The following is a 45,200-nucleotide window of genomic DNA, read 5'->3' as shown; positions in this document are numbered from 1 at the left end:
AATCACTGCCTGGGTGCGATTCTTGACGTCGAGCTTGCGGAAGATGGCGGTGATATGTGCCTTGATGGTGGCTTCCGAGACATTGAGCTCCCAGGCAATCTGCTTGTTGAGGCTGCCATCGCGCAGCATCACCAACACCTTGTACTGCTGGGGGGTCAAACTGGCCAGCTTGCTGGTCAGGCTCGATTCATCTTCGCACTCTGGCCTGAGCGAGATGCCCTCTGGCAGCCAGGTATCACCGGCGATGACCGCATTGAGCGCCGTCACCAACTGCTTCATGGAGGAGGATTTGGGGATGAACCCCAGGGCGCCGAGCCGCAGCACCTGCTGCACGACAGAGGCCTCTTCCGAGGCTGATACGACAACAATCGGCAGATCCGGGTATTGGCCGCGAAGATGCACCAGCCCCTCGAAGCCATTGGCGCCCGGCATTTTAAGGTCGAGCAGCAGCAGGTCGACTTCGGGGTGATCCTTAAGCAGATGGGCCAGGCTGTCGATGGAGTCAGCCTCCAGCAACTGCGCATCGCTGACGGCCATGTGCACGGCTTGATAGAGTGCGCCCCGAAACAGGGGGTGGTCATCCGCGATGACGATGGTAAATTGGCTGTCCATGGCTCGATGTTAACTATTTGTTTTGGAACATCAAACTAGCATCGCCCCCCATGGTGGTCAAACACGCAGACCGACAAATGTGACGGTCAGCCAGGATGAATTGCTATGTCTATCAATAGGCAATAACAAGTAGCCAGCAACTCGCCGCCTGTGATGGGGTGGCCCGGGACCCTGGCGATGCAGGAGAGCAAGATGGATGAGATGGTATTGACGGTCGGCACGGGCTCGACCTGGGCGATGCGGGCGGCCCTGGTACTCGGTCTGACCAGGGGCAAGTGGCGCGAGCAGGCGTTCGAGCTCAAGGATGCCGCGGCCCTGCACAGGCTCAAACAGCAGGCCCCGGCAGGCTTGGTGCCCTGGCTGGTGCATGATGACGTGCGGGTGCACGACTCCCTGGCCATCGCCGAATATTTGCATGAGCAGTATCCGAGTCGGGGACTCTATCCGGCGGGCCGAGCCGAGCGTGCCCTGGCGCGCAGCCTGTGCGCCGAGCTGCACGCCGGTTTTGGCCAGATCCGCAGCCGTTTACCCTATTTTCTGGGGGCCCCCCGCAAGCAGGAGCCCCCCCTGGAGACCTTGCCCGAGCTGGCCAGGTTGCAGGTGATCTGGGCCCAGGCCGGCGCCGGCTTCTACTTTGGCGCTCCCGGTATACTGGACGCGTTCTACGTCGTCATGGCCCAGCGTCTGTTCAACTACGGTATCGCCTTGCCGGGGGCGGCGGGGGCTTATCAGCAGCATTTGCTGGCCTGGCCCCTGTGGCAGGAGACCCTTGAGCGGGCTGGCAAGGAGTGGCCCGCGCTGGCCGCCAGGCCGCAGGGTTAACATCGGGTGGTGGCGTCAGGCACCGGCCAGGCATGTACAGTCTGGCGGTGGTATGAACGAGGGGAGCCCAGGCTCCCCTCGTTCAGTTTTGCCACCGACCTCTCCCCTTGGCCGCTCGAGTCAGTGATGCCCAGTGTCGATGCGTGCCGGCGCTTAGGGTTGCTCACGCCCGGCGAACACCACCACCACCTTGTCGTCCCCTTTTTCTCGCACGAAGCTGTAGGGGGCATCGGAGAGCTGACGGTGGCTGCCGGCGGCGATGGCCGGGTGGCTGGCGCGGAACTGGCCGAGTCGCTGCCAATGTTTGACCAGCTCGGCCTTGTCACCGCTGGCCAGCTCCTGCCAGTTCATGTCGGATCGCACCCCCTGATCGAAGACGCCGCCATCCTTGGCCAGTCCCCGGCCCGACTCGTCACCGTAGTAGATCTGGACCGCGCCGGGCAGCAGCAGGAAGCTGCTGGCCACTCGCCGTTGCAGCGCCACATCCTGATAGTCCCCGAAGAACAGCTTGGTGTCGTGGGAGCTGATGTAGCTCAGCACGTTGAACTCGGGATCCTGGTTGAGGCGGCTGGCATAGCTGGCGTAAGTCGGCTCGGCGCTGGCCAGGCATTGGGCCTGGGGCAGCGCGGCCTCGCGCTGGTAATCGAAATTGATCAGCGCATCGAAGCCGTTCTGGTACCAGAAGTCCTTGGTGACCCCCTGATCCCACACCTCGCCCACCATGTAGAAGGGCAGATCATCGAGCTTCTTGGTCGGGTTGTTCGCCTTCCACTCCTTGAGGGCCGCATTGCCCGCCTGCTTGAGTTTCAGCCACACCTCGGGTTCCAGGTGCTTGACGGTGTCGGCCCGAAAACCGTCGATACCAAAGCGGCGCACCCAGTCGGTGTGCCAGGCGATGAGGTAGTCGCTTACCGTGGCATTGGGGAGCGCCTTGGCCCGGGTATCCTGCTTGGCGGCGAGCAGAGGAGGCAGGCCGACCGGCTGGTCGGACTCGGTCAGGAAGTCCGGCAGCCCCGCCACCGAACCGGTGACGTCATCGGTGCCGGGCTGGGGATAGCCTGGCAGACCCGCCCGCACCCAGTCTGGCCCCCACCACTTGTTCCACGCTGGTGACTGATAGTCGATGAACGGGTTGTAGTCGTGCCAGCTCTGCGCGCTACTGGGGCGCCACTCATTCCAGCGGGCCGGCAATTTTTCGCTGTTTCGGGTCAGCGCCGTCAGTCCCAGATCCTGCAAGTCGGCGAGGGTGGCGTAACCGGCATGGTTCATCACCACATCCAGGATGATGCGCATGCCCCGCTGATGGACCTGGTCCACTAGGGTCTTGAGGCTCTCTTCATCGCCGTAGTTGGGGTCGATTTTAGTGAAGTCGAGCGCCCAATAACCGTGATAGCCATAGAAGGGGAACTTGCCCTGCTCACCGCCGCCGATGAAGCCGTGCACCTGCTCCACCATGGGGGTTATCCAGATGGCATTGATGCCGAGGGCCTTGATGTAGTCGAGCTTGGCGGTCAATCCCTTGAAGTCGCCGCCGTGCCAGGTGGCGACCTCGTCCTGGCCATCCTTCTGGCGGCCGAAGCTGTGATCGTTGCCGGGATCGCCGTTGGCAAAGCGATCGGTCAGCAGGAAATAGACGCTCGCCTGATCCCAGCTGAAGGGCTCGGATCTTGGCGCCACCACGGGTTCGAGCAGCAGCAGGCCGCCGCTCTCCTTGGTCGGGGTCAGGGTCAGCTTGCCCTGTGTGACCACGGCCTCCTGCCTGGAGTAGGCATCCCGCAGCCGGGTGCCGTCGGGCCAGACGCCCTTCAGCGACACCGTCACCGGGCCGCCATCCCAGGCAAGGCAGGCTTGCTCGGGGGGCTGGCGTTTGAAGGTGCTCTTTTTGGTGGCCCGCAGCACCTTCAGGCTGGGGGTCTGCGGGTCGAAGCTGAACTCGTACTCTCCTGCCAGCATCACCTTGAGGGTGAAGCTGCTCTCTGGCGCACAGTTGTCCATGGGCAGATCCGTGCCAAAGGGCAGCGGCATGTTTTCGCGCGGGCCAAAGCTGGTGCCGCAACTGTTGCCTGCATCGCTGATACGAATGCGGTAACTGCCCTTGGCCAGGGGGTGGGTCAGCTGCTGCATCCCCCCGGTCAGGCTGAGATTGACGGGCAGCGCCTCGCCATCCACATAGAGGTGCAAGTCGGGGGCTGCCCAGGCGGGCAGGGCCAGCAGGGCGAGCAACAGAGGGGAGAGACGCATGAACCATTCCTTTGCCAAGCAGCGGGATGGTTCATTCTAAGGGGCCCCAGAGGGCGAGTGGGAAACGGCAACCGGGATCTGTGAACTCGGTTCAAATGGCAACGCTTTCAAGGGCAAGGCGGTTGGTTTGCACAGCAAGATAAGCAAAATGCCGACCCTGAGGTCGGCATTTTATGGTCGTGATGGGGGATCAGACGGTAAAGAACTTGAAGTTGACGAAGGCCACCGCGATGAAGGAGGCCACCATGCCGGACAGGCAGAGCACTGCCGGTCGGATGGCGGGCCAGCGGTGAGTCAGCAAGATGATGGCCAGGAGGGTCGGATAGAGGCCAAACATGTAGCGCGGCATGGCGTTGAGCCCTGTCATCAGCGGTATGGTGCAGCAGATGAACATCAGGGTCGCCTCGGCCCAGCGCTTCTTGTAGAACAGATAGCCGTTCAGGGCCCAGCCGAACATCACCATGATGGAGAGGTAGGCCTTGCGCCCGCCGAGTTCGAAGCCGCTCATCCACCAGTCCAGCGGACTGTCCATGTGACGACCCCATGCAACCTGTATGTGTTTGAATGCCAGGGCATCCCCCATCAGGTGGTAGAGGTAGACCATGTAAGCGAACAGGCCGAAGGGGATGAGCCAGAGGGTGAGCACCACCTTGAGGGTCCGCTCGCTGAAACGCAGGAACTCGCGGATGCCATAGGCCTGCAGCGCCAGGATCAGCACGGGGAACACCATCATGACCCCCAGGTTGCGGGTGCTGGAGATGAGGATCCCCAAGACGGCCACCATCATCCACTGTTCCCGGTAAGCGAACAGGAACATGCCCAGCATGAGCGCCATGAACATGGGCTCGGTATAGCCGGACACGAAATAGGCCGAGAAGGGGGAGAAGGCGAGCAGCCAGACTCCGAAGCGTGCCGTTTCATCTCCCAACTTGAGCTGACGCAGCACCAGCAGCATCAGCGGCAGGCTGGCGAAGAAGGCGAGGTTGGCGACCAGCATCAGTCCAAACAGGCTCTCTACCTCGAGCAGGCTGGAGATGCCGCCGGCCAGCATGGGGTAGAGGGGCATGAAGGCCCAGTTGGCCGCATTGCCCTTGCTGAGCCAGCGTGGATAGAGATCGTAGCCGTTTTCAATGATGCGCTGGAACCAGACGCAGTCGAATTGGCAGTAAGCCTGGAAGGGGCCAATGGGGCTGCCGTACAGCTGGGTCCCGAAGTAACCCATGCCATACAAGGCGATGCGACTCAGGGCAAAGGCTGCAAAGATCAGCAGCCAGTCATTGCCGCTGATACGCAGGGAGGGACGATAGGGCGCCACGGCGCCCGGCACATTGAGATTGGTCACATCATTCATCAAGCGAATACCCAGATACGGGAGAGGACATAGGTCAGTATGGTGACCGTCAAGGTGGCGATGACCACCGGCAGCAGGCCGGAGAGCCCGGCAAACAGCAGGCCGCTCAGGATCAGGTTACGCACCGCTAACGAGAAGAGTGCAACCAGCAAGAACTTGCCAACGGCCCCCTGCTTCTGGAAGGTGATGTACCTGTGGCCGAAGAAGGAGAACCAGAAAGCCACCGAGAACGCGAGTGTGGTGACCAGGTGCTCGTTGATGCCGGGCCAGCTGTGGAACAGGGCAAAGGCGCTGCCCAGATCCACCAGGGTGGCGCCACCACCGACGAAACCGAAGCGCACCAACCGCCAGAATTCATCGCGGGAGATCATGCAGGATCTTGCTCCTGGCCATCTCTTGCTGCGTCAGCTTGCTCAGGCTTGCTCGCCTTGGCGCGGCTCTTGGCCTTGGGGGCAGAGGGTTTGCTCGCCTCATCGGCGGCATATTGGCCGTAAACCCCTTCAATCAGGTAAATAGGACGCTGCTTCACTTCCACGAACATGCGACCAATGTACTCGCCTATGATGCCAAGGGAGAGCAACTGGATGCCGCCGAGGAAGAGCACCACCGACATCAGCGAGGCGTAACCGGGGACATCTACGCCGAAGAAGAGCACCTGGGTCACTATCTTGAGGATGTAGAGGAAGGCAACGAAGGAAACGCCGACCCCGACATAGCTCCATACCCGCAGCGGCCAGCTGGAGAAACTCATCACCCCATCGAGGGCGAAGTTCCACAGCTTCCAGTAATTGAACTTGGTCTCGCCGGCATGGCGGGCGGGACGCTCGTAAGGCACGCCGACGGCGCGGAAACCGGCCCAGGCGAACAGACCCTTCATGAAACGGGTGCGCTCTGGCAGCTGCTTGATGGCCTCGACGACCCGGCGATCGATCAGGCGGAAGTCACCGGCGTTTTCCGGCAGCTTGGTACCGCTGGAGAGGGCATTGAAGAAGCGGTAGAAGCCGCCGGCGGTGATGCGCTTCATCGGGGTGTCGGCGCTGCGATCGACCCGAATGCCGTAGACGGTGTCATAGTCACCGGTTTGCCACAGCTTGACGAATTCCAGGATGAGAGCGGGGGGATCTTGCAAGTCCACATCCATGGGGACCATGGCATCGCCACGGGCGTGGTGCAGGCCTGCGGTCATGGCGGCTTCTTTGCCGAAGTTGCGCGCCAGATTGACCAGGGTCACCCGGGGGTCACGGGCGATGGCCTGCTCGACGACGTCACGGGTACGATCGCGACTGCCGTCGTTGACGAAGACGATCTCCAGGTGCTCCTTGATGGAGTGCAGTTCTGAGTCTATCGCGGCAATAAAGGCATCAATGCTCTCTTCCTCGTTATAAACGGGCACGACCAGAGAGAGTCGGAAATTGGCTTGCGACATGGGGCTGTCCTTATAGGAAAGGGGGCATGAAAAGAGGAGGCGGTTATTCGGTGCTCAGTTGTACTGATTCGACGTTGAGCGGGGTCGCCGTCGAGAGGGCCAGGAAGTTGAGCTGTTTGGGATCCTGGCTCAGGGCCTCACCGGGCAGCTGGAAGTTGATTTCGTTCAGACCCGCCTTGGCCAGCTTGATGGTGGTGACGAAGTCATGACCCATGGCGACCTTGAGCAGGGCTCCGGCCTCTGGGCTGTTGATGCGCGCTCGCACAGTGAGGTCATTCTGATCGGCTGACGACTCACCCTGCTTGGGCAGCAAGAAATAGAGACCCCCCTGACCAGTTAGCTGGGTGCCTTGCTCGCTCGGCTTCTTGGACCAGCCTTCGCTGGAGAGGAAGCGGCTCGGTTTGGTCAGATTGAGCTCGTTGCCTACCCGGTACGTCATGCTGGAGTTGTGCTCCCAGAAGCGGGTCTTGCCTTCCAGATAATAGAGGCGATAGGCCAGGCTCACATTGGGGTGGGCAGCCAGGTAGAGGGTATAGAGATAGAAGCCGCTCAAGGCGAGGATGGCTGCGATAAAACCGAACTTTTTGTATGTCATATTACTCTCTACGCCCAAGGGGGAGGCTAACTCGCGCATATGCTAATCCAATTGCAAAAAAAGCATAGTGGATCACAAAAAAATATTTGGTCATATATTAACCCCTGTCATCCGTCATCACCACCCCCGCCCGGTCCCGATGCCGTGACGTCATTTTGCACACTCCCTCGCCAAGACACAGGGCGCGGCAATGGATGGCCCGCTCAGGTCAAGGCGAGGGATAATTCAGTGCGTCATCAATTGACACCAAATTTCGGCTCATATGGTCGCCTTGGCCTGGTTATCCCCTTATGATGGCGCGACTCTGCGTGCAAGGATTGCCCATGACCCGTTTGCTGCTCCCCTTGATTGCCTGTTTGCTCTCGCCAGCCCTGTGGGCGGCGAGCCCCTGCCCGCACCCGTTGCGGGTCGGCTACGACGAGTGGCCGCCCTATCACAGCCGTGATGATGGTGGTCAGATGCGGGGCTTTACCATCGAAGTGCTGGAAGCCGTGATGGCACAGATCCCCTGCCAGCTGACCTATGTCGAGCGACCATGGAAGCGGGTGCTGCAGGGGGTGGAGCTTGGGGAAATAGACATCGCCATGGAAGCCTTCATCAATGAAGAGCGTGCCACCTATGGGCTCTTCTCCGATGCCTATAACCCCGGGGAAACCGGGCTCTGGCTAGTGAGGGGAGGCGGGGCCACGGGGCAGGGTAACAGCCTTGCCAGCTGGCTGGGACAGGGCCAGCGATTGGGGGTGACCCGGGGCTATTTCTATGGGGATGAGCTGATAGCCCTGCTTGCCCGTCACCCACATCAGGTGAGTGCCGTGCCCAGAGAGAGCCAGAATTATCATAAGCTGCTGCTGGGGCGCATCGATGGCTTTCTCGGGGACAGGCTGGCGACCCATCAGGGGCTCATGGATGCCGGACTTGGGCAACAGGTGGTGATGGCAGAGCAGCCTGCCGCTCGCCTGCCCACCTTCTTCATGTTCAGCAAGCAGAGTGTCTCTCCCACGCTGGTGACGCGCGTCAATCTTGCCTTGGTACAGTTGCGCCAGTCCGGCCAGTATGCGCGGATTTGGCAACGCTACACACAGACACCCTAGTCAGCTTGTACTTATTGTCGCATCATGGGCCGGTGAGAGGGTCGCTGTGACTTGGATGGCAATGTTCGGATCTAATTGAGGTTCACATGGGAAAGAAGTATTGGCTGGCATTGGCAAACCTGATGTGGCTGGGCTGTTTGCCGCTGGGGCAGGCACAGGCCAGCGAGACCCCCGTGGTGGTGAGTACTGCGATCGGCACCCATGAATGGTACAGGGACAGTAGATCAGAGCAGGCAAGAAAAGAGCTGGAGCTGCAGTTGCAAGAGGCTGCGTTGGCCCAGTTGCACCCTGAATTCCAAGCTGTGTGGCGGCGGCTCAAGGCGATGCCCGAGCAGGGGCGGGGGCCGCTCTATGACGAGGCGTTCAGCAAGTTGGCCCGTTTTCAGCAACAGTGGCGCGCCATGGATCTGGTCTCTCGCGAGCAGCTGAAGACCCAGAAGCTGGATCTCTCCTTGTCGCCGGAGCCGGCGACAGAGAGCGGCGATCTGCTCGATCAGGTGCGGGATCTGCGCCCCCAGGTCGCCGAATATGAGGCGGTGCGTGCCAAGGTGCACAAGCTGCTGGCGCTGCCCATGGCCACCACCTGGCCCACCCTGGCCATGCCAACTCTGCGCAGCGGCGAACCATCCCCCGAGCTTGGCCAGATCCGCGCCATGCTCAATGAACTTGGCGATGTGGCCCCCGCCCATCAGGATGAAATCTATGACGCCGAGACTGAAGAGGCCATCAAGCTGTTCCAGCGTCGTCATGGTCTGACTGCCGACGGCATCATAGGCCGCCGCACCCTGGCCTGGCTCAATACCGGGCCTGTGGTACGCGCCAGTTTACTGCTGCGTAATCTCTGGCGCCGGGATCTGGTGGATCATCTGGTCGGCAGCCGTTATGTGCTGGTCAATATTCCCGACTATCGCCTGAGCGTGGTGCAGGGGGGCGGTGAGGTCTTTACCAGTCGGGTCATCGTCGGCAAGGAGGAGCGGGAGACCCCGATCCTCGCCAGCGAGATCCGCTCCGTGGTGCTCAATCCGGCTTGGCATGTGCCCAGATCCATCCTGAGCAAGGACATACTACCCAAACTGAGTCGCGATCCGGGCTATTTGGCCCGCGAGCAGTTCGAGGTGACCGACAGTGCCGGCAATCCGCAGCACCTCACCGAGGAGCAGTGGCATCAGGCCCTGGCCGAGGGGTTCCCTTATCGACTGCGGCAAAAGCCGGGGGATCACAATGCCCTGGGCCGTTACAAATTCTATCTGCCCAACAACGATGCCATCTATCTGCATTCAACCCCGAGCAAGGGGCTGTTTGAACAGGGGGCGCGGGCCTTCAGCTCTGGTTGTATCCGGGTCGAACATGCAGACGATCTGGCCGAATTGCTGCTCGCCGACTCCCGCTATCAACCCGACAAGGTGGCCAGTCTGCTCAAAGAAGACAAGACCAAGTGGCTGCCGCTCAGCACGCCAACGCCGGTATTCACCGTCTACTGGAGCAGTTGGCTCGATGAGCAGGGTCGTCAGCAACTGCGCAGCGACATCTATGGATTTGATCGGGTCAGCTATCAGAGTCGTGCCCTGTGATCCCGAGCACAGTCTGATAAGTCCGGCTTCGGCCGGGCTTTTTGTTGGCGGATTAGGGTTTGACAGAAAAGGAAGGCGGCGGTTAAGTTCGAGCGGTTGCCTTGCTTTTATTCACATTCAGACGGAGCCGACATGCTCGACAAAGAGATAAGCCGACGCCGCCTGCTACTGGGGGCTGGTTGTGTGATGGGAGCCAGTTTGCTCTCTTTTCCCGCCCAGGCGAGCCGCAGCACCAACAGTCGCGACTTGAGTGTTTTCAACCTCAACACCGGCGAGCGGGTCAAGGCCAGTTACTGGGAGAAGGGGCGCTATCTGCCGGACGGCCTGGCCGAACTCAATCATCTGCTGCGTGACTACAGGCGCGATGAGGTGTTCAACATAGACCGCAAGCTGTTTGATCAGCTCTATTTGCTGCAACAGCGCCTCGGCCATCATGGTGAAATCCAGCTTATCTCGGGTTACCGCTCCCCGGCCACCAATAATGCCAAACACAGGCGCAGCAAGGGCGTGGCGAAACACAGCTACCATGTACTCGGCCAGGCGGTCGATGTGCGCCTGCAGGGGGTGCAGCTTGCCCATTTGCGCAAAGCGGCGCTGCAGCTCAAGGTGGGTGGCGTGGGTTATTACCCCAGCGACAATTTTGTTCACCTGGATACGGGGCCGGTGCGCAGTTGGTAGACCCATTCGGTCTCATTGGCTGACAGGGGCAAGGGGGAGCTGCTAGGCTTGGTGCCTCATACAGAGGAGAAAAAGATGAAGCAGATCCTGATAGGTGCCATGGTGGCCCTGGTATTGACAGGTTGCGGCAAGATAAACCGTGATAACTACGACAAGCTCAAGATGGGGATCAGCTACAGCGAGGCGAGTGCGATCCTCGGCAAGGCGGACAGTTGCGATGATGCCCTGGGCACGACCAGCTGCATCTGGGGTGACAAGCAACAGAACATCAAGATCCGTTTTATTGCCGACAAGGCGACCTTCTTCAGTTCCGAAGGGATCAAATAGCTTCCCTCAACAAAAAAGCGCCAAACGGCGCTTTTTTGTTACCCGCTTTTCAGCAGATCAGCCAGGCATGTGTCGCTTAGTGGGAAGCATATTGGTAGTTGAAGGTGGGCAGTCCCCACTTGAAGCGTATCGCGAGCAGCCGCAGCACGAAGCCAATACCAATGGCGCCGAATGCCGCCCAATCACTGGGCAGCCCCTGATCGAGCGCCAGGCAATAGAGCCCGGCTGTGATGAGGGAGACACCGGCGTAGAGCTCGCGGCGAAACACCAGCGGGATACGCTGGCACAGCAGATCGCGCAGCACACCGCCAAATACCCCGGTCACCACGGCCATGATGCAGGCAATGCCGGCGCCATGGCCCATCTCCAGGGCGCGGGATGCGCCGAAGATGGAGAAGACCACCAAGCCCAGGGCATCGAGGGCCATGAACAGCTTGCCAAGGTAGCGCATCAGGGGCGCGCAGATGACAGTGACCAGGGCGGCGCCAGCGACCAGCACCACGTAGAGGGGATGCTCGACCCAGAGCAGGGGATAGTGTCCCAGCAGCACGTCTCTGATGGTACCGCCGCCGATGGCCGTCGCCGACGCGATGATAACGACGCCAAACAAGTCCATTCGCCGCCGGCCCGCCGCCAGCGCGCCCGTCATCCCTTCGGCGACCAGGCCGAGCAAGAAGAGTGCATGTAACATGAGAAATACCCGGGTTCGAGAAAGGCCCGCATCCTAACAAGCCTGCATTGGCCCTACAAGTACTCTCATATTCACATTAGATTAAGTAATGAAAGGGGGCTGTTTCCCCCTCTTTTTCTTATGAAACAATCTCGTTACTTTTTGATCTGCTCATCCCGGTACTGATCTACCCACATGGCGGTGGCACCACAGATGGCCACCGGCATCACGAACAGGTTCACCACGGGAATGGCGGAGAAGAGGGTCACCAGGGCGCCGAAACTCAGGCACTTGCCCCGACGCTGTTTGAGGGCGTCGCGCATGGTGACGAAGTCGATCTTGTGGTTGTCAAACGGGTAGTCCACATACTGGATGGCCATCATCCAGGCACTGAACAGGAACCAGATCAGGGGAGCCAGGGTTTGGCCCACCACGGGGATCAGGAACAGGATCAGGCAGCCAATCGCCTTGGGCAGATAGTATTTCAGCTTGGTCCATTCGCGCCCGAATATCCGAGGCACATCCCGGACTATGTCGAGCATGCCGGTTTCGGCGCTGGGTTGGCCGGTGAGGTGTTGTTCCACCTTCTCGGCCAGCAGGCCATTGAAGGGGGCCGCCACCCAGTTTGCCAGGGAGCTGAACAGGAAGGAGAAGACCACCAGTATGGTCAGCAGTGCGATGGGCCAGAGCAGGTAGTCGAGCCAGGATAGCCAGGAGGGGATCTGCTGGTGCAGCCAGGCGAACAGGCCATCGAGTTGCAGCAACAGGGCGTAGAAGGCGCCGGAGAACAGCAGGAAGTTGACCAGCAGCGGGATCAGCACGAAGGTGCGGATACCCGGTTGGCGGATCAGTGAGAAACCGCGCAGGAAGTAGTCTGCACCGCTGATAGAGTCTTTGACTAAGGGGCGTGATTGGCTCATCTGAGCTCCATCCATGACAGGGAACAGCCTGCATATTACAAACAAGCCATTGATTTGGTAAAGTCATCGACCCGCCGCCCCACTATTTAGCCCGGATATAGGCCTACATGCGTCTGAAATTGATCAAGCTCGCCGGTTTCAAGTCGTTCGTCGAGCCGACCAAGATAGTGCTCAGTGCCGACATGACCGCCATAGTGGGTCCGAACGGTTGCGGCAAATCCAATGTCATCGATGCGGTGCGCTGGGTGCTGGGGGAGAGTTCGGCCCGCCACCTGCGCGGCGAAAACATGACAGACGTCATCTTCAATGGCTCCCTCAATCGCAGTGCCCATGGCCGCGCCTCGGTCGAACTGGTATTCGACAATCCCCACAATCGCGTGCCCGGCGAGTTTGGCCGTTTCAGCGAGATCTCGGTGCGCCGCGAGGTGCTGCGAGATGGCAGCAACCATTACGAAATCAATGGCCAGAAGTGCCGGCGCAAGGATGTCACCGATCTCTTCCTCGGCACGGGGCTGGGCCCGCGCAGCTACGCCATCATAGAGCAGGGCACCGTCAGCCGCCTGGTGGAGTCGCGCCCGGCGGATCTCAAGCTGTTCATGGAGGAGGCTGCGGGGGTCTCTCGCTACAAGGAGCGCCGTCGGGAGACGGAGCTGCGCATTCGTCACACCCAGGAGAACCTGGAGCGGCTCGGCGACATTCGCAGTGAGCTCGGCTCCCGGCTCGATCATTTACGAACCCAGGCTCAGACCGCCGAACGTTACAGCCAGCTCAAGGGGCGCAGCCGTGCCGCCCGTGCCGAGTTGATTGGCTCCGAGCTGTGGGCGCTGGAGACTCGCTTGGCCCAGGCCAAGGAGGAGCTGGCCAAGGTGGACTTGGCTATTGCCGCCCTCGATGCCAAGCGCAGTCAGGATGACAGTCACCATATCCGCCTGTCGGTGGCACGTCAGGAGGCCCAGGCCGAGCAGACGGCGCGCCAGCAGCAGCTCTTCCTCGGCGGGCAGGCCATCGCTCGCCTCGAGCAGCAACAGCTCCATCACGATGAGCTGGGCCGCGACTGGCAGACGCGCAGCATTGCGCTGACCGAGCGCATCGAGGGGCTCAAGGGGCAGTTGGCCGCACTCTTGACCGAGCAGGCCAGCCAGGCGCTGACCGCCGAGCAGGAGGAGGCCCGCCTCGAGCAATGTGAGCAGTTGCTTGAGGATCAACAAGGGCGACGCGTGGCGGCAAGCGAGGCTCTGGAAGGGGCGAGATCGCGGCAACAACAGTGGCAGCAGCAGCTGGCTCAGTTGCAATCAAACCTCAACCAGACGCGCACCCAGCAACATGGTCTGCAGGAGCTGCAGGCCAAGACCCGGCTCGCTCGCCTCAAGCTCGAAGAGGAGCAAGGGGATCCCCTGGCCGGCCAGCCGGACTTGCAACCGGCACTGGAGGCTCTGAGCCGCGAGCTCGAGCTGATGTGTGCCAAGAACGGGGAGCTGGCCGAATTAGCCCGTGGGGGCGCGGCTCATCATCAGGGGCTCAATGAACGACTGCATCAGCAGACCAGTCTGCTGCGCGAGTTCGATGCCCGGCTCACCACCCTGGATCAGATCCTGGGCCCGCAACTGGGTGGCGACAAACTGGCCGATGGTTTGCAAGTGTCGCCCGTCTGGGCCCAGGCCCTGGACAAGGTGCTGGGTCGCTGGATCACGGCCAACGCCGCCGACATCTGCCCCGAGGGCCATGCAGGGCTCTGGATAGGCCCGGCGGAACCCGCTCTGCCCGGCACGCTCGGGGCCGAAGTGACGGGGCCGCATATCCCGGCTTTTCTCAATGGCATCTGGCTGGCGGCGGATTTGACGGCGGCCCGTCAACAACAGACACAGCTGGCGGCGGCGGAGTCTGTGCTCACCCCCGCGGGCGACTGGCTCGGGCGCAACTGGGCCGATTTGGGTCAGGATGGCGCCCTGGGTCCCCTGGCCCTGCAAGGGGAGCGTGAGCGGTTGCGTCAGGAACGCAGCCAGGCCGACGGCGAGCGGCAGCAGTTAGTCAGCGCCCTGCAAGAGGCCGATCGGCTATGGGTAGAGCAAAAAGAGTCCTATGAGGCACATGGCCGGGCGCTCGGCGAGCAGGAGCTGAGATGGCAGCGGCAGCGTGAGGCCTGGAGTCAGCAACAGGGTCAGCGCCAGGAGCGGTTGTTGCGGTTGGGCCAGCTGGGTGAGGATCTGCGCCGCCTCGACGCCGAGCAGGCCTCCGAGTCCAGCCGCAGCGAGGCGCTTGCCCAGGAGTGTGAGCTGATTGATGCCCAGTTGCAGGAACATCTGGCGCAAGGAGAGGCTGAGCGTGAGGCGCTGCAACTGGCACAGGAGCAGGGGCGGCGAGCCGAGCAAGAGCTGGAGGCGGCACGGGTGCGCCGCGAGCAGCAACTGGCGAGCAGCCAGCGCTTGCAGTTGGCGCAACAGAACCGGGATCAGATCATCGCCTTGCGAGAACAAGAGCTGGCCCGGCTCGGGTTGGAGCTGGCGCAGCTCAAGGCGCCTGAGCTCGCATCGGGTCAGGATCTGTCGCCCCTGCTCCATGAGCAGCGCACCCTGGAGACGGCGCAACTGGCCTGCCATCAACGTATCGCCGAGCTTGATAAGGGGCTGGCCGAGCTGGAGCTGACCCGGGCATCGGATCGCAACGTGCTGGTGACACTGCAAGAGCAGCTGGCCCAGCTGCGCCTCGAGCGTGAGCGCAACCTGACCCGTCGTCAGGGGCTGCATGAGCAGTTCGAGGAGTTGGGGGTACGGCTGATCGATCTCGATCAGGCGGTGCTGATCGCCGCCAATCGCACCGCCCTGCGCCAGGAGATCCAGACCCTAGAGAGCCAGGTGGAGGCGCTTGGCGCCATCAACCTGGCGGCGCTGGCGGAATACGAGGAGGCGCAAACCCGGGCCAGCTACCTGGAAAATCAGTGCCAGGATCTCGAGCAAGCCTTGGAAACCCTGGGCCAAGCCATTAAAAGAATTGATAAAGAGACACAAATACGCTTCCGTGACACTTTCGATAAGGTCAATGAAGATTTAAAATCCCTGTTCCCCAAGGTGTTTGGGGGCGGGAGCGCCTGGCTGGAGCTCACCTCCGACGATCTTTTAGAGGCCGGGGTGAGTATCATGGCAAGACCTCCGGGTAAGAAGAATGCTACCATTGCCCTGCTTTCCGGGGGGGAGAAGGCCTTGACCGCACTTGCGCTGGTTTTTGCCATCTTCAGACTCAATCCAGCGCCTTTCTGTTTGCTGGATGAGGTGGATGCACCGCTCGATGAAGTGAACGTCGGTCGCTTCTGTTCTCTTGTCAAAGAGATGTCGAGCACAGTACAGTTCGTTTACATCAGTCATAACAAGGTCTCCATGGAGATGGCTGAACAACTGATCGGCGTAACGATGCAAGAGCCTGGTGTCTCGCGCATTGTCTCGGTCGACATCGGTGAAGCCGTCGCTTTGGCTGAGCAAAACTAGAAAGAGAAGCAGCTAATGCAGGAATTGCGTTACATCTTGGTCGCCTTGGGCGGGATTGCCATAGCGGCATTGCTCATTCACGGGTTGTGGAGCAACAGGAAGAATCGTCAGTCCCCGATCAAGGAGAAACCCTTGAACCGGATGGACACCAAAGCACGGGGTCGTGACAGCGATGCCTTCGATAGCGACGGCATCGGCCAGGTGCGCGTGGTCAGTGCTGGCCGCCGTGCCGAGCCCAAGCTGCAGCCTGAGGCTGCACCTGTCCACGACTACCTCGATGATGAGGATGAAGACGAACTGCCGCCGCCAGCCCCGCGCAAACCGGTTGCCCGTCCCGTCGCCCCAGCCCCTGTCTATGAGGACGAGGAGGAGGAGATCTACGAGGAGCCGGTTGCCGCCGAGCCGGTGCGCAAGCCCGCTCAGGTGAATCGCCGCACCCCAGTCTATCGCTCTCGCCCCCAGCACGAACCCGCGTTGCAGCCGTTTGACGACGAGCCTCAGCCCGAGCCTGCCTACACCAGCGGCCTCAGCTTCGGTGAACAAACCGCGCGCGCCGAACCCCGTCAGGCGCCAGTGCATGCCGAGCCGCAGTTTGACGAGCCCCAGTTTGCACCCAGGGCGGAGGCGAGAGTGCAACCCCGTGCCGAGCCCAGGGTCGAGCGTGCTGCCCCCGTGCAGGCCCCGGTTTATGCCCCTGTGTATGACGAGCCGGAGCCCGATCGCGCTCCCGTCGAAAAGATTTGGCAGGATGTCTATGTCATCAACCTGATGGCTCGCCCCGGTCAGGCGCTGCAAGGAGCTGCCTTGTTGGCCTCCCTGCAATCCCTGGCATTCAAGTTCGGCGAGATGGATATCTTCCACCGTCACGAAGGGCTCGATGGCCACGGGGAAGTGCTGTTCTCCATGATCAACATGGTCAAACCGGGCACCTTCAATCCGTACCGGATGGAGCAGTTCAATACCCCTGGGGTCTCCTTGTTCATGCAACTGCCCCTGCGCAGCAACGTGGCCTTTGCCTTCGAGCACCTGCTGCAAGCCGCCGATCAGTTGGCCAGTGACCTGGATGCCATGCTGACCGACATGGAGCGCAGCCCGCTCAGCGATGAGACCATCGACAGGTATCGCCGCGAATTGGCTGCCTTCGAGGCCAGTCGCGACTAAGCGACCGGCGCTGTCGAGTGAATAAAAAGTGCGGTACCTGGGTGCCGCATTTTTATTTGTCCGCCTAACTTATCATTTCCACCACAGTCGAGATTTTTTCATGAGCGAATCCCTCACCCGCCACCGTCAACTGTGTGAACTGCTTATCGAATATGGCCATCAGTACTACGGGTTGAAAAAACCGACAGTACCGGATGCCGAATATGATCGATTGAAGGAGGAGCTACTTGCCCTTGAATTGGCTCATCCTGAGCTTCGTCATAGCCAGCTGTGTGAACTGCTTACGGAGTACGGCCATCAGTACTATGTGCTGGATAACCCCACCGTACCCGATGCCGAATATGATCGCCTGATGCGCGAGCTGATCGCGCTGGAAAGCGATCATCCCGAGCTGAAAACTGCCCGCTCCCCCAGTGTGCGGGTCGGTGGTGCGCCACTGACGGCCTTCAATCAGGTGCGCCACGAGATCCCCATGCTCAGTCTGGACAATGTGTTCAGCAGCGAAGAGCTGGTGGCGTTCGAGCAGCGCATGAGGGATCGCCTGAAACGTGAGCTGAGTTTCACCTTCTGCTGCGAGCCCAAGCTCGATGGCCTGGCGGTGAGCCTGCTTTATGTGGAGGGTCAGCTGATGCAGGCGGCAACCCGGGGGGACGGCAGCACGGGGGAGGAGATCACCGAGAACGTGCGCACCATCAAGGCGATCCCCCTCGTCTTGCGTGGTGAAGGCTGGCCCGCCCGGCTGGAAGTGCGCGGTGAGGTGTTCATGCCCAAGGCTGGTTTCGAGGCGATGAACGAGCGAGCCCTGGCCGCGGGGGAGAAGGTGTTCGTCAACCCGCGCAATGCCGCCGCTGGCAGCCTGCGTCAACTCGATTCCCGGATCACGGCGAGTCGCCCCTTGAGTTTCTACGCCTACGGGGTCGGCATTGGCGGCGAGCTGCTGGGGGACTCCCACTTCGCGCGGCTGTGCCGTCTCAAGGAGTGGGGCCTGCCCATGAGTCCCGAGGTCAGGATGATGGAGGGGGCGGCGGGTTGCCAGGCGTTCCACGATGACATTCTGGCGCGCCGTGACGCCCTGAAGTATGAGATTGATGGGGTCGTCTACAAGGTCGACAGCATTCCGCTTCAGCAAGAACTCGGCTTCGTGGCCCGCGCCCCGCGCTGGGCCACGGCTCACAAGTTCCCGGCCCAGGAGGAGATGACCCTGCTGGAAAACGTCGAGTTCCAGGTCGGTCGTACCGGCGCCATCACCCCGGTGGCAAAGCTCAAACCCGTGTTCGTCGGCGGCGTCACCGTCTCCAACGCCACCTTGCACAATGCCGACGAAATCGAGCGCCTCGGCGTCATGATCGGCGATACCGTGATAGTGCGCCGGGCCGGGGATGTGATCCCCCAGGTGGTGGCCGTGGTGGCCGCCCAGCGCCCCGCGGATGCCCGGGAGATCCTGTTCCCGAGCGCCTGCCCCGTGTGCGGCTCGGCGGTGGAACGACACGAGGGCGAGGCGGTGGCCCGCTGCGCCGGTGGTCTGTTCTGCGAGGCGCAGCGCGCCGCCGCCATCAAGCACTTCGCCGCTCGCCGTGCCATGGATGTGGATGGTCTGGGGGACAAGATAGTGGATCAGTTGGTGGACAAGGGTCTGGTCAAGACACCGGCGGATCTGTTCAGCCTCACCGCCATCCAGCTCGCCGGGCTGGAGCGAATGGGGCCGAAATCCGCACTCAACCTGGTGGCCGCCATCGATGCGGCGCGCAGCACCACCTTGCCGCGCTTCCTGTTTGCCCTTGGCATTCGCGAAGTGGGCGAGGCGACGGCCCTGAACCTGGCCAATCATTTCCTGACTCTGGATGCCCTGCGCGCCGCCAGCGTCGAGCAGTTGCTCGCGGTGCCGGATGTGGGGGAGGTGGTGGCCAAACATGTCTACTACTTCCTGCGCCAGCCCCATAACATCGAGGTGCTCGACGCCTTGCTGGCCGCCGGTATCCACTGGCCGGAGATTGAGCAAAAAGAGGCGGCCGAGCAACCCTTCGCCGGCAAGACCTTCGTGCTGACCGGCACCCTCACCACCCTGTCACGCAACGATGCCAAGGCGGCCCTGCAGGCCCTTGGCGCCAAGGTGGCCGGTTCGGTGTCGGCCAAGACGGACGTGCTGGTGGCCGGTGAGGCGGCAGGCTCCAAGCTCATCAAGGCCCAGGAGCTCGGCATCACCATCTGGACCGAAGAGCAGTTGCAAGCCGCTATCCAGCCCTGAGCCGGATCCCTGACCTGAGACGCTACAGACCCGGCCCTGACCGGGTCTGTTTTTTCATGGGTTATTCCCTCTGCCGACCCGTTCAGATGAGCGGTTGCCCACGGCCTGCTCGAACGCTCCCATCCCTCTTCTCATCTCTTGCAACAGATCATCGCTGCCGGTGCATGGTCTCCCTGACCGGCTCTGCTGGGTTGCCCGGCTGACCGCTGGACAGAGGCGGCCCTGGTCGGCAGCAAGGACCACACATATTTGCAAATCAGGGATCCGCCCCTAGGCCAGAGTGGCTCTGGCCTAGGGGTAAAAAGTGCTCTTTTGACGCTGTTTCCTAACTGAGCAGCTGGCGAAAAACCTGTCTTGGATCAAGAAAGCGCCTTCGGCTTTGGGGCCTAATGGCCACCACATATAGGGAATTAAAGAGATAAATATCCCATATGTTGTGTTTGTAAGCTGTGGATAACCTCAGCACTCCCAGATGCCAGCCAGGGGCTCAAGACCCGGCTGGTCTCGTCTCGCCCTGGCGAGCCGGGGCAGGCCGGGAGCGCTTATCGGGTCGACGAAGTGCGGCCATTTTGCGGGGATGAGAAATGAAACCGGTTGTGATCAAACGTGATGGATGCCATGCACCTTTTGATGTTGAACTGATTGCGGCCGCCGTCGGGCGAGCGGCCCAGGCGGTCGGTCAGGGGGATCTGGGGTTGGCCAATAGCGTCGCCATGGCCGTGGCGAGTGAGCTTGAGGGCCGTGCCGAGGTCGATATTCACGAGATCCAGAACCGGGTCGAGAACCACCTGATGGCCTCCGACGACAAGACCATCGCCCGTGCCTACATCGAATACCGTCACGACAGGGATCAGGCCCGCGAGGCTCGTGGCCGTCTGGCCCAGGAGATCCGTGGCCTGGTGGAGCAGACCAATGCGGCGCTGCTCAACGAGAATGCCAACAAGGATGCCAAGGTGATCCCGACCCAGCGGGATCTGCTGGCCGGTATCGTCGCCAAGCACTACGCCATCACTCACATGTTGCCCAAGGCCGTGGTACAGGCCCATGAGCGTGGCGATCTGCACTTCCACGACCTCGATTACTCCCCCTTCTTCCCCATGTTCAACTGCATGCTGATCGATCTCAAGGGCATGCTGACCCACGGCTTCAAGATGGGCAACGCCGAGATTGATACCCCCAAATCCATCAGCACGGCGACCGCCGTCACGGCCCAGATCATCGCCCAGGTAGCGAGCCACATCTATGGCGGCACCACCATCAACCGCATCGACGAGGTGCTGGCCCCCTATGTGACCATCAGCTGGCAGAAACACCGGGAAGTGGCCGAGGAGTGGGGCATCGCGGATGCCGAGGCCTATGCCATGGCGCGCACCGAGAAGGAGTGCTTCGATGCCTTCCAGTCCCTGGAGTACGAGGTCAACACCCTGCACACCGCCAACGGTCAGACCCCCTTCGTCACCTTCGGCTTCGGCCTCGGCGACAGCTGGCAGTCGCGCCTGATCCAGCGCGCCATCCTCAGCAACCGCATCGCGGGTCTGGGCAAGAACAGGAAGACGGCGGTGTTCCCGAAACTGGTGTTCGCCATCAAGGATGGCCTCAACCACAAGCCCGGGGATCCCAACTACGACATCAAGCAGCTGGCCCTGGAGTGCGCCACCAAGCGGATGTACCCGGATATCCTCAATTACGACCAGGTAGTGAAAGTGACCGGCTCCTTCAAGACCCCCATGGGCTGTCGCTCCTTCCTCGGTGCTTATGAGGAGAATGGCGAGCTCATCCACGAGGGGCGCAACAACATCGGGGTGGTGAGCCTCAATCTGCCGCGCATCGCGCTCAAGTCCCGGGATGAGAGGGATTTCTGGTCACGGCTCGATGAGGCGCTCGAGGTGGCAAGAGAAGCCCTGATGTATCGCATCGAGCGCTTGGAGGGAGTCAAGGCGCGGGTCGCTCCCATCCTCTACATGGAGGGAGCCTGCGGGGTGCGCCTCAAGGCCGACGACAACGTCAGCGAGATCTTCAAACATGGCCGCGCCTCCATCTCGCTGGGTTACATCGGGGTGCACGAGACCATCAACGCCCTGTTTGGCACCGACCGTCACCTGTTTGACAGTGCCCAGTTGCAACAGAAGGCCATCGCCATCATCGCCCGCCTCAAGGCCGCGACCGAGCAGTGGAAGGAGCAGACCGGTTATGGCTTCAGCCTTTACTCCACTCCGAGCGAGAACCTCTGTTCGCGTTTTTGCCGCATGGATGCCAAGGAGTTCGGCCTGGTTCCCGGGGTGACCGACAAGGGTTACTACACCAACAGCTTCCACCTCGATGTGGAGAAGCAGGTGAACCCCTATGACAAGCTGGATTTCGAGGCGCCCTATCCGCCCATCGCCAGCGGTGGCTTCATCTGCTACGGCGAGTATCCCAACTTGCAGCACAATCTGGAGGCGCTCGAAAACGTCTGGGATTACAGCTATGACAGGGTGCCCTACTACGGCACCAACACTCCCATCGACGAGTGCTACGAGTGCAACTTCACCGGTGAGTTCGAGTGCACCTCCAAGGGCTTCACCTGCCCGCGCTGCGGCAACCACGATCCGGCCAAGGTGTCGGTGACCCGGCGGGTATGCGGCTACCTCGGCAGCCCGGATGCGCGCCCCTTCAACGCGGGCAAGCAGGAAGAGGTGAAACGCCGGGTCAAACACCTGTGATCGAGGCTGACGGGCCTGCTGGCTGCTGATGGAAATGAAAGGGCTCTTTTTGAACCCTTGTCGATTGCGGTAAGCATCGATGATGCAAGGGCCGCAGCTGCCGGTATTGGAAACGAGAAGAGGGCGAGATGCATTACCACAAGTATTACCCTGTCGATGTGGTCAATGGCCCCGGTACCCGGGCCAGCCTGTTCGTCTCCGGCTGCGAGCACCAGTGCCCGGGCTGCTACAACCAGAGCACCTGGCGCCTCGATGGCGGCAAAGCGTTCGATTCGGCCATGAGCGATCGCATCATCGCGGATCTCAATGATGGCCGGATCAAGCGGCGTGGCCTGACGCTCTCGGGGGGGGATCCGCTCCATCCCGCCAATGTGCCCCAGGTGCTGGCACTGGTGAGGCGAGTGCGCGCCGAGTGTCCGGGTAAGGACATCTGGTGCTGGACCGGTTATCGGCTCGAGGAGCTTGATGAGGCGCAGTGGCAGCTGGCGGCCCTGCTGGACGTACTGGTGGATGGTCGCTTCGAGCAGACCCTGGCCGATCCTGGTTTGCTGTGGCGGGGTAGCAGCAATCAGCAGGTGCATCAGATCGCGGCGCTGATCCGCTCTGCGCCACTGCGCAATCTGCTCTGATGGGGATGCGGGGCTGGGGCTGCTGTCATTTGGCCCCGACTTAGCCTTTGCCAATTGCTGGCTGTGGGCTTACTGTTAGGCATCAAACTCACAGGAGAATGTGATGAACAACGTGCTCAAAATCTTGCTTGCCATCTTTTTACCCCCGGTCTGTGCCTTTATCCAGGTGGGCTTTAGCCTGCATTTTCTGATCAACATAGTGTTGACCCTGCTCGGCGGTCTGCCAGGCATGGTGCATGCTCTCTGGTTGGTGGTCAGCGACAAGCGTGCCTGACCCGCATTTTGTGAACAAAAAGGCCAACCTGCGGGTTGGCCTTTTTGTTAGCATTTTTTGTTCGCAGCAGTAGGGGCTATGCCACTGGTTACTGTTGTTTGCACTCGGCGTAGAGGCTCTGCCACTTGCCATCTTCGGCCCGCTGTTCGACGAAGCCTTCCTTGCCTTTGTTCCACCAGACAACCTCATGGTCATCGGTGTAGCGGACACCCGAGGCCGAGACGACCTGGGGCAGGGTGTAATCCTTGCCGTTTGGCAAGGCCAGCTTGACGAAGTTGAGGCTGTCATCGGAGAGGCCGAAGTAGCTCACCTGGACCTTCTGATCGTTGGCACACTGATAGGCGATCGGCTCGCCTCCTGTGACTGTGAGGGTATGGGGTGCCGGGGCACAGCCAGCGAGACCGAGCAGCAGGGCACCCGGCAGAGAAAAGCGCAGAAATATCACAATGAAGACTCCATCAGTGAGGTACGGGTTCGACTGAACCCATAGCCTGACCATAAAGCCTAACAGAGCAGGGCATTCAGGCAAGGATTAAGGGGCCCGGGTCGGTCGTGCCGTGAGATATGGGACCCGGTTGCGACATTTTGCGCCGATACGGTTCCATCAGCGGGCTCTATTCATCACCTCTGGTGAACATATTTCCCAAAAAAAAGCCCCGACACCAGGTCGGGGCAAACAAAGCTCATCCATGGGCTCATTACAGTAGTCGTATCAGTAACCGAAACGGGTCGCCTCGAAACGGTTGAGCAGACGGTGGATCAGGTAGCAGGCCAGCAGGGTGGCGACGATGGCAAACAGGATGCTGCTCACCCGGTACAGGGCGCTGAACACCAGATCGTTGCCCGGGGTCAGGTACTGGCCAAACAGGATGCCGAGGGTGGTGAGGGCACCGAAGCCGACCCCGGAGCCGCTCGCCTCCTTCACATGGGCATGGCTGAACAGCATGGCCCCGAGCCAGAGCAGGGGGGTGACCAGCAGCAGCAAACCAGACCAGTCATAGAGCACCAACTGGCTCAGGATGCCGAAACTCACCCCCAGCAGGGTGCCCATGGCGCGCTTGCGGGCATAGCTCAGGGCCCCGTCCCAGTGCATGGGGAAGAGCACCAGCAGTGTGGTCGCCTGGGCGGACATGGAGTCGCGCAGATCGAACAGCTGGAACACCAAAAATGAGAGGGTGGCGATGCTGGCACCGAGCAGGGCCTCGTGACGCATCCGGTGCGGCGCCTTGGGAGAGGGGGTGGGGGCGGGCCGCGCCTCCACATCCGGGATCAGGGCCGTCATCAGGTAGGCGATGAGCACCGACAGGACGCTGGCCCAGAGGTTGCTGAAGATGAGATCGTTCAGATCGGTTCCGGGGTAGCTGGCAAAGTGCAGCATGATGCTGAGGCTGAGCACGCCGTTGGCGCCAAACAGGAACAGGCTGCCCCGGGACATGGCGGCGAAGCGGTAGAGGAACAGCAAAAAGACCAAGGGGGTCATCAGCCCTGGATGACCGCCGAACAGGCCGCCCAGCAGGCCGACCTCCAGCCCGCACATGGCGGCTGAGACGATGAGCTGGCGGGCGGCGTGGCCGTTCATCACCGGGATCATGCCGAGCAGCAGCACAGGGGTGACGGTGAAAAAGACCCCGTTGCTCCAGCCGAAGATCTTGCACAGTACAAACCCCAGGGTGCAGCCGAAGGCGATGCGCAGGCATTGTCGCAGCTCGTTGGCGGTGAGGGGTCTGTGCCACAGGTTCATGGTCGTCATCTCAGTAGATGTAGTGCAGCAGGCTGAGCAGGCGGATCTGGCCGCGGGCAAAGAGCGCGCTCAGGGCGTTGTCCGGCAGCAGCTGGACAGTGGCGCGGGCCCCGGCCGGCAGATGGGCGGGCAACTGATCCAGGGTCAGGTGCAGGCGCAGCCGCTGGGCATCCCGCACCCAGCGATCGGACTCGATGGGATTGGCCAAGAGGCCGTTGGCGTCGAACTGGCCGGCGCTGACCCCGGCGTCCAGGCTGGCGACCCGGGCCGGATAGAGGCGGCCTGGCTCGCCGTCGAAGGCGACCAGCGCACGGCTCTGCGGGGTGATGTTACGCAGGCTCTTCTCGCGAAAATCGGCGATCACGTCCACCTGCTCCGAGACCAGGGCCAGCAGGGGAGCGCCCGCCGTGGCCACGCTGCCGGGCTTGAGCTGCAGGTTGGTGATGATGCCATCCTGGCTCGCATGGACCTGGCTGTAGGTGAGGTTGAGCTCGGCCTGGGCGAGGCGGTTGCGCGCCTGGCGCAGCAGCAGGTTGTCATCACCGGCCAGGCCACGGTTGACGCGAGCCTGCTCCATGCGGGCCTGGCTGGCCAGCAGGTTGGCACGGGCGGTGCGGGCGGCGCTGTCCGCGTCATCTTTCTGCTGCTCGGACACCATGTGGCGGCGATAGAGGGTATCGATGCGCTCGGCCTCCCGCTGTTTCTGGGCGGTCTGGGTCTGCAGCGAGCTGAAGTCGGCGGCGGCGGCGTTCAGGGTCGCATCCAGCTGGCGATTCTGTTGCTCGGCCTGATCCAGGGCGAGTCTGGCCTGCTCGACCGCGAGCTCGAAGGGGGCTGGATCCAGCATGAACAGCAGATCCCCCTGTTTGACGTGCTGGTTGTTCACCACCGCGACCTCGACCACCTTGCCGCTGACCTGGGGCGCCATCTTGGTGACGACCCGGGTGGCCATGGCCTGGGGGGTGAGGGGCATCTTGATGTCGGCCAGCAGGAAGTAGCCGAACACCAGGATGAAGCAGGCCATGGCCCACTTGATCCAGCGTTTGAATTGTTGATCCGGGGTCATCTTATTCTCTCTCTTCATGCTGGGCACCGATCTTGCCGAGGGCATTGGCGGAGATGCGGTGCACTATCTCTTCAAACTGGGCCAGCTCCTGCTGGCTGATGCCCGCCAGCAGATCCCGGCGGACCTCCATGATGCGATCCTCGATCTTGTCGAGCAGCGCCTTGCCAGCCGGGGTCAGGGTGACGATGCGGGCGCGCTTGTCCTGGCTGCAGCAGTGGCGCTCGATCAGCGCCAGCTCTTCCAGCTGACCCAGGGTGCGCATCAGGGAGGGCAGCTCTATCTCCAGCGCCTCGGCCAGGGTCTTCTGGCTAAGGTGGCCGCCGAGGCGGCTCAGCTTCCAGAGCGCGGTCCAGCGCGGATGGGTCAAACCCAAGGGGGCCAGCTCGATATCGGCCACGGTGCGCCACAGCCGGTGCAGTCGCCCCAGCTGTTCGGCGAGGGAGAGCTCGCGCAACATCTCAAGATCCTTTTTCATGGCAGACACCTCATATACTTAGCCTGCTAAGCATTATATTTATTTCGCAGGCTAAGTAAAGCGTGATTCAGCTCACATTCAGTTTCGGGGGCAGGGGGGCGGGGAGGGCAATGGTGCTGAAGGTTTCAATGTTTTTATATGGCTTTGCAGGCCCGAAAACCGACAGCGCAGAAAGGGATACCTAGTGTGGCGCCACACCACATGCTGGCGCATAACAATGAACAGCTTCTCTACCCCGAAAGCCGCCCCCTGGGGCAATCCACCCATCGCCGGCATGCCGATGATGATCTTCCTCGGGCTCGCCACCTGCGTCCTCTACGCCGGCTGGAACGGCTCCCTGCCGCTCGGCATGGTCGGCCGCTGTTTGAGTACAACCTCCTTCTGCACCGATACGGTGGCGCTGCGTCTCTCCTTGAGCCGCACCACGGCGCGCCGTTATCTGGAGTCTGGCTTCAGGGGCGAGGTACGACCAGCGTGGCCGGCCGGAGCGGCGTTACGCACTGGCGCCGGGGCAACCGAGCTGGCGGGTGTTAGCGTGGATATGCAAGAAGGGAGCCTCGGCTCCCTTCTTGCTTTGTGCTGCTGCGGTTTGTCTCGCCGGCTTATGCCTCTTTCACAAGGGCAGGGCGTACCCTGGGCTTGCACTGGGAGAGCATGACGCCGCCCAGGATCAGGCCGCCACCGAGCAGGTGATAGCCGTGAATGGGCTCTCCCAGGGTGATCACGGCGATCAGCGCCGTGCACAAGGGCATCAGGTTCATGAACACCGAGGTGCGCTCCGCGCCCATGCTTGCCAGGCCGCGCATCCAGCAGTAGGCCGCCAGCAGGGAGGAGGCAACACCGGCGAAGATCACCAGCGGCCAGGCCTGGACGGAGACGGCCAGGGTATCGGCGCTGGCGGCGACCGGAACAAGCAATACCACCGCCAGCAGCACCTGCAGGTAGAGGTTGAGCCAGGGGCCGAACGGCAACTGCCAACGACGGATCAGCAGGCCGTAGAGGGCATAGCTGGCCGAACCGAGCAGCATCATGGCATCCCCGGGATTGATCCCCTGGCGCAGCAGGCTCAGGGGATCCCCCTGACCGAGCAGCCAGAGTACGCCCAGCAGGGAGAGGCTCATGCCGATGAAGGCCTGGCGCCCGGGGCGCTGGCGAAACAGCAGTGTCCCTAACAGCAGGGTCAGCATGGGGATCAGGGAGCCAATGACCCCCATATTGGTGGCCGAGGTGGTGTGGGCGGCGTAATAGGCAAGGCACTGGTAGAGCACCATGCCAAGGGCCGCCAGCACCAGCAGCTTGCCGAGCCAGGGGCGTATTTCATGGCGACGGCGCCACAGTTGCGGCAGGCAGAAGGGGGTCAGCACCAGGGCGGCGATCAGCCAGCGATAGAAGGAGATGGCGGCGGGATCGACCAGGGTGGCTGCGGCCTTGGAGACCACGGTATTGGTGGCCCAGATCAAGACAGCCATGACTGGGAACAGCAGGGGGGAAAACAGGGGCATGACAGACTCCTCATGATAATGGCGCCAGTCTACTCTTGTCTTTATCATCACAAGTAACGTAAAACTGACAGTTCATCCCTCGAAAAGGACAAGCCGTGCCGTCGATCCCCTACATGGCGCTGGACCGCGCCCTGGCGCCCCCCAATCCGCTCTATTTTCGCTATAGCCAGATCCAGGCGGGCAATGCCTGTCTCGCCCACAGCCACCCCTGGGGGCAGCTCAGCCTGATAAGCCTGGGGGTGATGGAGATTGTGGTAGGCGAACAGCGGCTGGTGGCCCCGGCGGATTACCTCATCTGGGTGCCTGCCGGGCTGGAGCACGCCTCCTACAACCAGCAGGCCCTCGACTACACCTCCATCTATGTCAGCGACACCCTGGCCCGGCGCCTGCCCGACGAGCCGAGATTGCTGGAGCTGACCCCGCTGCTCAAGGCGCTGCTGGCGGACTTTTGCGATCGCCGCATCGGCCACATGGGAGATGACTGGGATGTGCGTCAGGCCGAGCTGCTGGTGGAGAAGCTGACCCATACCCGTCGCCAGGACAGTTACCTGCCCATGAGCCAGGACAAGCTGCTGGCCCCCATGCTGGCTGCTCTGCACAGTGATCCTGCCGATCCCCGCACCTTGGCGCAGTGGGCCGGGCAGTTGCACAGCACCGAACGCACCCTGGCCCGGCGCTGCGTGCGCGAGCTGGGCATGAATTTTGGCCAATGGCGGGCGCGGCTGCGGCTACTCAAGGCGCTGGCCTGGCTCAAGGGGGAGTTGCCCATTCAGGAGATTGGCTGGCGGCTCGGTTATGGCTCGACCTCGGCCTTTATCGCCATGTTCAATCGCGAGCTGGGTTGCTCGCCCCAACGTTATCGCCAGCAGCTGGCCCTGCCCGGGAGCTGAACAGGCCGTCTGGCAAAGCCTGCCAGGGGGATCCCCGGATATAAAGAGAGGGCGCCCGCGGGCGCCCTCTGCGTCGATATTCATTCCGGCTCGGGTTAGAAGAAGCCGAGGGGATTGATGTCGTAGCTCACCAGCAGATTCTTGGTGTTCTGGTAGTGATCCAGCATCATCTTGTGAGTCTCGCGGCCGATCCCGGACTTCTTGTAACCGCCAAAGGCCGCGTGAGCCGGGTAGGCGTGATAGCAGTTGACCCAGACCCGACCGGCCTGGATGCCGCGGCCCATGCGCCAGGCCAGGTTGCTGTCCCGGGTCCACAGGCCCGCTCCCAGCCCATATTGAGTGTCGTTGGCAATGGCCAGGGCTTCTGCCTCGTTCTTGAAGGTGGTCACGCCGAGGGCCGGGCCGAAGATCTCCTCCTGGAAGACCCGCATCTTGTTCTGACCGTGGAAGATGGTGGGTTCGATATAGAACCCGCCCTCCAGCCCGCTCACCCTGGCGGCATTGCCGCCGATCAGCATGTTGGCGCCTTCGGCCCGGCCGACGGCCATGTAGCTCAGGATCTTGTCGTATTGCTCGCGGGAGACCTGGGCCCCCACCTGAGTATTGGTGTCGAGGGGGTTGCCCTGCACGATGGCCCGGGCGCGCACCAGCACCCTCTCCATGAAGTCGTCATAGATCTTCTCGTGCACCAGGGCGCGGGAGGGGCAGGTGCACACCTCGCCCTGGTTGAAGAAGGTCATCAACATGCCTTCCACCGCCTTGTCGATGTATTGACTCTCATAGTCCATCACGTCGGCAAAATAGATGTTGGGGGACTTGCCGCCCAGTTCGACGGTGGAGGGGATCAGCTTGTCGGCGGCACAGCGCAGTATGTGGGTACCAATCTCGGTGGAGCCGGTGAAGGCGAGCTTCTGGATGCGCGAGCTGGTGGCCAGCGCCTGGCCCGCCTCGGCGCCGAAGCCGTTGACCACGTTGACCACGCCGGGGGGCAGTATGTCCTTGATGAGATCCATCAGCAGCATGATGGTGACCGGGGTCTGCTCGGCGGGCTTGAGTATGCTGCAACAACCCGCCGCGAGCACGGGCGCCAGCTTCCAGGCCGCCATCAGCAGCGGGAAATTCCAGGGGATGATCTGGCCGACCACGCCGATGGGCTCCTTGAAGTGATAACTGGCGGTGTGTTGATCCAGTTCGGCGGCCGAGCCCTCCTGGGCACGGATGCAGCCGGCGAAGTAGCGGAAGTGATCCACCACCAGCGGCAGGTCGGCGGCCAAGGTCTCACGCACCGCCTTGCCGTTTTCCCAGGTCTCGGCGATGGCCAGCACCTCGATATTCTGTTCGATGCGATCGGCGATGCGCAGCAGCAGGTTGCTGCGCTCGGTGACGCTGGTCTTGCTCCAGCTGGCAAAGGCCTTGTGGGCGGCATCTAGCGCCAGCTCGATGTCGGCGGCATCGGAGCGGGCCACCTCGCAGAACACACGGCCATCGACCGGCGAGATGTTTTCAAAGTAACGGCCGCCACGGGGGGCAACCCAGTCGCCCCCGATAAAGTTGTCATAGCGGGATTTGAAGCTGACCAGGGCGCCTGCCTGGCCGGGTGCGGTATAGATCATGGCATCTTCCTTGTGCTTGTGTGTGTGACCTGTTGTTGCCCGGTCAGCGCCGGGGATAGTCTGTGCTTGCCTGCATAGTGGTCATTCACGACATCGCAAGGGCCGTGCCAAGGGTCAGGCCACACCATCAAAAGTTACAAAAACGTTATCAAATCTCGGTTGGCGGCGTATCTTGTTTAACCAGTGATCCTGGCGAGCCGACGCCTGCTGTTCCAAAACGGGACACAGGTTGTCGCGACTGTCACGATTTTGAACAGGAGGCATCATGCGCGAACTACCCGTGTCCGACCCCATTCACCGCTCCTGGCAGCGTTGCCTGCATCAGGGGCTCAGTCGTCAACAGAGCGCCGAGCTGGATTTGTTGCCCCAGGGGGAGCTGTCGGCCCGGTTGGAGGGGAGCCGGGAGCTGGTGCTCTGCTTCGAGCAGTTCGTGCTGCCCCTGTTTATCCAGCTGCTGGCAGGAAGACCCTGCCGGTTGCTGCTCTGCGATGGCGAGGGGGCCATACTCGCCGCCAGCGGCGATGACAGCTTTGCCCGCCATGCGGAGCGCATCTTCTTGCGCAGCGGTGCCCGCTGGGGAGAGGGCAGCAAGGGCACCAATGCCATCGGCACAGCCCTGGCCGAGGGGAGTGAAGTGCAGGTGCTTGGCAGTCAGCACTTCTTCGCCCAGCACAGCTTCCTCAGTTGCAGTGCCTGCCCGCTGCTGGCGCCGGACGGCAGCCTGCTCGGTGTACTGGATATCTCCTCGGATGCCCGGCATCACGGTGGCGACATGCTGGGCACGGTGCGACTGCTCGCCATGACCCTGGAGAATGCCCTGTTGGCCCGTCGTCCCGGCCGGCTGGTGGATCTCGATCCCCAGACGCTCTGGTCACCGCGGCTGCTGCTGGGTGAGGAGGGGGAGCTGCTCGGTGCCAACCGGGCCGGTCGACTCTGGCTGGGCCTGCATGCTTTCGATGGTCGTCAATTGCTGCGCGAGCGCCAGATCTGCCGGATCCTTCCCTCTCGGGCGCCCGTGGAAGGCAAGCCAAATGTACCCCTCAAGATGCTGGAGCGCGGCATCACGCTGCTGCTGGAGGGGGAAACCGGCAGTGGCAAGGAGCACATGGCCAGGAGCCTGCATCAAGCCTCGAGTCGGGCCGACGCCCCTTTGGTGTGCGTCAATTGCGGCGCCCTGCCCGCCGACCTGGTGGAGGCCGAACTGTTTGGCTATGTGGGCGGGGCCTTTAGCGGCGCCCGCAACCAGGGGAGTCAGGGCTATCTGCGCGCCGCCCATGGCGGCATGCTGATGCTGGATGAAATTGGCGAGCTGCCATTGCTGGCCCAGACCCGCTTGCTGCGGGTATTGCAGGAGCGCGCCGTGACCCCCCTTGGCAGCCACAGGCCCGAGCCGGTGGATTTCTGGTTGATCTGCGCCAGCCACCGGGATCTTGGCGCCATGGTCAACGCCGGTACCTTTCGTGAGGATCTCTACTACCGGCTGTGCGGCTGGCGTCAGCGGCTCGTCCCCTGGCGGGAGTGGCCGCAACTGGAGAGGCGCCAATTGCTGAGCCGCTTGCTGGTCGAGATGGATCCCGCATTGCAGCTGACGGAGGAGGCCGAACAGCGGCTGCTGGCGCATCCGCTGCCGGGCAATGTCCGTCAGCTCAAGCAGGCGTTGGAGGTAGCCTGCGTGCTGGCCGAGGGGCTGGGCTGGATCCGGCCAGAGCATTTGCAGCTGCCAGACGGGCGGGGGGAGGAGACGTCGCCTCGCAGTCTGCGTGAGGCGGGACACAGGCAAATCGCCAGCACCCTGGCCGAGTGTGACGGCAATGTGAGTGAGGCGGCGCGGCGGCTTGGTATCAGCCGCACAACCCTATACCGGCGCCTCGAGCGCAGTCGCGATTAATTAACGTATTGATTTTGTGAGCTGGCTCAACTTATCTGGCTATATGGCGAAGTAGGCTTCGGGCAGAATCGGGGGCTATTAACCTATTTGTGGAGAGAGTTAATCTGGATCAGGGTGCCGCTCACCAAGTTGATTTAGAGTAAGCATCTCGTCGCCTCGGAGTTGTCATGCCCTCATTTGGTCCCTTGCTGATTGATCGCCTGTTTTGGCCCTTGTTGCTGTTGACCCTGCTGGGGATCGCACTGTTCGAGTATGGGCCAGAGCGGGAGCTGAACGTGCTGACCAGGGATCGGCTGGTCATCAGCGCCATGGACGATGGTATCCACAAGGGAAGTTCCAGAGCCAGGCTGCTGCCCGGTGAACAGGCGGGGATAGATTGCGATCTGCGCGACAGCTACCGTTACCCCTTCTGCGAGATCATGTTTACCCTGAGCGAGCCTGAGCAGGGGCTGGACTTGTCCGGTTTCAGCCGCATGACGCTGACCATCAGCGTCGATGGCCCCACGCCTCAGGAGTGGCGCATTTATCTGCGCAACTACGATCCCAGCTACTCCAGGCCAGACGATCCCGTCTCCCACAAGGTCAATGAGGTACTGTTTCGCAACCACAAGCCCGAGTTGCACCTGGAGATCCCGCTCAAGGTATTCAGCCCCGCCACCTGGTGGATCCAGGACTATCGCATCCCTCTGCTGCAGCAGGGCCCCGACCTGAGCCGGATATTTGCTGTCGAATTGGCCAGCGGCGCCGAGATGCCCATGGGGGAGTACAGACTCAGGGTCGAGAAACTCAGTTTCTATGGCCCCTGGCTGGCGGCGGGCCTCTTCTATCGTGGTCTGCTCGCTTTCTGGCTGGGTTACGGCTTGCTGGTTTTCCTGATGCAGCACCTGTTGCTGCGCGACAAGCTGCGGCGGGCCCGTGCGGCCTGGCTGCAGGCCGAGCAGCGCAACCAGACCCTGTCTGAACAGAGCCGCCGTTCCGAGATGGAGGCGCGTTATGATCCCCTGACCGGCGCCCTCAACCGCCTCGGTGGTCAGACCCTGCTCAGTGAGTTGGGCGACATGCCGCTGAGTGTCATCTATCTGGATCTCGATCACTTTAAACGCGTCAACGACAACCATGGCCACGCCATCGGCGATGAGGTGCTCAAGCATCTGGTCAGCGAGGTACTGGTCTGTTGCGATAGTCTGTGTCGGTTGATCCGCTGGGGCGGGGAGGAGTTCATCCTGATCTGCCTGCACTACGAAGAGGCGCGGGCACACATGTTGGCCGAGCGGATCCGCCTCGCCCTGGCAGCATATGATAACTGGCCTGCATCCTTGAGCATCACCGCCTCTTTCGGGGTAGCTGAGCGTCGGGGCGACCCCTTGGAGCAGGCGCTGGTGAGAGCCGATGATGCGCTTTATCGGGCCAAGGAGAGGGGGCGCAACCGCGTGGAGGTGGGTTAGCCTGCAAAACAGCGTGCGATGATGGACGTCCCCGACACCGCCTCTTGAGGTGGCTTGCCTGCCATGGGGATCCGTATTGCGCGCAAGGCGCGAGCCAAGGGGGAGCGACTTTGTGCTATCTTGGCGCCCATCATCTGCCTTCGGAATAACAGCTGTCATGAGTATCATTTTGGGGATAGATCCCGGCTCGCGGATCACGGGCTACGGTGTGCTTCGTATCGTCGCCGGCAAGGCAGAATATCTGGGCTCGGGCTGCATTCGCACCGACTGTGGCGAGTTGCCAGAGCGTCTCAAACAAGTCTATGACGGCGTCTGCGAGATCATCACCCAGTTCAAGCCGGACGAATTTGCCATAGAGCGGGTCTTCATGGCGCGCAACCCTGACTCCGCCCTCAAGCTGGGCCAGGCTCGTGGCAGCGCCATTGTCGCAGCGGTCAATGCCTATCTGCCGGTGAGCGAGTATTCGGCCACCCAGATCAAGCAGGCCGTGGTGGGTACCGGGGGCGCCGCCAAGGAGCAGGTGCAGCATATGGTGACTCATCTGCTCAAGCTCTCCGCCACCCCACAGGCCGATGCGGCCGATGCCCTGGGCGTTGCCCTCTGCCACTTCCATACCCGCCAGAGCCTGATCAAGATGGCCGGCCGGGTATCGGGCGCCGCCCGTGGCCGCTATCGCTGATAAAAATTGCCGGATGCAGGGCGACACGACCAGGAGCCCTCCTGATCCCGTCTCTGATGTATTTTTGTTGCGCAATGATGCCAAAATTTGTCGTATCCCTTTGGCGCCATCTGTTAAGCCCTTCTTCTATATAGGGATATCTTGCTGAAAGAACAATAACTTGTGATGGTTGTCACGTTTTTGCCGGAAAAGTTGCCCCTCGTCATCCGCCTTCATATCCCGATAATACACTTGCTGTGATGGCAGGCTCTTGTGAGGCTTCTGTCATAGAAGACATTGATCAATCAGGAGAATTATCGTGAGACCTTATGCAGCAGAGTTTTTGGGCACCTTTTGGCTGGTGCTGGGCGGTTGTGGCAGTGCCGTGTTGGCGGCGGCCTTTCCGGATGTGGGCATCGGTCTGCTCGGGGTTTCCCTGGCATTTGGTCTGACCGTGTTGACCATGGCCTTTGCCATTGGCCACATCTCGGGTTGCCATCTCAACCCGGCCGTGACCATGGGCCTGTGGGCCGGTGGTCGCTTCCCGGCGAGCGGTGTGTTGCCTTACATAGTGGCGCAGGTGCTGGGGGGGATAGCCGCGGGTGCCGTGCTGTTCGTCATCGCCAGCGGTCAAACCGGTTTCGATGTGAGTGCCGGTTTTGCTTCCAACGGTTTTGGCGAGCACTCCCCCGGTGGTTACTCCATGCTGGCGGCCCTGGTATGTGAAGTGGTGATGACCGCTTTCTTCCTGTTCGTCATCATGGGGGCGACCGACAGCCGCGCGCCAGCGGGCTTTGCCCCCATCGCCATCGGCCTCTGTCTGACCCTCATCCACCTGATCAGCATCCCGGTGACCAATACCTCGGTCAACCCGGCACGCAGTACCGGTGTGGCGCTGTTTGTGGGTGACTGGGCGGTGAGCCAGCTGTGGCTCTTCTGGGTTGCCCCCATAGTGGGCGGTATCCTGGGCGCTCTGGCCTACCGCATGGTGGCGACTGAGCAGAAATAATCTGCTCCTGTGTATCGAAAAAAAACACGCCGTCTGGCGTGTTTTTTGTTTCAGGAACAGGCTCGCAGGCGTGTCAGAGCCCCTTTGCCTTCAGCATGGTGAGATAGCGCTGATGGAGTAGTTGGACCCGGTTGACATAGGCCCGGGTCTCGGCATAAGGGGGGATGCCACCATATTTCTGCACGGCGCCGGCACCGGCGTTGTAGGCGGCACTGGCCAGGGCCACATCCCCCTTGTATTGCTTGAGCAGGCCCGAGAGATACTTGACCCCGCCAAAGATGTTTTGTTCCGCCAGCAGGGGATCTCCGACCCCCAGTTCCCGCGCGGTGGCAGGCATCAGCTGGGTGAGGCCCATGGCCCCCTTGCGCGAGACGGCGACTGGGTTGAAGGCCGACTCTGCGTGGATCAGGGCCCGGATCAGGGCGGGATCGACCTCATAGGTGTGTGCCGCGGCCTGTATGGTGCTGGCATAGTCGTAGAGGAAGAGACCGGTGGTATTCCAGTTGACCCTGGATTTGGGATCACAGGCGAAACAGTCGTTGAACAGCAGCACCTCAAAGTGCCCCTGTTCCGGCTTGATGTCCGAGTAACGGATCACGCCATTGCTCTGCTGGGATTTGTAGACCTGGAACTGTTTGCTGGCAGGGGGTTTCTGAGGGGAGACGCTCAACATCACCACCTCGGCCGGGGGCGGGGACTGAGCCCAGGCGGGCAGACTGGTGCCGAGTAAAATCGTGAGCAACATCCTTGTGTTCACTGTGGTACTCCTTGCATTGATGCCCGTTGAGTAAAGCATTCAGCCCCCGGAAGGACAAGAGCTATCCAGGAAGAGGCGCCTTGTAAAAGGGATTGGCCACAACAAAAAAGTGTCTGAATGACCTTGCCGGTGCTTATTCACAAAGCGCGCAGTGCTCGCTGTTTTGTCGTCTTGCCCCGTGTTATCTTCTCCGGCTGGCTGGTCTAATCAGATCGGCCGAGTGGGCGCCGAAGGCGACAAGCGGATAGGGGAGCGTGTTTTGATGGATGGCCGAGCCATGGAGCTCACTTTCGAAGAGTATTGTGATGCGGATCTTTCCCTGATCAGGGACTATTACGAAACCACATTCTCCTATTACGTGCCGGACTTGAGCGAGCGGGTCTTCGTGGTACGCGATGCTCACTGGCTGGTCGGCGCCGTGCGGCTGCGTGAAGACGAAGAGTATTACCATCTGTGCGGTTTTCGCCTGCTCCCCCATTATCAGTCTCTGGGGCTGGGTTCCCGGCTGTTGCAGCTGGCTTGCCAGGACCTGATCAGCAAGCCCATCATCTGCCAGGCCCTGCCATTCGAGCAGCCCTTCTATCACAAGGTGGGCTTCGTCGACCTGGCATTGGAGGAGCTCAAGGGGCCCCTCCATAGCCATTTCATCAAGCAGCACCAGCAGGGCTACCAGATAGAACTGCTGATCCGCTATCCCGGTGAGTATGCCGTGGCGTTATGAGCCCTTGGTCAGCAGATGTATGGTGCCCGGGGTCAGCTCCAGGCCGATGAGATTCTCCTTGAGCCAGAGCTGCTGCGGATCCTTGTCGTCGAGTCGATAGACGGGTTGGGTCTCGAGCCGCTTCTCCATGCTCTTGAGCAGCATGTTGAGCATGAACCCGAACTTCTGCTCCGCCTCAAGGGGCTCCAGCTTGTACTCGATCAGCTTCATGTTATCCAGAAACAGGGCGCCCTGTGTCTTGTCATAGCGGGGTCTGGCCTCATAGGTCATGGAGACACGGGCATCGTAGTGGGTGCTGTCAGGCAGGGTGATGTTGAGCTTTCCCTTGCCAAAGACCCTTGCGGTGTCCGGGCTCTGGCGCCCTATCTGGACGTCGCTCTGTTCCAGCTGGACATGCGCCTTGATGATACCGGGCAATTCCAGCTGCTTGTCGACCTGAACCTGGGATTGCAGATATTGATTGATCTGCTGTTCATTGATGTCATATGAGCCTTGCCCTAACATGGCCAGGCTGAGCAACATAGTGTGCAGGATCATGCTTGTGTCCTGATTGAATGGGATTGGCCCGACAGCATATCATCCCAGCTCGGCGGGATCTCCTGGCCGCCCTCATCCCATGTCCAAAGGAGTTCCCGTGTTCAACACTCTGGAATATGACATTCATCTGCTGTTCTCCCGCTTCCTGGGCCTGCTGCTGCTGCTGTTTCACACCGTCATCGTCGCCGGTGTCTCCCTGCGTGTGGTGATGAAGCGCCGCCCAATCGGCGTCTCCCTCGCCTGGCTCTCTCTCATCTATGCCATCCCCTTCGCCGGCGTCGGCTTCTATGTGCTGTTTGGCGAGGTGCGCCTCGGCAAGCGCCGTGCCGAGCGGGCTCAGGCCATGTATCGCCCTTACGCCAAGTGGATCCGCCAACTGGCCCGGCTCTTCCCGCAGCACCACTGCGAGGTGAGCGAGAAGGCCCAGCCCTTGCACGATCTTATCCAGGGGCGACTCGCCATGCCCATGCTCTCCGGCAACCGCATGGTGCTGCTCCACAAGCCGGACTGGATCTTGCGCGAGATCACCAAGGATATCCGTCAGTCCAGCCAATCTTGCTATCTGGAGTTCTACATCTGGCACCCTGGCGGCTGGGCGGACGAGGTGTGCGAGGCACTGTGCGAGGTGGCGCAGCGCGGCGTGGATTGTCGTCTGCTGCTCGATTCCGTGGGAAGCAAGGCGTTCTTCCGCTCCCACTGGCCCAAGATGCTGCGTCAGGCCGGGGTCAAGCTGGTCGAGGTGCTGCCGGTCGGTGCCTGGCGCATCCCCTTCCAGCGCCAGGACTTGCGCATGCATCGCAAGCTGGTGGTGATCGATGACAGGGTGGGTTACACGGGCTCCATGAACCTGGTGGATCCGCGTTTCTTCAAGCAGGATGCCGGCATAGGCCAGTGGGTCGACATCATGATCCGGGTGCAGGGGCCCATAGTGCCGCTGATGTGGTCCATCTTCGTCTGGGATTGGGAGGTGGAGACCGGGGAGCGGCTGCTCGACAGCCTGCAGCACGAACCCGAATCCTGGCCGCAAAACAACTATCGTGCCCAGCTGATCCCGTCCGGCCCCTTCGTCGGCGGCGACTGCATCCAGCAGAGCCTGCTGCTTGCCATCTACCAGGCCCGCAGCCATCTGGTGCTGACCACCCCCTATTTCGTACCCGACGATCCCCTTGCGGCCGCGCTCTCCTCGGCAGCGGCACGGGGCGTGCAGGTACAGCTGATCCTGCCCGATCGTAACGACTCCCTGATGGCGAACCATGCCTGCAATGCCTTCATGGAGGAGCTGCTGGAGGCCGGGGTGGAAGTGTATCGCTACGATGCCGGTCTGCTGCATACCAAGAGCGTGCTGGTCGATGATGACTTCGCCCTGGTGGGTACGGTAAATCTCGACAGACGCAGCCTCTGGCTCAACTTCGAGGTCACCCTGCTGGTCGATAATGCCGAGTTTGTCGGCCAGCTGAGCAAGCTGGTCGAGGGCTACATGAAGGAGGCGACCCCCATGGTGCTGGCCGATTGGCGTGCCCGCCCCTGGTACAAGCGGGTCATGGAGAACATTTTCTACCTGTTCAGCCCCTTGTTGTGAGCGTGAGAGGGCCTTGCCGCCGTGCAGCCAGCCCCGTAAAGTGCCTGCAAGCATGATTAAAATGGATGGTTTGATGAAAAAGTGGATCTGGGGCGTCGCAGGTGCGGCTCTGATTGGGGCTGGTCTTGGGGCCTGCTGGTATACGGGCAGTGAATTCGATCGCCAGTTGGCGCAGCAGATTATCAAGCTGCGCGAGCAGAGCGGGATCGAGCTGCAGTGGCAGCCGAGTCGCAGCAATCTGCTGCACCGCGACGGTGAGATGCGTCTGATCATCGGCCCCGAAGCACTGGCCCAGCTGGATGACGAGCTGAGCCATGGGGAGCCCATCATGCTGGCGTTCAAGGTTGAGGGGCTGATCCTGCCGCTCTATGTGAAGAGTCATTTGCTGCTCGATACCGAGCAGGGCTCCCTGGCTCCCCTGTTGGCGTCCCAGGGGCTCAAGGAGTGGCGAATGGAGCTCTCCAGCCTGACCAACCTGCTGACCCAGGGGAGTCAGAGCAAGCTCAACATCGCCGCTCTTAGCCTCAAGCATGAGCAGGGAAAGATGACGTTTCAGCCGTTGCAGGCCGATTACAGCGGTGATCTGGTCGGCAATGGCCACATGACCCTCAATTGGGCTGGTATGAGTCTCCATGAAACCCAAAGCGGGGCGGATATGGTGCTGGCAGACCTGAAGGGGAGTGCCGAGCTGAGGGATGTCGATGGCAGTTGGCTCTCGCCCCAGAGTGACATGACCCTGGCCAGCTTCTCCTTGCAGCAGCCACAGGACGGGCTCCGCGTCTCGTTGCAACGGCTCACCAGTCACAGCAGACTGGAGGGAGAGGATGCACAGACCCTCTCCAATCGTTACCAGATCCAGTTGGCCGCCCTGGACATGGCCAACGACACGGACAGCCTAGCGCTGACCGATGCCAAACTCGATCTTGAGGTCAAGGGGCTGGATCTGGCGGGCTACCAGGCGCTGCAAGCGCTGAGTGCCGAGGGCAACCTGGATCAGCAAGCCCTGTTGGCCGCCCTGGATCAGGTGCTGGGCCGTGGTTTGACCCTGACCCTGACCGACCTCAGCTCGCGGCTCAATGGCGAGCCCGCCTCGCTCACGGGGGAGCTGACCCTGGCGTCGACCACCCTGGCCAACCTGGCAGGTGAGGAAGATGGCATGAAGGCGCTCTCTGGCCTGTTCCAGCTCAATCTGAGCGAAGGGATGGGGGAGGCTGTGCCCCAGCTGGCACCCATGCTGTTGCAGCTCCAACAACTGGGTTATCTCAAGGTGCAGCAGAGCAACCTCAAGGCAGAATTGAAGCTGCAAGAGGGCAAGCTCACGGTCAATGAGCTGCCGCTCTGAGAGGGGTAACCCCGCCGAGGTGACTTGACCCATGGTGGCGTCGCCACGGCCATTCAGCTATGCAGTCTATCGATGGTTTAGCATAGAGATATGCAGCATTGCGATGGTTGGCCATCATGGCGCCGGGTAAACGAAAGGTGTGATGGGGGAAGGGTGAGCAAAATAGGGTTGGGCGGCAGTTGTCACTGGTGTACCGAGGCGGTATTTCGCTCGCTGCGCGGCGTGGAGGATGTGGAGCAGGGCTGGCTGGCCGCGCAGGATGCTGACGCCGTGCAAGGGATCGAGACGGATGCCCTCGCTAGCAGTACAGTCAATGGCGCCCTGGTTGCCGCCGGATTCAGCGAGGGGGTGATAGTCCACTTCGATGAGTCCCGCCTGCCGCTGGCGCTGCTGGTCGAGATCCATCTCCACAGTCACAGCGCCACCAACCCACATGCCCTGCGCCATCGCTACCGCTCCGCCCTCTATTGCTTCGATGAGGAGCAACGCCACCGGGTGGCCGAGATGCTCACGGGCCTGCAGTCGCACTTTAGCGAACCCCTGCTGACCGAGGCGCTGCGCTATCGTGACTTCTCGCCATCCCGTCCCGGGATCCGCGATTACTACTATCGTCAGCCGGACAAGCCTTTTTGCCAGATCAGCATCCAGCCCAAGTTGCGGGCCCTGCTCGCCGATTATGGTGACTGGGTCGATGCGGCCCAGCGGCGCACCATCCTGGAGGCTGAAGCGGAACTGGCCCCACAGTCGAGCGAAGGGGGTATCCGTGCTGACCATAGGTGATGACGGCGTGACATCAGGAGAGCAGAGCGCTGAGTGGGTTCCCACTCGCCTGTCGATAACAAGAAAGGCCCCGCGGGGCCTTTTTGCATGGTGCTGTTACTTGAACACCACCGTCTTGTTGCCATAGACGAAGACCCGCTCGTTGAGCACCAGCTCCAGGGCGCGGCTCAGCACGGATTTTTCCACGTCCCGGCCCGCCTTGGCCATGCCCTCGGCACTGAAGGTGTGGCCCACGTGGATCACATCCTGCTCGACGATGGGGCCTTCATCCAGATCGTCGGTGACGAAGTGGGCGGTGGCGCCGATGAGCTTCACGCCGCGATCGAATGCCTGGCGGTAGGGGCGCGCCCCGATGAAGGCGGGCAGGAAGGAGTGGTGGATGTTGAGGATCTTGCGCGGATAGGCCTCGACGAAGCTGGGGGTCAGCACCCGCATGTACTTGGCTAGGATCACGTAGTCCGGCTGATAGCCGTCTATGATGGCGCGCACCTGCTCTTCGTGCTCGGTGCGGCTCAGATCTTCATGGCTGACGGTATGGAAGGGGATATCGAATTTACCCGTCAATTCAGCCAGGGTGTCGTAGTTGCCGATCACCGCCACTATGTCCATGTCCAGGGCGCCCGCATAGTTCTTCATCAGGATGTCCCCGAGGCAGTGGGTCTCCTTGGTCACCAATATGACGATCCGCTTCTTGCCCGCCTTGACCAGGCGACGCAGGGCGCCAGCGGGCAGAGCATCATCGAGATCCGCCAGCAGGGTCTCGTCATTGAAACGCCCCTCCAGCTCGGTGCGCATGAAGAAGCGGCCGTTCTCGTGATCGACGAACTCGTCGTTCTTGTTGATGTTGAGCTGGTGCTTGTAGCAGATGTTGGTGATCTTGGCGATGAGGCCCTTGGCGTCCTGGCAATCCGTGAGCAGTATTTTCTTTTCCATGTCTGTCATCATTTCCGTAGTGTGGTGGCCATCCGGGCGGAGCAGTGTATCCGCCGGGCTTGCTGGTTAGGCACTGCCTTTGCGGCACAGTTTTTGAGGCACTATGCCATAAAGGAAAAGCCCAAGCACAGCCCGGGCGTCAAATCTCGACAGCTTGCGGTTTTTAGGCCCGCATGCTGGCATCGCGGGACAAATTTCTTTAGTCTGTCTGCGCTTATTCTCAGGGCGGGGCGAAATTCCCCACCGGCGGTATCCCGATTGACTCGGGGAGCCCGCGAGCGCCCGACTCGTCGTCGGGGTCAGCAGATCCGGTGAGATGCCGGAGCCGACGGTCATAGTCCGGATGAAAGAGGATAAGACAGCGTGTTCCACGCGTGGCCCTTTCGGGTGGCCGCCGCATGCCTCTCTCTGTCTGCTCCATGCCCTGATTCTGGTACTTGTGAAGTTAACGGAGTCTTACCATGAATCAGTCTTTACTCAGTGAATTTGGTCATCCCATCGAAAGAGTCGAAGCGGCTCTGGCATCCCTGCGCGCCGGTCGCGGCGTACTGGTTGCCGACGATGAGGACAGGGAAAACGAAGGGGATCTCATCTTCGCGGCGCAGTCCATGACCAACGCCCAAATGGCCATGATGATCCGCGAGTGCTCCGGCATCGTCTGCCTCTGTCTGCCGGAGGATAGAGTGCGCCAGCTCGAGCTGCCCATGATGGTGGAGGCCAACTCCAGTCAATACCAGACCGCCTTCACCGTCACCATAGAGGCGGCCCAGGGGGTCACCACCGGGGTCTCCGCCGCCGATCGCATCACCACTATCAGAGCCGCCATCGCCGATGGCGCCAAGCCGTCCGATCTCAACCACCCAGGTCACGTCTTCCCGCTGCGGGCTCGCAATGGTGGTGTCATGAGCCGTCGGGGTCATACCGAGGCGACCGTGGATCTGATGCAGCTGGCAGGACTCAAACCGTTCGGAGTGTTGTGCGAAGTGACCAACGAAGATGGCACCATGGCGCGTCTGCCGGATCTGGTGGCTTTTGGTCGCCAGCATCAGTTGCCGGTGCTGACCATAGAAGATCTGGTGCTGTATCGTCAGATGTTGACAGAGCGTTCGGCCTAAGTTCCATACGAAATTGTAATAAGGACATTTTTTGGTTACGCTTTGTCCGAACCTCATCACTGAGGCCCCGTTTTGTTTGAAATTTGCGCAAATCGTGCAAATGGAAAAAAAAATGAGGGTTTTAGTGCATTTATCTGTGATGAGGCCTATCCAAAGTAAGAATTTTTTGTGCCATAATCACGCCGCTTGCTAAACGTCTGGCGAGCTCAAGGGAGCTTTAAAAATGAAAAAATTGTTGTTGGTAGGTGTTGTTGGTCTGTCTGCCCTGCTGGGCGGTTGTGCTAACACCAGCGAACTGGAAACCTCCGTACAGAACCTGTCTAACAAAGTTGACCAACTGGCTCAAGATGTTAGCGCTGTTCGTGCTGATCAATCCAAAATGGCCGCTGATGTTGCTCAAGCCAACCAAGAAGCCATGCGCGCTAACCAGCGTCTGGACAACATGGCTACTTCCTACAAGAAGTAATTCATGCGAAAAAATGGCGCAGTCTCTGCGCCATTTTTTTTGCCCAAAATTTGCCTTTTCCTTGCCAGGTCCCGCCAGTTATCCCCTCTTTTCTTGTTTTCCCGACAGTGTCTGTTTCTCTGATCTCATTGATAAAAAAGAGCCATGCCCTTCGGCATAGCCCTCTCCTCTCATCGCACCAGTAAGACTCAATAGAGTATGCTGTAGAGCTTGCGTCTGAAACCGGCCACCGCCGGGTGAGCCCCCATGGTCGCCAGGATATCGAGATAGGTCTTTCTCGCGTCACCGAAGCCGAGATCCCGCTGCAACACGGTCAGCAATAGGGTGAGGGCCTCCTCCTGACGTCCCGCCTGGTGGTAGAGCACGGCCAGCTCCTGAGCCAGGGCGAAATCGTCAGGGGCCTGCTGATAACGGGCCTCCAGAGCACGCAGCTCCGGGCTGTCAGCGGCTTGTTGAGCCAGTGCCAGACGCGAGCAGAGGGTGTGATAGTGATCATCCTGGGCTGCCATGGGAACTTGAGCGAGCCGCTGCGCCGCTTCGTCGAGGCGATTGAGATCGAGGGCTGCCTGGATGAGCCAGAGATGGATATCGTGGCGATCCCCTGCCAGCTGATGGGCTTTGGCGAGATCGGCATAGCCCTCATCGGCCTGCCCTTCGGCGAGGGCTTGCTGTCCTCGCTTGAGCAGCTCTTCCTCTTCCTTGGGAGAGAAGGCGGCGAAATAGGTGCGCAGGGTCTGTTCATCTTGCGGACCCTCCAGCATGGCTTGCTCATCCGGTTGTCCCTGGTGGAAGAGCACCAGCGCGGGCAGGGCACGCAGGCCAAGCTGACCGGCCAGCGGTTGCAGCTGGGGATCGTTCATGTCCACCTTGGCCAGGGTGACCTGCGGGTTGTTCTCACCTACAAGCTGTTCGATGAGGGGGGTCATCCCTTGGCATTCCGGCATCTGCGGCGCATAGAAATAGATGACGACCGGTTTTTGCATGGAGGCATCGAGCAACTCGATCTGGAAATTCTGGGGATGGATGTCAACGATCATGAGACTGGCTCTTGGCTAGGGGTTTTTATCAAGATGGGGTTGTCCTGTCATGATTTCAAGACATTCATCGAGCTGATGCAGGTGCACGTCACTCGTCCTGCCCGCGAGACTGAGCCAGCCCCCCTGCCAGGGCCAGTCATGGACCCGGTAGTCGACCCCGTCGAGGTGGTTGAGCAGGCGCCACTTCTGCTGCGGTACAAATTCCACCTTATCCAGTCCGGCGGCTATACCGCCCCCATGAGCCTTGAGCACGGCCTCCTTGCGTGACCAGAGTCGATAAAAAGCCGAGTTCTGCTCGGCCTGTGGCAGGTCGGCCAGGTACTGATATTCGGCTGCAGCGAAGAAGCGCTGGGCGAGGGGCAGGGGGGAGCGAGCGCGGCGACCGAGTTCGAGATCGACCCCAAGAGGCCCCTGGTCACCAATGGCAATCACCAGCCAGTCGCCGCTGTGACTCAGGTTGAAATGGCAATGATCCTGCCCGGGGCCGGTGAGGGCGGGCTTGCCATGGGGGCCTGTGTAAAAGTGCAGGTTTTGCGGGTCCTGGCCAAGATGGGAGGTCAATAACCGGTTAAGCACAGCTCGGCTGACGAGAAATTCCTGGCGGCGCCTGGGCTGCTTTATCTGTTGCCATTGCTGGCGCTGCAACGCATTGAGCCATGGCTCCAGGCCAGACAACTGGGTTTGGGCCACGTTGGTAGCATTTAACAAAAACAGATCCGTAGTTGTCATCATTATTCACTTAAAAAAATCGATAAAGCAGGGATAAATAGCACACAGTAACTGGTCTGCAGCGGCTTGTCGGCAGGGTATCTTGTTTGGCTATCCTCACATTAATGATGAAAAATAACGCAT

The 45,200-nt window shown here is 61.1% G+C and carries 41 protein-coding genes, 1 pseudogene and 1 riboswitch; of the genes and pseudogenes, 23 read left to right on the top strand and 19 right to left on the bottom strand.

The window, feature by feature from the left end:
* Positions 1–612, bottom strand: a 612-nt coding sequence (locus BN1130_RS05230; protein WP_042040733.1) for a response regulator, incomplete at its 3' end; no start/stop codon positions are given.
* Between the two features lie 192 nt (positions 613–804).
* On the opposite strand from BN1130_RS05230, the gene BN1130_RS05225 reads away from it, so the two are divergent.
* Positions 805–1,434, top strand: coding sequence for a glutathione S-transferase N-terminal domain-containing protein (locus BN1130_RS05225; RefSeq protein ID WP_042040732.1), 630 nt, complete (start codon positions 805–807; stop codon positions 1,432–1,434).
* 153 nt (positions 1,435–1,587) lie between these two features.
* Here the strand turns inward: BN1130_RS05225 and BN1130_RS05220 are convergent, their stop codons facing one another.
* The 5 genes from BN1130_RS05220 to BN1130_RS05200 form a co-directional block, all read right to left on the bottom strand.
* Entirely contained in the window at positions 1,588–3,675 is a 2,088-nt protein-coding gene (locus BN1130_RS05220) for an alpha-amylase (protein WP_042040731.1), read from the bottom strand.
* Positions 3,676–3,865: 190 nt separating this feature from the next.
* Positions 3,866–5,026, bottom strand: a complete 1,161-nt coding sequence (locus tag BN1130_RS05215; RefSeq protein ID WP_042040730.1) for a membrane protein — start codon at positions 5,024–5,026, stop codon at positions 3,866–3,868.
* Positions 5,026–5,397 (bottom strand): GtrA family protein, encoded by a 372-nt coding sequence (locus tag BN1130_RS05210; RefSeq protein ID WP_042040729.1) that lies wholly within the window; start codon positions 5,395–5,397, stop codon positions 5,026–5,028. The genes BN1130_RS05215 and BN1130_RS05210 overlap by 1 nt, the downstream gene beginning before the upstream one ends.
* Complete coding sequence (locus BN1130_RS05205; protein WP_042040728.1) at positions 5,394–6,452, bottom strand: glycosyltransferase family 2 protein; 1,059 nt, start codon at positions 6,450–6,452, stop codon at positions 5,394–5,396. The genes BN1130_RS05210 and BN1130_RS05205 overlap by 4 nt, the downstream gene beginning before the upstream one ends.
* 43 nt (positions 6,453–6,495) lie before the next feature.
* On the bottom strand, positions 6,496–7,047 hold the full coding sequence (locus BN1130_RS05200; protein WP_042040727.1) for a hypothetical protein: 552 nt from the start codon (positions 7,045–7,047) through the stop codon (positions 6,496–6,498).
* 323 nt (positions 7,048–7,370) lie between these two features.
* On the opposite strand from BN1130_RS05200, the gene BN1130_RS05195 reads away from it, so the two are divergent.
* The 4 genes from BN1130_RS05195 to BN1130_RS05180 all read left to right on the top strand — a co-directional run bounded on the left by BN1130_RS05195 (position 7,371) and on the right by BN1130_RS05180 (position 10,714).
* Positions 7,371–8,138 carry a substrate-binding periplasmic protein gene (locus tag BN1130_RS05195; protein ID WP_042040726.1) on the top strand — a complete coding sequence of 256 codons (768 nt, stop codon included), beginning with the start codon at positions 7,371–7,373 and terminating at the stop codon, positions 8,136–8,138.
* Positions 8,139–8,224: 86 nt separating this feature from the next.
* Positions 8,225–9,709: a L,D-transpeptidase family protein gene (locus tag BN1130_RS05190; protein WP_042040725.1), complete on the top strand. Its 1,485-nt coding sequence runs from the start codon at positions 8,225–8,227 to the stop codon at positions 9,707–9,709.
* Positions 9,710–9,841: 132 nt separating this feature from the next.
* Positions 9,842–10,387, top strand: coding sequence for a peptidoglycan L,D-endopeptidase MepK (gene mepK, locus BN1130_RS05185; protein ID WP_042040724.1), 546 nt, complete (start codon positions 9,842–9,844; stop codon positions 10,385–10,387).
* A 75-nt stretch (positions 10,388–10,462) separates the two neighbouring features.
* Complete coding sequence (locus BN1130_RS05180; RefSeq protein WP_042040723.1) at positions 10,463–10,714, top strand: lipoprotein; 252 nt, start codon at positions 10,463–10,465, stop codon at positions 10,712–10,714.
* Positions 10,715–10,790: 76 nt separating this feature from the next.
* On the opposite strand, the gene BN1130_RS05175 is transcribed toward BN1130_RS05180, so the two are convergent.
* On the bottom strand, positions 10,791–11,405 hold the full coding sequence (locus BN1130_RS05175) for a trimeric intracellular cation channel family protein (protein ID WP_042040722.1): 615 nt from the start codon (positions 11,403–11,405) through the stop codon (positions 10,791–10,793).
* A gap of 134 nt (positions 11,406–11,539) precedes the next feature.
* Complete coding sequence (cysZ, locus tag BN1130_RS05170; RefSeq protein ID WP_042040721.1) at positions 11,540–12,304, bottom strand: sulfate transporter CysZ; 765 nt, start codon at positions 12,302–12,304, stop codon at positions 11,540–11,542.
* Between the two features lie 107 nt (positions 12,305–12,411).
* Here cysZ and BN1130_RS05165 point away from each other — a divergent pair, with 107 nt between their 5' ends.
* The 6 genes from BN1130_RS05165 to BN1130_RS21535 all read left to right on the top strand — a co-directional run bounded on the left by BN1130_RS05165 (position 12,412) and on the right by BN1130_RS21535 (position 22,794).
* Complete coding sequence (locus BN1130_RS05165) at positions 12,412–15,783, top strand: AAA family ATPase (RefSeq protein WP_042040720.1); 3,372 nt, start codon at positions 12,412–12,414, stop codon at positions 15,781–15,783.
* Between the two features lie 15 nt (positions 15,784–15,798).
* Positions 15,799–16,944: a cell division protein ZipA gene (gene zipA, locus BN1130_RS05160; RefSeq protein ID WP_042040719.1), complete on the top strand. Its 1,146-nt coding sequence runs from the start codon at positions 15,799–15,801 to the stop codon at positions 16,942–16,944.
* Positions 16,945–17,044: 100 nt separating this feature from the next.
* Positions 17,045–19,189, top strand: coding sequence for an NAD-dependent DNA ligase LigA (gene ligA / locus BN1130_RS05155; RefSeq protein ID WP_084218138.1), 2,145 nt, complete (start codon positions 17,045–17,047; stop codon positions 19,187–19,189).
* 584 nt (positions 19,190–19,773) lie between these two features.
* Complete coding sequence (nrdD, locus tag BN1130_RS05150) at positions 19,774–21,891, top strand: anaerobic ribonucleoside-triphosphate reductase (RefSeq protein ID WP_042040718.1); 2,118 nt, start codon at positions 19,774–19,776, stop codon at positions 21,889–21,891.
* Positions 21,892–22,019: 128 nt separating this feature from the next.
* A complete protein-coding gene (gene nrdG, locus BN1130_RS05145; RefSeq protein WP_042040717.1) occupies positions 22,020–22,520 on the top strand; it encodes an anaerobic ribonucleoside-triphosphate reductase-activating protein in 501 nt (166 codons plus the stop codon).
* Between the two features lie 103 nt (positions 22,521–22,623).
* Positions 22,624–22,794 (top strand): YqaE/Pmp3 family membrane protein, encoded by a 171-nt coding sequence (locus tag BN1130_RS21535; protein ID WP_005898342.1) that lies wholly within the window; start codon positions 22,624–22,626, stop codon positions 22,792–22,794.
* Positions 22,795–22,882: 88 nt separating this feature from the next.
* On the opposite strand, the gene BN1130_RS05135 is transcribed toward BN1130_RS21535, so the two are convergent.
* From BN1130_RS05135 to slyA, 4 genes are all read right to left on the bottom strand, one after another.
* Positions 22,883–23,239, bottom strand: coding sequence for an MliC family protein (locus BN1130_RS05135; RefSeq protein ID WP_042040716.1), 357 nt, complete (start codon positions 23,237–23,239; stop codon positions 22,883–22,885).
* A 267-nt stretch (positions 23,240–23,506) separates the two neighbouring features.
* The gene (locus BN1130_RS05130) at positions 23,507–24,535 is read right to left on the bottom strand and encodes a DUF2955 domain-containing protein (protein WP_042040715.1); all 1,029 of its coding nucleotides are present in this window, start codon (positions 24,533–24,535) and stop codon (positions 23,507–23,509) included.
* A 10-nt stretch (positions 24,536–24,545) separates the two neighbouring features.
* Positions 24,546–25,601: an HlyD family secretion protein gene (locus BN1130_RS05125; RefSeq protein ID WP_042040714.1), complete on the bottom strand. Its 1,056-nt coding sequence runs from the start codon at positions 25,599–25,601 to the stop codon at positions 24,546–24,548.
* Between the two features lies 1 nt (position 25,602).
* Positions 25,603–26,076 (bottom strand): transcriptional regulator SlyA, encoded by a 474-nt coding sequence (gene slyA, locus BN1130_RS05120; RefSeq protein ID WP_042040713.1) that lies wholly within the window; start codon positions 26,074–26,076, stop codon positions 25,603–25,605.
* A 373-nt stretch (positions 26,077–26,449) separates the two neighbouring features.
* Between slyA and BN1130_RS23105 the strand changes: the two are divergent.
* Positions 26,450–26,610, top strand: a pseudogene (locus tag BN1130_RS23105) (response regulator); the annotation flags it as partial.
* A 68-nt stretch (positions 26,611–26,678) separates the two neighbouring features.
* Here the strand turns inward: BN1130_RS23105 and BN1130_RS05115 are convergent.
* Positions 26,679–27,578, bottom strand: a complete 900-nt coding sequence (locus BN1130_RS05115) for a DMT family transporter (RefSeq protein ID WP_042040712.1) — start codon at positions 27,576–27,578, stop codon at positions 26,679–26,681.
* Between the two features lie 113 nt (positions 27,579–27,691).
* Here BN1130_RS05115 and BN1130_RS05110 point away from each other — a divergent pair, with 113 nt between their 5' ends.
* On the top strand, positions 27,692–28,468 hold the full coding sequence (locus BN1130_RS05110) for an AraC family transcriptional regulator (protein ID WP_042040711.1): 777 nt from the start codon (positions 27,692–27,694) through the stop codon (positions 28,466–28,468).
* Positions 28,469–28,563: 95 nt separating this feature from the next.
* Here the strand turns inward: BN1130_RS05110 and exaC are convergent, their stop codons facing one another.
* Complete coding sequence (gene exaC, locus BN1130_RS05105) at positions 28,564–30,081, bottom strand: acetaldehyde dehydrogenase ExaC (protein ID WP_042040710.1); 1,518 nt, start codon at positions 30,079–30,081, stop codon at positions 28,564–28,566.
* A gap of 265 nt (positions 30,082–30,346) precedes the next feature.
* On the opposite strand from exaC, the gene BN1130_RS05100 reads away from it, so the two are divergent.
* From BN1130_RS05100 to aqpZ, 4 genes are all read left to right on the top strand, one after another.
* Positions 30,347–31,969 (top strand): sigma-54-dependent Fis family transcriptional regulator, encoded by a 1,623-nt coding sequence (locus BN1130_RS05100; RefSeq protein ID WP_042040709.1) that lies wholly within the window; start codon positions 30,347–30,349, stop codon positions 31,967–31,969.
* A gap of 167 nt (positions 31,970–32,136) precedes the next feature.
* Entirely contained in the window at positions 32,137–33,414 is a 1,278-nt protein-coding gene (locus tag BN1130_RS05095) for a GGDEF domain-containing protein (protein ID WP_042040708.1), read from the top strand.
* A 157-nt stretch (positions 33,415–33,571) separates the two neighbouring features.
* Positions 33,572–34,093, top strand: coding sequence for a crossover junction endodeoxyribonuclease RuvC (ruvC, locus tag BN1130_RS05090; protein WP_042040707.1), 522 nt, complete (start codon positions 33,572–33,574; stop codon positions 34,091–34,093).
* Between the two features lie 298 nt (positions 34,094–34,391).
* Complete coding sequence (gene aqpZ / locus BN1130_RS05085; RefSeq protein ID WP_005909414.1) at positions 34,392–35,081, top strand: aquaporin Z; 690 nt, start codon at positions 34,392–34,394, stop codon at positions 35,079–35,081.
* A gap of 73 nt (positions 35,082–35,154) precedes the next feature.
* On the opposite strand, the gene BN1130_RS05080 is transcribed toward aqpZ, so the two are convergent.
* Positions 35,155–35,826 carry a lytic transglycosylase domain-containing protein gene (locus tag BN1130_RS05080; protein WP_042040706.1) on the bottom strand — a complete coding sequence of 224 codons (672 nt, stop codon included), beginning with the start codon at positions 35,824–35,826 and terminating at the stop codon, positions 35,155–35,157.
* Between the two features lie 289 nt (positions 35,827–36,115).
* On the opposite strand from BN1130_RS05080, the gene BN1130_RS05075 reads away from it, so the two are divergent.
* The gene (locus tag BN1130_RS05075) at positions 36,116–36,559 is read left to right on the top strand and encodes a GNAT family N-acetyltransferase (protein ID WP_042040705.1); all 444 of its coding nucleotides are present in this window, start codon (positions 36,116–36,118) and stop codon (positions 36,557–36,559) included.
* On the opposite strand, the gene BN1130_RS05070 is transcribed toward BN1130_RS05075, so the two are convergent.
* The gene (locus tag BN1130_RS05070; protein ID WP_042040704.1) at positions 36,554–37,096 is read right to left on the bottom strand and encodes a YceB family lipoprotein; all 543 of its coding nucleotides are present in this window, start codon (positions 37,094–37,096) and stop codon (positions 36,554–36,556) included. The two genes, BN1130_RS05075 and BN1130_RS05070, sit on opposite strands and share 6 nt — an antisense overlap.
* A gap of 97 nt (positions 37,097–37,193) precedes the next feature.
* On the opposite strand from BN1130_RS05070, the gene cls reads away from it, so the two are divergent.
* The 3 genes from cls to BN1130_RS05055 all read left to right on the top strand — a co-directional run bounded on the left by cls (position 37,194) and on the right by BN1130_RS05055 (position 40,797).
* Positions 37,194–38,675 carry a cardiolipin synthase gene (gene cls, locus BN1130_RS05065; protein WP_042040703.1) on the top strand — a complete coding sequence of 494 codons (1,482 nt, stop codon included), beginning with the start codon at positions 37,194–37,196 and terminating at the stop codon, positions 38,673–38,675.
* A 73-nt stretch (positions 38,676–38,748) separates the two neighbouring features.
* Positions 38,749–40,017 carry a DUF945 family protein gene (locus BN1130_RS05060; protein ID WP_042040995.1) on the top strand — a complete coding sequence of 423 codons (1,269 nt, stop codon included), beginning with the start codon at positions 38,749–38,751 and terminating at the stop codon, positions 40,015–40,017.
* A 153-nt stretch (positions 40,018–40,170) separates the two neighbouring features.
* Positions 40,171–40,797: a peptide-methionine (S)-S-oxide reductase gene (locus tag BN1130_RS05055; protein ID WP_042040702.1), complete on the top strand. Its 627-nt coding sequence runs from the start codon at positions 40,171–40,173 to the stop codon at positions 40,795–40,797.
* Positions 40,798–40,893: 96 nt separating this feature from the next.
* Here the strand turns inward: BN1130_RS05055 and purU are convergent, their stop codons facing one another.
* Positions 40,894–41,730: a formyltetrahydrofolate deformylase gene (gene purU, locus BN1130_RS05050; RefSeq protein WP_042040701.1), complete on the bottom strand. Its 837-nt coding sequence runs from the start codon at positions 41,728–41,730 to the stop codon at positions 40,894–40,896.
* Between the two features lie 212 nt (positions 41,731–41,942).
* Positions 41,943–42,089, top strand: a riboswitch (FMN riboswitch).
* 102 nt (positions 42,090–42,191) lie between these two features.
* Between purU and ribB the strand changes: the two genes are divergently transcribed.
* The gene (gene ribB, locus BN1130_RS05045; RefSeq protein WP_042040700.1) at positions 42,192–42,845 is read left to right on the top strand and encodes a 3,4-dihydroxy-2-butanone-4-phosphate synthase; all 654 of its coding nucleotides are present in this window, start codon (positions 42,192–42,194) and stop codon (positions 42,843–42,845) included.
* Positions 42,846–43,068: 223 nt separating this feature from the next.
* A complete protein-coding gene (locus BN1130_RS05040) occupies positions 43,069–43,311 on the top strand; it encodes an Lpp/OprI family alanine-zipper lipoprotein (RefSeq protein ID WP_005897212.1) in 243 nt (80 codons plus the stop codon).
* Between the two features lie 188 nt (positions 43,312–43,499).
* Here the strand turns inward: BN1130_RS05040 and BN1130_RS05035 are convergent, their stop codons facing one another.
* Complete coding sequence (locus tag BN1130_RS05035) at positions 43,500–44,348, bottom strand: tetratricopeptide repeat protein (RefSeq protein WP_042040699.1); 849 nt, start codon at positions 44,346–44,348, stop codon at positions 43,500–43,502.
* A 15-nt stretch (positions 44,349–44,363) separates the two neighbouring features.
* Positions 44,364–45,056 (bottom strand): 4'-phosphopantetheinyl transferase family protein, encoded by a 693-nt coding sequence (locus BN1130_RS05030; RefSeq protein WP_232301930.1) that lies wholly within the window; start codon positions 45,054–45,056, stop codon positions 44,364–44,366.
* Between the last annotated feature and the right edge of the window lie 144 nt (positions 45,057–45,200).

Origin of the sequence: Aeromonas rivuli, assembly GCF_000820045.1 — a bacterium.
Classification (GTDB): Bacteria; Pseudomonadota; Gammaproteobacteria; order Enterobacterales; family Aeromonadaceae; genus Aeromonas; species Aeromonas rivuli.
The sequence above is the reverse complement of the archived record's forward strand: the minus strand, read 5'-3'. Positions and strand labels throughout refer to the sequence as shown.

What these genes read in the sequence shown, in the direction of transcription:
- BN1130_RS05225 (WP_042040732.1), top strand. Translation starts at nt 805, where the DNA reads ATGGATGAGATGGTATTGACGGTCGGCACGGGCTCGACCTGGGCGATG.
- BN1130_RS05220 (WP_042040731.1), bottom strand. Translation starts at nt 3,675, where the DNA reads ATGCGTCTCTCCCCTCTGTTGCTCGCCCTGCTGGCCCTGCCCGCCTGG.
- BN1130_RS05215 (WP_042040730.1), bottom strand. Translation starts at nt 5,026, where the DNA reads ATGAATGATGTGACCAATCTCAATGTGCCGGGCGCCGTGGCGCCCTAT.
- BN1130_RS05210 (WP_042040729.1), bottom strand. Translation starts at nt 5,397, where the DNA reads ATGATCTCCCGCGATGAATTCTGGCGGTTGGTGCGCTTCGGTTTCGTC.
- BN1130_RS05205 (WP_042040728.1), bottom strand. Translation starts at nt 6,452, where the DNA reads ATGTCGCAAGCCAATTTCCGACTCTCTCTGGTCGTGCCCGTTTATAAC.
- BN1130_RS05200 (WP_042040727.1), bottom strand. Translation starts at nt 7,047, where the DNA reads ATGACATACAAAAAGTTCGGTTTTATCGCAGCCATCCTCGCCTTGAGC.
- BN1130_RS05195 (WP_042040726.1), top strand. Translation starts at nt 7,371, where the DNA reads ATGACCCGTTTGCTGCTCCCCTTGATTGCCTGTTTGCTCTCGCCAGCC.
- BN1130_RS05190 (WP_042040725.1), top strand. Translation starts at nt 8,225, where the DNA reads ATGGGAAAGAAGTATTGGCTGGCATTGGCAAACCTGATGTGGCTGGGC.
- mepK (WP_042040724.1), top strand. Translation starts at nt 9,842, where the DNA reads ATGCTCGACAAAGAGATAAGCCGACGCCGCCTGCTACTGGGGGCTGGT.
- BN1130_RS05180 (WP_042040723.1), top strand. Translation starts at nt 10,463, where the DNA reads ATGAAGCAGATCCTGATAGGTGCCATGGTGGCCCTGGTATTGACAGGT.
- BN1130_RS05175 (WP_042040722.1), bottom strand. Translation starts at nt 11,405, where the DNA reads ATGTTACATGCACTCTTCTTGCTCGGCCTGGTCGCCGAAGGGATGACG.
- cysZ (WP_042040721.1), bottom strand. Translation starts at nt 12,304, where the DNA reads ATGAGCCAATCACGCCCCTTAGTCAAAGACTCTATCAGCGGTGCAGAC.
- BN1130_RS05165 (WP_042040720.1), top strand. Translation starts at nt 12,412, where the DNA reads ATGCGTCTGAAATTGATCAAGCTCGCCGGTTTCAAGTCGTTCGTCGAG.
- zipA (WP_042040719.1), top strand. Translation starts at nt 15,799, where the DNA reads ATGCAGGAATTGCGTTACATCTTGGTCGCCTTGGGCGGGATTGCCATA.
- ligA (WP_084218138.1), top strand. Translation starts at nt 17,045, where the DNA reads ATGAGCGAATCCCTCACCCGCCACCGTCAACTGTGTGAACTGCTTATC.
- nrdD (WP_042040718.1), top strand. Translation starts at nt 19,774, where the DNA reads ATGAAACCGGTTGTGATCAAACGTGATGGATGCCATGCACCTTTTGAT.
- nrdG (WP_042040717.1), top strand. Translation starts at nt 22,020, where the DNA reads ATGCATTACCACAAGTATTACCCTGTCGATGTGGTCAATGGCCCCGGT.
- BN1130_RS21535 (WP_005898342.1), top strand. Translation starts at nt 22,624, where the DNA reads ATGAACAACGTGCTCAAAATCTTGCTTGCCATCTTTTTACCCCCGGTC.
- BN1130_RS05130 (WP_042040715.1), bottom strand. Translation starts at nt 24,535, where the DNA reads ATGAACCTGTGGCACAGACCCCTCACCGCCAACGAGCTGCGACAATGC.
- BN1130_RS05125 (WP_042040714.1), bottom strand. Translation starts at nt 25,601, where the DNA reads ATGACCCCGGATCAACAATTCAAACGCTGGATCAAGTGGGCCATGGCC.
- slyA (WP_042040713.1), bottom strand. Translation starts at nt 26,076, where the DNA reads ATGAAAAAGGATCTTGAGATGTTGCGCGAGCTCTCCCTCGCCGAACAG.
- BN1130_RS05115 (WP_042040712.1), bottom strand. Translation starts at nt 27,578, where the DNA reads ATGCCCCTGTTTTCCCCCCTGCTGTTCCCAGTCATGGCTGTCTTGATC.
- BN1130_RS05110 (WP_042040711.1), top strand. Translation starts at nt 27,692, where the DNA reads ATGGCGCTGGACCGCGCCCTGGCGCCCCCCAATCCGCTCTATTTTCGC.
- exaC (WP_042040710.1), bottom strand. Translation starts at nt 30,081, where the DNA reads ATGATCTATACCGCACCCGGCCAGGCAGGCGCCCTGGTCAGCTTCAAA.
- BN1130_RS05100 (WP_042040709.1), top strand. Translation starts at nt 30,347, where the DNA reads ATGCGCGAACTACCCGTGTCCGACCCCATTCACCGCTCCTGGCAGCGT.
- BN1130_RS05095 (WP_042040708.1), top strand. Translation starts at nt 32,137, where the DNA reads ATGCCCTCATTTGGTCCCTTGCTGATTGATCGCCTGTTTTGGCCCTTG.
- ruvC (WP_042040707.1), top strand. Translation starts at nt 33,572, where the DNA reads ATGAGTATCATTTTGGGGATAGATCCCGGCTCGCGGATCACGGGCTAC.
- BN1130_RS05080 (WP_042040706.1), bottom strand. Translation starts at nt 35,826, where the DNA reads ATGTTGCTCACGATTTTACTCGGCACCAGTCTGCCCGCCTGGGCTCAG.
- BN1130_RS05075 (WP_042040705.1), top strand. Translation starts at nt 36,116, where the DNA reads ATGGAGCTCACTTTCGAAGAGTATTGTGATGCGGATCTTTCCCTGATC.
- BN1130_RS05070 (WP_042040704.1), bottom strand. Translation starts at nt 37,096, where the DNA reads ATGATCCTGCACACTATGTTGCTCAGCCTGGCCATGTTAGGGCAAGGC.
- BN1130_RS05060 (WP_042040995.1), top strand. Translation starts at nt 38,749, where the DNA reads ATGAAAAAGTGGATCTGGGGCGTCGCAGGTGCGGCTCTGATTGGGGCT.
- purU (WP_042040701.1), bottom strand. Translation starts at nt 41,730, where the DNA reads ATGGAAAAGAAAATACTGCTCACGGATTGCCAGGACGCCAAGGGCCTC.
- ribB (WP_042040700.1), top strand. Translation starts at nt 42,192, where the DNA reads ATGAATCAGTCTTTACTCAGTGAATTTGGTCATCCCATCGAAAGAGTC.
- BN1130_RS05040 (WP_005897212.1), top strand. Translation starts at nt 43,069, where the DNA reads ATGAAAAAATTGTTGTTGGTAGGTGTTGTTGGTCTGTCTGCCCTGCTG.
- BN1130_RS05035 (WP_042040699.1), bottom strand. Translation starts at nt 44,348, where the DNA reads ATGATCGTTGACATCCATCCCCAGAATTTCCAGATCGAGTTGCTCGAT.